Annotated in this window: 70 protein-coding genes, 3 tRNA genes and 5 pseudogenes (2 of these 78 only partly in view); 11 read left to right on the forward strand and 67 right to left on the reverse strand. The window is 34.9% G+C overall.

All coding sequences use genetic code 11. From position 1 onward, the window contains the following. From OEI98_RS13080 to OEI98_RS13270, 38 genes and pseudogenes are all read right to left on the reverse strand, one after another. Positions 1–518 carry the 5' portion of a stalk domain-containing protein gene (locus tag OEI98_RS13080; protein WP_266038326.1) on the reverse strand. The gene continues 508 nt to the left of window position 1, outside the view, so 518 of the gene's 1,026 nt are visible here — the first part of the coding sequence; it begins with the start codon at positions 516–518; its stop codon lies beyond the left edge, outside the window. A gap of 27 nt (positions 519–545) precedes the next feature. Then, on the reverse strand, positions 546–1,127 hold the full coding sequence (locus tag OEI98_RS13085; RefSeq protein ID WP_266038328.1) for a type II toxin-antitoxin system MqsA family antitoxin: 582 nt from the start codon (positions 1,125–1,127) through the stop codon (positions 546–548). 13 nt (positions 1,128–1,140) lie between these two features. Then, on the reverse strand, positions 1,141–1,494 hold the full coding sequence (locus tag OEI98_RS13090; RefSeq protein ID WP_266038330.1) for a type II toxin-antitoxin system MqsR family toxin: 354 nt from the start codon (positions 1,492–1,494) through the stop codon (positions 1,141–1,143). Between the two features lie 453 nt (positions 1,495–1,947). After that, positions 1,948–2,229: a hypothetical protein gene (locus OEI98_RS13095; protein ID WP_266038332.1), complete on the reverse strand. Its 282-nt coding sequence runs from the start codon at positions 2,227–2,229 to the stop codon at positions 1,948–1,950. Then, entirely contained in the window at positions 2,211–3,044 is an 834-nt protein-coding gene (locus tag OEI98_RS13100) for a hypothetical protein (RefSeq protein ID WP_266038333.1), read from the reverse strand. Before OEI98_RS13100 ends, OEI98_RS13095 begins: the two co-directional genes overlap by 19 nt. Positions 3,045–3,060: 16 nt before the next feature. After that, positions 3,061–3,978 (reverse strand): M23 family metallopeptidase, encoded by a 918-nt coding sequence (locus OEI98_RS13105; RefSeq protein ID WP_266040712.1) that lies wholly within the window; start codon positions 3,976–3,978, stop codon positions 3,061–3,063. After that, entirely contained in the window at positions 3,978–5,759 is a 1,782-nt protein-coding gene (locus OEI98_RS13110; protein WP_266038334.1) for a VirB4 family type IV secretion system protein, read from the reverse strand. The genes OEI98_RS13105 and OEI98_RS13110 overlap by 1 nt, the downstream gene beginning before the upstream one ends. A gap of 15 nt (positions 5,760–5,774) precedes the next feature. Further along, positions 5,775–6,401: a hypothetical protein gene (locus OEI98_RS13115; protein ID WP_266038335.1), complete on the reverse strand. Its 627-nt coding sequence runs from the start codon at positions 6,399–6,401 to the stop codon at positions 5,775–5,777. Next, the gene (locus OEI98_RS13120; RefSeq protein WP_266038336.1) at positions 6,398–6,697 is read right to left on the reverse strand and encodes a PrgI family mobile element protein; all 300 of its coding nucleotides are present in this window, start codon (positions 6,695–6,697) and stop codon (positions 6,398–6,400) included. Before OEI98_RS13120 ends, OEI98_RS13115 begins: the two co-directional genes overlap by 4 nt. 6 nt (positions 6,698–6,703) lie before the next feature. Next, positions 6,704–7,570 carry a conjugal transfer protein TrbL family protein gene (locus OEI98_RS13125; protein WP_266038338.1) on the reverse strand — a complete coding sequence of 289 codons (867 nt, stop codon included), beginning with the start codon at positions 7,568–7,570 and terminating at the stop codon, positions 6,704–6,706. 45 nt (positions 7,571–7,615) lie between these two features. Beyond that, positions 7,616–7,858, reverse strand: coding sequence for a hypothetical protein (locus tag OEI98_RS13130; RefSeq protein ID WP_019907144.1), 243 nt, complete (start codon positions 7,856–7,858; stop codon positions 7,616–7,618). A 12-nt stretch (positions 7,859–7,870) separates the two neighbouring features. Continuing rightward, entirely contained in the window at positions 7,871–9,700 is a 1,830-nt protein-coding gene (locus OEI98_RS13135) for a VirD4-like conjugal transfer protein, CD1115 family (protein WP_266038342.1), read from the reverse strand. Beyond that, complete coding sequence (gene mobP3 / locus OEI98_RS13140) at positions 9,690–10,883, reverse strand: MobP3 family relaxase (RefSeq protein ID WP_266038344.1); 1,194 nt, start codon at positions 10,881–10,883, stop codon at positions 9,690–9,692. Before mobP3 ends, OEI98_RS13135 begins: the two co-directional genes overlap by 11 nt. Continuing rightward, positions 10,880–11,248: a hypothetical protein gene (locus OEI98_RS13145; RefSeq protein ID WP_416237352.1), complete on the reverse strand. Its 369-nt coding sequence runs from the start codon at positions 11,246–11,248 to the stop codon at positions 10,880–10,882. The genes mobP3 and OEI98_RS13145 overlap by 4 nt, the downstream gene beginning before the upstream one ends. Before the next feature lie 79 nt (positions 11,249–11,327). Then, a complete protein-coding gene (locus OEI98_RS13150; RefSeq protein WP_266038348.1) occupies positions 11,328–12,176 on the reverse strand; it encodes a radical SAM protein in 849 nt (282 codons plus the stop codon). A gap of 7 nt (positions 12,177–12,183) precedes the next feature. Continuing rightward, entirely contained in the window at positions 12,184–13,290 is a 1,107-nt protein-coding gene (gene tcmP, locus OEI98_RS13155; RefSeq protein ID WP_266038351.1) for a three-Cys-motif partner protein TcmP, read from the reverse strand. A 363-nt stretch (positions 13,291–13,653) separates the two neighbouring features. Further along, complete coding sequence (locus tag OEI98_RS13160) at positions 13,654–14,190, reverse strand: hypothetical protein (protein WP_266038353.1); 537 nt, start codon at positions 14,188–14,190, stop codon at positions 13,654–13,656. Positions 14,191–14,213: 23 nt separating this feature from the next. Then, positions 14,214–14,501, reverse strand: a complete 288-nt coding sequence (locus OEI98_RS13165) for a hypothetical protein (protein ID WP_266038355.1) — start codon at positions 14,499–14,501, stop codon at positions 14,214–14,216. 384 nt (positions 14,502–14,885) lie between these two features. Then, on the reverse strand, positions 14,886–15,038 hold the full coding sequence (locus OEI98_RS13170) for a hypothetical protein (protein ID WP_243700718.1): 153 nt from the start codon (positions 15,036–15,038) through the stop codon (positions 14,886–14,888). A 27-nt stretch (positions 15,039–15,065) separates the two neighbouring features. After that, positions 15,066–15,254, reverse strand: a complete 189-nt coding sequence (locus tag OEI98_RS13175; RefSeq protein ID WP_266038360.1) for a hypothetical protein — start codon at positions 15,252–15,254, stop codon at positions 15,066–15,068. Beyond that, positions 15,251–16,288 (reverse strand): ParM/StbA family protein, encoded by a 1,038-nt coding sequence (locus OEI98_RS13180; protein WP_266038363.1) that lies wholly within the window; start codon positions 16,286–16,288, stop codon positions 15,251–15,253. Before OEI98_RS13180 ends, OEI98_RS13175 begins: the two co-directional genes overlap by 4 nt. 60 nt (positions 16,289–16,348) lie before the next feature. Next, the gene (locus tag OEI98_RS13185; RefSeq protein ID WP_266040714.1) at positions 16,349–16,420 is read right to left on the reverse strand and encodes a hypothetical protein; all 72 of its coding nucleotides are present in this window, start codon (positions 16,418–16,420) and stop codon (positions 16,349–16,351) included. Between the two features lie 26 nt (positions 16,421–16,446). Then, positions 16,447–16,815, reverse strand: coding sequence for a DUF3368 domain-containing protein (locus OEI98_RS13190; protein WP_266038365.1), 369 nt, complete (start codon positions 16,813–16,815; stop codon positions 16,447–16,449). After that, positions 16,808–17,064: pseudogene (locus OEI98_RS15400) on the reverse strand (UPF0175 family protein). Before OEI98_RS15400 ends, OEI98_RS13190 begins: the two are co-directional and overlap by 8 nt. Next, positions 17,061–17,744 carry an HD-GYP domain-containing protein gene (locus OEI98_RS13205; RefSeq protein WP_266038372.1) on the reverse strand — a complete coding sequence of 228 codons (684 nt, stop codon included), beginning with the start codon at positions 17,742–17,744 and terminating at the stop codon, positions 17,061–17,063. The pseudogene OEI98_RS15400 and the gene OEI98_RS13205 overlap by 4 nt, the downstream one beginning before the upstream one ends. A gap of 136 nt (positions 17,745–17,880) precedes the next feature. Further along, on the reverse strand, positions 17,881–18,051 hold the full coding sequence (locus OEI98_RS13210) for a prepilin peptidase (RefSeq protein WP_266040716.1): 171 nt from the start codon (positions 18,049–18,051) through the stop codon (positions 17,881–17,883). A gap of 152 nt (positions 18,052–18,203) precedes the next feature. Continuing rightward, complete coding sequence (locus OEI98_RS13215) at positions 18,204–19,616, reverse strand: phosphodiester glycosidase family protein (RefSeq protein ID WP_266038374.1); 1,413 nt, start codon at positions 19,614–19,616, stop codon at positions 18,204–18,206. 68 nt (positions 19,617–19,684) lie between these two features. Then, entirely contained in the window at positions 19,685–20,323 is a 639-nt protein-coding gene (gene cpaB / locus OEI98_RS13220; RefSeq protein WP_266038376.1) for a Flp pilus assembly protein CpaB, read from the reverse strand. Positions 20,324–20,326: 3 nt separating this feature from the next. After that, on the reverse strand, positions 20,327–20,884 hold the full coding sequence (locus OEI98_RS13225; protein WP_416237353.1) for a hypothetical protein: 558 nt from the start codon (positions 20,882–20,884) through the stop codon (positions 20,327–20,329). Continuing rightward, positions 20,823–21,296, reverse strand: a complete 474-nt coding sequence (locus tag OEI98_RS13230) for a hypothetical protein (RefSeq protein ID WP_132040848.1) — start codon at positions 21,294–21,296, stop codon at positions 20,823–20,825. Before OEI98_RS13230 ends, OEI98_RS13225 begins: the two co-directional genes overlap by 62 nt. Next, positions 21,286–21,483 carry a flagellin gene (locus tag OEI98_RS13235; RefSeq protein ID WP_132040849.1) on the reverse strand — a complete coding sequence of 66 codons (198 nt, stop codon included), beginning with the start codon at positions 21,481–21,483 and terminating at the stop codon, positions 21,286–21,288. The genes OEI98_RS13230 and OEI98_RS13235 overlap by 11 nt, the downstream gene beginning before the upstream one ends. Positions 21,484–21,496: 13 nt before the next feature. Further along, positions 21,497–22,036 (reverse strand): type II secretion system F family protein, encoded by a 540-nt coding sequence (locus OEI98_RS13240; protein ID WP_266038384.1) that lies wholly within the window; start codon positions 22,034–22,036, stop codon positions 21,497–21,499. Positions 22,037–22,328: 292 nt separating this feature from the next. After that, entirely contained in the window at positions 22,329–23,222 is an 894-nt protein-coding gene (locus OEI98_RS13245; protein ID WP_266038387.1) for a type II secretion system F family protein, read from the reverse strand. Then, positions 23,219–24,364, reverse strand: a complete 1,146-nt coding sequence (locus OEI98_RS13250; RefSeq protein WP_266038390.1) for a CpaF family protein — start codon at positions 24,362–24,364, stop codon at positions 23,219–23,221. The genes OEI98_RS13245 and OEI98_RS13250 overlap by 4 nt, the downstream gene beginning before the upstream one ends. Then, positions 24,351–25,079 carry an AAA family ATPase gene (locus OEI98_RS13255; protein WP_266038392.1) on the reverse strand — a complete coding sequence of 243 codons (729 nt, stop codon included), beginning with the start codon at positions 25,077–25,079 and terminating at the stop codon, positions 24,351–24,353. The genes OEI98_RS13250 and OEI98_RS13255 overlap by 14 nt, the downstream gene beginning before the upstream one ends. A gap of 42 nt (positions 25,080–25,121) precedes the next feature. Next, positions 25,122–26,132, reverse strand: coding sequence for a hypothetical protein (locus OEI98_RS13260; RefSeq protein WP_266038394.1), 1,011 nt, complete (start codon positions 26,130–26,132; stop codon positions 25,122–25,124). 113 nt (positions 26,133–26,245) lie between these two features. Then, positions 26,246–26,371, reverse strand: a complete 126-nt coding sequence (locus tag OEI98_RS13265; RefSeq protein ID WP_266038396.1) for a hypothetical protein — start codon at positions 26,369–26,371, stop codon at positions 26,246–26,248. A 35-nt stretch (positions 26,372–26,406) separates the two neighbouring features. Then, positions 26,407–26,754 (reverse strand): hypothetical protein, encoded by a 348-nt coding sequence (locus tag OEI98_RS13270; RefSeq protein WP_266038398.1) that lies wholly within the window; start codon positions 26,752–26,754, stop codon positions 26,407–26,409. A 627-nt stretch (positions 26,755–27,381) separates the two neighbouring features. Between OEI98_RS13270 and OEI98_RS13275 the strand changes: the two genes are divergently transcribed. After that, on the forward strand, positions 27,382–27,687 hold the full coding sequence (locus OEI98_RS13275; protein ID WP_266038399.1) for a hypothetical protein: 306 nt from the start codon (positions 27,382–27,384) through the stop codon (positions 27,685–27,687). Here OEI98_RS13275 and OEI98_RS13280 read toward each other — a convergent pair. From OEI98_RS13280 to OEI98_RS13300, 5 genes are all read right to left on the reverse strand, one after another. Then, a complete protein-coding gene (locus tag OEI98_RS13280; RefSeq protein WP_266038401.1) occupies positions 27,671–28,012 on the reverse strand; it encodes a hypothetical protein in 342 nt (113 codons plus the stop codon). The two genes, OEI98_RS13275 and OEI98_RS13280, sit on opposite strands and share 17 nt — an antisense overlap. A gap of 44 nt (positions 28,013–28,056) precedes the next feature. Then, positions 28,057–28,497, reverse strand: a complete 441-nt coding sequence (locus tag OEI98_RS13285) for a helix-turn-helix domain-containing protein (protein WP_266038403.1) — start codon at positions 28,495–28,497, stop codon at positions 28,057–28,059. Between the two features lie 66 nt (positions 28,498–28,563). Continuing rightward, the gene (locus OEI98_RS13290; RefSeq protein ID WP_266038405.1) at positions 28,564–28,692 is read right to left on the reverse strand and encodes a hypothetical protein; all 129 of its coding nucleotides are present in this window, start codon (positions 28,690–28,692) and stop codon (positions 28,564–28,566) included. Next, positions 28,661–28,870, reverse strand: coding sequence for a hypothetical protein (locus OEI98_RS13295; RefSeq protein ID WP_132040895.1), 210 nt, complete (start codon positions 28,868–28,870; stop codon positions 28,661–28,663). The genes OEI98_RS13290 and OEI98_RS13295 overlap by 32 nt, the downstream gene beginning before the upstream one ends. A gap of 34 nt (positions 28,871–28,904) precedes the next feature. Then, positions 28,905–29,120, reverse strand: coding sequence for a helix-turn-helix transcriptional regulator (locus tag OEI98_RS13300; protein WP_132040894.1), 216 nt, complete (start codon positions 29,118–29,120; stop codon positions 28,905–28,907). A 166-nt stretch (positions 29,121–29,286) separates the two neighbouring features. Between OEI98_RS13300 and OEI98_RS13305 the strand changes: the two genes are divergently transcribed. From OEI98_RS13305 to OEI98_RS13320, 4 genes are read left to right on the forward strand one after another with little or no spacing between them, the layout of a single operon-like run. Continuing rightward, positions 29,287–29,679 carry a helix-turn-helix domain-containing protein gene (locus OEI98_RS13305; protein ID WP_132040893.1) on the forward strand — a complete coding sequence of 131 codons (393 nt, stop codon included), beginning with the start codon at positions 29,287–29,289 and terminating at the stop codon, positions 29,677–29,679. A 13-nt stretch (positions 29,680–29,692) separates the two neighbouring features. Continuing rightward, on the forward strand, positions 29,693–30,241 hold the full coding sequence (locus OEI98_RS13310; protein ID WP_165911627.1) for a topoisomerase DNA-binding C4 zinc finger domain-containing protein: 549 nt from the start codon (positions 29,693–29,695) through the stop codon (positions 30,239–30,241). Between the two features lie 50 nt (positions 30,242–30,291). Further along, a complete protein-coding gene (locus OEI98_RS13315; protein WP_132040896.1) occupies positions 30,292–30,648 on the forward strand; it encodes a hypothetical protein in 357 nt (118 codons plus the stop codon). Between the two features lie 19 nt (positions 30,649–30,667). After that, positions 30,668–32,188, forward strand: a complete 1,521-nt coding sequence (locus OEI98_RS13320) for a recombinase family protein (protein WP_266040719.1) — start codon at positions 30,668–30,670, stop codon at positions 32,186–32,188. Here OEI98_RS13320 and OEI98_RS13325 read toward each other — a convergent pair. The 7 genes from OEI98_RS13325 to yabQ all read right to left on the reverse strand — a co-directional run bounded on the left by OEI98_RS13325 (position 32,145) and on the right by yabQ (position 34,814). Beyond that, positions 32,145–32,221 (reverse strand) — tRNA-Met (locus OEI98_RS13325). The two genes, OEI98_RS13320 and OEI98_RS13325, sit on opposite strands and share 44 nt — an antisense overlap. Before the next feature lie 7 nt (positions 32,222–32,228). Next, positions 32,229–32,304: transfer RNA gene (locus tag OEI98_RS13330), tRNA-Met, on the reverse strand. A 4-nt stretch (positions 32,305–32,308) separates the two neighbouring features. Continuing rightward, positions 32,309–32,398 (reverse strand) — tRNA-Leu (locus OEI98_RS13335). 96 nt (positions 32,399–32,494) lie between these two features. Then, positions 32,495–33,400 carry a Ppx/GppA phosphatase family protein gene (locus OEI98_RS13340; protein WP_003871161.1) on the reverse strand — a complete coding sequence of 302 codons (906 nt, stop codon included), beginning with the start codon at positions 33,398–33,400 and terminating at the stop codon, positions 32,495–32,497. A 62-nt stretch (positions 33,401–33,462) separates the two neighbouring features. Then, positions 33,463–33,894, reverse strand: coding sequence for a S1 domain-containing RNA-binding protein (locus tag OEI98_RS13345; RefSeq protein ID WP_003871162.1), 432 nt, complete (start codon positions 33,892–33,894; stop codon positions 33,463–33,465). A gap of 87 nt (positions 33,895–33,981) precedes the next feature. Then, positions 33,982–34,269 (reverse strand): FtsB family cell division protein, encoded by a 288-nt coding sequence (locus tag OEI98_RS13350; RefSeq protein ID WP_003871163.1) that lies wholly within the window; start codon positions 34,267–34,269, stop codon positions 33,982–33,984. Positions 34,270–34,337: 68 nt separating this feature from the next. Continuing rightward, positions 34,338–34,814 carry a spore cortex biosynthesis protein YabQ gene (gene yabQ, locus OEI98_RS13355; protein WP_003871164.1) on the reverse strand — a complete coding sequence of 159 codons (477 nt, stop codon included), beginning with the start codon at positions 34,812–34,814 and terminating at the stop codon, positions 34,338–34,340. 77 nt (positions 34,815–34,891) lie between these two features. Between yabQ and OEI98_RS15180 the strand changes: the two are divergent. Continuing rightward, positions 34,892–36,510 (forward strand): annotated as a pseudogene (locus OEI98_RS15180) (putative manganese-dependent inorganic diphosphatase). Between the two features lie 2 nt (positions 36,511–36,512). Here the strand turns inward: OEI98_RS15180 and OEI98_RS13370 are convergent. The 8 genes from OEI98_RS13370 to mazG all read right to left on the reverse strand — a co-directional run bounded on the left by OEI98_RS13370 (position 36,513) and on the right by mazG (position 43,404). Beyond that, complete coding sequence (locus tag OEI98_RS13370) at positions 36,513–37,142, reverse strand: MtnX-like HAD-IB family phosphatase (RefSeq protein WP_004398787.1); 630 nt, start codon at positions 37,140–37,142, stop codon at positions 36,513–36,515. Between the two features lie 16 nt (positions 37,143–37,158). Next, positions 37,159–37,818, reverse strand: coding sequence for an extracellular solute-binding protein (locus OEI98_RS13375; RefSeq protein ID WP_003871167.1), 660 nt, complete (start codon positions 37,816–37,818; stop codon positions 37,159–37,161). Between the two features lie 108 nt (positions 37,819–37,926). Next, complete coding sequence (gene yabP, locus OEI98_RS13380) at positions 37,927–38,223, reverse strand: sporulation protein YabP (RefSeq protein ID WP_003871168.1); 297 nt, start codon at positions 38,221–38,223, stop codon at positions 37,927–37,929. Positions 38,224–38,310: 87 nt separating this feature from the next. Continuing rightward, positions 38,311–39,291, reverse strand: coding sequence for a SpoIID/LytB domain-containing protein (locus OEI98_RS13385; RefSeq protein ID WP_003871169.1), 981 nt, complete (start codon positions 39,289–39,291; stop codon positions 38,311–38,313). Between the two features lie 55 nt (positions 39,292–39,346). Continuing rightward, positions 39,347–39,592: an RNA-binding S4 domain-containing protein gene (locus OEI98_RS13390; RefSeq protein ID WP_003871730.1), complete on the reverse strand. Its 246-nt coding sequence runs from the start codon at positions 39,590–39,592 to the stop codon at positions 39,347–39,349. Positions 39,593–39,696: 104 nt separating this feature from the next. Next, complete coding sequence (gene ltrA, locus OEI98_RS13395) at positions 39,697–41,109, reverse strand: group II intron reverse transcriptase/maturase (RefSeq protein WP_266038427.1); 1,413 nt, start codon at positions 41,107–41,109, stop codon at positions 39,697–39,699. A gap of 453 nt (positions 41,110–41,562) precedes the next feature. Continuing rightward, on the reverse strand, positions 41,563–41,838 hold the full coding sequence (locus OEI98_RS13400; protein WP_003869740.1) for an HU family DNA-binding protein: 276 nt from the start codon (positions 41,836–41,838) through the stop codon (positions 41,563–41,565). Between the two features lie 78 nt (positions 41,839–41,916). After that, positions 41,917–43,404 (reverse strand): nucleoside triphosphate pyrophosphohydrolase, encoded by a 1,488-nt coding sequence (gene mazG, locus OEI98_RS13405; protein ID WP_266038435.1) that lies wholly within the window; start codon positions 43,402–43,404, stop codon positions 41,917–41,919. A 152-nt stretch (positions 43,405–43,556) separates the two neighbouring features. Between mazG and OEI98_RS13410 the strand changes: the two genes are divergently transcribed. Both OEI98_RS13410 and OEI98_RS13415 read left to right on the forward strand, forming a co-directional pair. Further along, positions 43,557–44,867 carry a helix-turn-helix domain-containing protein gene (locus OEI98_RS13410; protein ID WP_004398806.1) on the forward strand — a complete coding sequence of 437 codons (1,311 nt, stop codon included), beginning with the start codon at positions 43,557–43,559 and terminating at the stop codon, positions 44,865–44,867. 18 nt (positions 44,868–44,885) lie between these two features. Beyond that, positions 44,886–46,118, forward strand: a complete 1,233-nt coding sequence (locus OEI98_RS13415) for an MFS transporter (protein ID WP_003869737.1) — start codon at positions 44,886–44,888, stop codon at positions 46,116–46,118. 24 nt (positions 46,119–46,142) lie between these two features. Here the strand turns inward: OEI98_RS13415 and hydF are convergent. The 3 genes and pseudogenes from hydF to OEI98_RS13430 form a co-directional block, all read right to left on the reverse strand. Further along, positions 46,143–47,364: pseudogene (gene hydF / locus OEI98_RS13420) on the reverse strand ([FeFe] hydrogenase H-cluster maturation GTPase HydF). 69 nt (positions 47,365–47,433) lie between these two features. Next, a complete protein-coding gene (locus OEI98_RS13425; protein ID WP_003869735.1) occupies positions 47,434–48,819 on the reverse strand; it encodes a sensor histidine kinase in 1,386 nt (461 codons plus the stop codon). Continuing rightward, positions 48,820–49,509 (reverse strand): response regulator transcription factor, encoded by a 690-nt coding sequence (locus tag OEI98_RS13430; protein WP_003869734.1) that lies wholly within the window; start codon positions 49,507–49,509, stop codon positions 48,820–48,822. Positions 49,510–49,739: 230 nt separating this feature from the next. Between OEI98_RS13430 and OEI98_RS13435 the strand changes: the two genes are divergently transcribed. Then, a complete protein-coding gene (locus tag OEI98_RS13435) occupies positions 49,740–50,117 on the forward strand; it encodes a desulfoferrodoxin (protein WP_003869733.1) in 378 nt (125 codons plus the stop codon). 19 nt (positions 50,118–50,136) lie between these two features. On the opposite strand, the gene OEI98_RS13440 is transcribed toward OEI98_RS13435, so the two are convergent. The 6 genes and pseudogenes from OEI98_RS13440 to OEI98_RS13465 all read right to left on the reverse strand — a co-directional run. Next, on the reverse strand, positions 50,137–51,456 hold the full coding sequence (locus OEI98_RS13440) for an MFS transporter (protein WP_003869732.1): 1,320 nt from the start codon (positions 51,454–51,456) through the stop codon (positions 50,137–50,139). Then, the gene (locus tag OEI98_RS13445; RefSeq protein WP_266040721.1) at positions 51,446–52,525 is read right to left on the reverse strand and encodes a nitrilase-related carbon-nitrogen hydrolase; all 1,080 of its coding nucleotides are present in this window, start codon (positions 52,523–52,525) and stop codon (positions 51,446–51,448) included. The genes OEI98_RS13440 and OEI98_RS13445 overlap by 11 nt, the downstream gene beginning before the upstream one ends. Before the next feature lie 5 nt (positions 52,526–52,530). Next, on the reverse strand, positions 52,531–53,301 hold the full coding sequence (locus OEI98_RS13450) for a carbon-nitrogen hydrolase family protein (RefSeq protein WP_003869730.1): 771 nt from the start codon (positions 53,299–53,301) through the stop codon (positions 52,531–52,533). 5 nt (positions 53,302–53,306) lie between these two features. Continuing rightward, positions 53,307–55,085, reverse strand: a complete 1,779-nt coding sequence (locus OEI98_RS13455; protein ID WP_003869729.1) for a glycoside hydrolase family 125 protein — start codon at positions 55,083–55,085, stop codon at positions 53,307–53,309. 118 nt (positions 55,086–55,203) lie between these two features. Then, positions 55,204–55,416 (reverse strand): annotated as a pseudogene (locus OEI98_RS13460) ((2Fe-2S)-binding protein); the annotation flags it as partial. Continuing rightward, positions 55,401–56,123 (reverse strand): annotated as a pseudogene (locus tag OEI98_RS13465) (heavy metal translocating P-type ATPase); the annotation flags it as partial. The pseudogenes OEI98_RS13465 and OEI98_RS13460, both read right to left, overlap by 16 nt. A 145-nt stretch (positions 56,124–56,268) precedes the next feature. Here OEI98_RS13465 and OEI98_RS13470 point away from each other — a divergent pair. Further along, positions 56,269–56,463, forward strand: coding sequence for a MoaD/ThiS family protein (locus OEI98_RS13470; protein WP_003869726.1), 195 nt, complete (start codon positions 56,269–56,271; stop codon positions 56,461–56,463). A gap of 19 nt (positions 56,464–56,482) precedes the next feature. Further along, positions 56,483–56,625, forward strand: partial view of an ATP-binding protein gene (locus OEI98_RS13475; protein WP_003869725.1) — the beginning only. Its footprint extends 760 nt past the window's final position; only the first 143 of its 903 coding nucleotides appear in the window; its start codon is at positions 56,483–56,485; its stop codon lies beyond the right edge, outside the window.

Here is a 56,625-nt window from a genome sequence, read left to right on the forward strand (position 1 = left end):
TGCAATATTATATCTTTGTAAGGTGTTTTTTGCCAATCTACACCGTTGATTGTAATCGCGCCAACTGTAAACTGTTTCCAAAGCTCTATTTTGAATGTGTCAGGATGGTTATATCTTACGATACCTATATAGTCGTTTGCTAAATATCCTTGACCATATTCCTCAACTTTTGTAGTTAAATCGTATAAGCATACGTTACTTAAACCTTTTTCAATATAGTCTTTCATATACTGTTCAAACGGCATACTGCTGTAATCAAAACTACCACCTATTACAATTAACCTATCTGTATTCTTAAGCTTATCACTGTAAGCTATTTCTTTTTCTTTTCCGGGCATAATGTAGTACCAACCTAATCTATCATGGCCTTTCTCATCAGGTGATACTGCCTTTATCCATCCTTTATCTATCCACTCTTGATAGGGAAGCTGTTCTTCTTGACCTCCAGTTTGCGCAAAAGCAGGAATGGATAAAAAGATTAATATGGCAGCAATTATCATAGAAATTATCTTTTTCATAGCAAAAACTCCTTTCTATTTAAATTTTTAAATAACTTTCCTTAAAATCTCTTCAATAAATTTATCGGTACTTTTTCCCTCTTTTTTAGCTTTATCTTCCAGCAGGTTGTAGAGTTCTTTAGAAATTTTTACAGCATTTTCTTCATCTCCTTTCATTTCTTCTAATCTACGCAGAAGCCTCATCTTTTCCCTAGGGGTTAAAGCTTTTTCATTTTTCTCAAGGAGCTTCTCCATATTTTTAGGATCTTTTAAAAGCATTATCATGTTACTTAAAGACTTTTCAGGCAAAGCTCCAGTTTCATACCTCGCAATAGAAGCCTCACCTATGCCCAAAAGCTTGGCAAAGGCTCTCTGGCTTAACCCATAACTTTCTCTGATGTTTTTTATTTCTTCAGGTGAGAGTATTCCGTGCTTTTTCCGATATATATCATAGACCCTCTGTATATTCTCTTCTTCTAACTCCTCATCAAACAGCTCCTCACCACAAACACTGCACACTCTTATCCTTGCAAAAGCTTTTATTTCGTCTCCTCTAACAGTTGATACTTCTTCTTTTTCAATTACTTCTGTTTCTTGTTCTTTACCACAGACTGGACAGAATTTCTTCACACTCTACACCTCCTCACTTATACGGATAAACTAACGGCTGTTCTGCTTTGTGAAAAGAAAGACATACTAAACACTCTTTTTCCCCTCTTTGTTCAATTTTAAGCTTTATGTAAAAGTCTGTTCCTTCAATATCATACCCAAATTCCCATATAAAACCCTCTCTATTAGCGCCTACATCCACACTAGGACCTCTATAATAATTTTTGTAGGTTAAATCCATAATAATCTCTTTAACATGCTTAATTGTTAGGCCAGCTTCTTTAATTGAATCCATATTTTTCTTTCGAGGAACAAAATCAAAAGCACCTGCTTTCATCAATTCTTTAGCATTATTGAGGAATTTTTTAATTTCCTCAATGTCAGTCATAGCATATACTCCTTTCACTTAGTATTTTATCACATTTTAAACAATTTTACAATCATTTGATAGTATTTTTTATAAAATTCTGTAACAATTAATGAAAACTACCTCATAGGAAGTATTTTTGTATTCAAGAAACTGCGCTCACGCTCACTAACAGCACCTCCTTCACAGACTTTTTCATTTTGATTGTTGTTTGCCCCCGGCAGTTAAAACAAAACGGCCTGCGAGCCGAAGGTCAAGGGGTCGGGGAGGGATACCGGACCGAGCGCAGCGAGGGAGGATATGCTCACCGACCCGACAGGGCTTGCCCCTTGACCGTAAGGCGAGCAGGCGTATAATCTTTTGTGCGGGGGCAAACAAAAAAAGCACGTCTGCTTTAAGAGGTGCTCTCTTAACCGGATTTTTGATTTGAGCAAAGCGAAAATGAAAAATCCGTTCCGATTATTAGGACAGCTCTTAAAACAATGAAATCCCAAAAAGAGATTTCTTTTTCTTTCTGCTTGGCAGTACTGGAGCAAGTAGCTTTAAAAAAATAAAATCATTTTCTCTAGCAAAAGGATTTGGACAGTAAGGCAAAGCTGTCCCTTTAATTCCTGCGTAAAAAGAAACTTCTTCAACATCACTCTGCGAAGCTAAAGGGAAAATAACACTAAATTCAGAATCAATCCTGTCAATAATCTCATGCCACCGCCATTTTGCAGCCGAAGCCACAATAAAAGCTATATCAGCTCTATACATTTCTTTTTTCTTGCTGAATCTAAAACTCCAAGGTCTCTAACAACATATTCATACTGCCCTGCTTTAATTTTTTTAAGAAGCATGTCATAATTCCAATTGCCATTATTTCTGCTTTCATCTACTGGGAAAATATCAATTCCATGAACCGTATAAGAACCCTCTACCTTTCCTTCTTTTGCTTTTAATACACTGCATAAAAAAGAAAAGACAGACCTCTGGCTGTCTTCTATAACTGCTGTAGAATGTCCTAAACGGGCAAGAAATGAAGCTATAGAGAAAGCTGTATGAGTACATCCTATGCCGTGGGCAGTAGCAGATACCGCTACAGCAACAATACCAGCAAGCCTTTCTTCTATAATAACCCTTTCCTTTGCCTGTATAGAAGCATTCAAAAACTGACCTGTATGCCATCTTGCAGCCTGAGCATATGTAGCAGGAGGCGAAAGCAAAATATTTCTAATTATCTCACTCCAATTAGACTCTTTTTCTTCTGCTGCTATGTCGTATATGCCTAAACCAACTATGGAAGATATTATTTCATCACCCGGTTTCCTCTCAGGTGCAATAACAATTATTCTGGTGCCAGGTCTTGCGATTCTAAAACTTTGAAGAGCAGAAATAATCTCCTTCCCTAAAAAAACATCAAGATCTACAATAAGTACCTCTGAAGAAACCCGAGAAGCAGAATAAAATATTTCTTTAACACTCTCAGAATCTAATTTACCAATATGTTCAAAAACTATATCTCCTGCATCAGCTAAAGCTTTTCTTATCTCCTCAGCCATCTGTTTTCCAGCAATAATCGAAACAAGCAAGCCTGAACCTCCTTTCTTACTTAAAAAGGTCAAGTGGATTTACAGCTCTTCCCCCAACTCTTACCTCAAAGTGAAGGTGAGGGCCTGTGCTCTTACCTGTGGAGCCTACATATCCAATTACATCACCAGCTCTTACAACCTGCCTCTGCTTTACTGCTATGGAAGATAAGTGAGCATATCTTGTCTCTAAATTGTTGTTATGCCATATAAAAACAACTAAGCCGTAGCCGTCATTCCATCCCGCATAGACTACTTCTCCATCTAAAGTAGCCACAACCGGTGTTCCTGCTGGTGCTCCTATATCTACACCTGAGTGAAATCTTTCTACTCCGTATACCGGGTCAATTCGAGGCCCAAAAGGAGAAGTAATTTTATACACACCCGGTACCGGCCACTTAAGATTTTTCTCAGCAGGTACCCACCCTTCAGGCACACCTGAAGCAGCATCTAACAAAAAAGAAAGGTCTGCGTTTTTGAGAAACTCAAGGAACTCTTTAACCTTGTCTTTTTCTTCTTCTGTAAAATCAAGCATATTTAAGACCTCATCTAAGCTTAAAAGCTTATATACCGGAAAGTGCAGTCCATTTTCTGTAACAACTTCTCCTATGTTTTGCACAAACATTGAAGCAAGCTTATACGCATCCTCAGGGGTAGCTTTGGAAAAATCCTGCTTGAACCTTACAGCGTCTATTGCAACAAGCTCTCTCCAATCAGGACCCATGTTAAACTCTTTTTTCACCTTTTCTGCTGCATTGATGTAGAATTTGGCCTGCTTTGCAGTAATAAGTGGAACCTTCTCAAAAGCAGTAATGGGGCCTGCAAAAATTACAGCAATCACTAAAACAGGAACAACAACAAAAAGAAGAGCAAACTTAAAAATGCTCTCCAAATCATCCGGCAGAAGAGCCAGAAGCACTTTTCCCAAAACATTCATCAACTTCCGCCTCCAGTTAAATACTGCATTTCATAAGGTGCTGCTTCAATCTTTATGTGAATTCTCTGTGTACCTGCAACAAAAAGGCCTTCTCCTCTTTTTGCATTTGCGAGAAGGTCATGCTCTGCTTCAGAAAGGTTCATAAGGGCCGTTATTGCTTCTAAGTCTTTTTCTCCCTGTGCTAAAAGGAGCTTGTAAGTGGGGTTATCTAAAAGAGCTTGGCCGTATCTCTGAACCTCTGGCGCTAAAAAATCTATAACGTTCTGACTTATAACAATAAGACTTCCATTATATTTTCTTATTCTCTTTGATGTGTCTCTCAAAAATGCAATTGCCTGAGGCGTTTGAGGATCTACAAGCATCCATGCTTCATCCACAACCAAAACAGTTCTCTCTCTTCTATCCCTTTCAAGTATGTTCCATGCAAAAGAGAGCACATTAAAATATTGCGCTCTTTTAACTTGGTCTTCAGCATTCTGCAAATCATGAACATCAAAAACAATAAAATCGGAGTCAGCCTCCACAGCAGTTGGGCCTGCCCATAAATATGAGTCTGCTCCTTCTGCTGCTCTTTTTAAAAGAACTGAAAGCCTTCCATAAGTTTCAGGATTTTCTTCCGCCTTTTTAACGAGGTATTTATACAGCTCCCTTACAGTAGGCCACTTCTCATTAGGAACATCTCTTGGATCTGTATCCCATGTAATTCCTGCTTCTTTATACACTTCTACTAATGCATCCTCCAGAGCTGCCTTTTCTGTGTCTGTTAAGTCTTTAAGATATAAGCTAAAGAAAGTTCTTAAAGTCTGTATGTGTAAAGCTAAAGGGCTTTGTAATCTACTATTTTCTTCCTCTTCTTCCTCAACAGGCCTCAATCTCACCTGCAGTGGATTTATCTTTCCTTCTCCACCCGTGCAGTTAATCCAGACTCCTCCGAGCCTATGACACATATCTTTGTACTCTCGCTCGGGGTCTATAATTATGATTCTGCTTCCCTGCATGTACTCCCTTAAGAGTAGCATTTTAGCAGTAAAACTTTTTCCTGCGCCGGGCTTTGCAAGAATAGTCCAGTTAGAGTTTGTCCTATCGCCTCCTCTTTTCCATATATCAACCAGTACTAATCCACCGTCTCTGTCTTTTCCCAAAACAACACCAGTTCCATCGTTTATGCCTGAAGCAGTGAAGGGGAAGGAGGCAGCAACAGTTTCAGCAGGCATATTCCTTGCTCCTGCTTCTTTAACCTCGTCAGGCAGTGTGCAGAAGGGCGCTACTGCTTTTAATCCTTCTTCTTGGCGGAATATAAGGACTCTTCCTCTCATACCTGAAGCTGCTAGAGCTGCTTCAACCTGTCTTGTTCTTCTGTCAAGCTCCTGCTGAGTAGGGGCAAGGACCATAAGGACAACTGTAACGTAAAACACCTGCTGCTGCTCTTGGTCTATTTTCCTCATAAGCTCTTCTGCATCTTTCAAAGCCTGTTCTGTTCTCTGCATTGTGAGGGCATTGCCTCCCATTTCAAGCCTTCCTGCATATTCACCAATTGCTTTATTCAAGCTCATTATTAAATTTGTAGGGTCAGTTGGCTCAACATGAACTGAACATACAACTCCCGGCATTCCTGCGATTCTTGAAAGCCATGCTGCGTTAACTTTGGGAGGATAGCCTGCAATGACTAGGATTCTTGCAAGCTGGTCATTAAACACAATCTGCCTTGCATTAAATTCAAGGGCTTGAGGCAAAATCATATCTATTAAGCCTGTGAGTACATTTACTTCTTTTTTCTTCAAATTTCTTCACCTCACTTAAGAATACATAGGTGGTAAGTATGGTCCATTAAAAGCTGGTGCTCTTTCAAATGCCGCCTGTGATGGGTGGCTGAAGCTGAAAAGAAGGTCTATTATGTCTTGGTCTGCTGCTAATTCTATCTTTAACCCTGATTTTTCAAGATTATTAGCAAGCTCGTGAGCTTTTGCTTTAAGCTCTTCTTTTTCTTTACCTGAGAACATAATAAAAAAGCGCCTTTCTATTGCCTCACCGCTTGTGACAATAGAAGCGACATATTTTAGATACTCCTGAAGAAGCCTCTTTTTAATTATGCTCGTCTCTTCTTTTGATTTTGTCTGAAGATAGCTGATGTAAGAGTCAAGGTCTACTGGCCTGCCTATAGAAAATATTTGCATGGACTCTTTAAAACCGTTTAAAGCTTCATAAACTGTCTGTATTATTCTCTTCTTTTCATTTTCACTTTTTAAGCTGATATTCAAAGGCATAACCTTTAAAATACATATATATCTTCCGTCTTTGAGTAAAATCATATCTTCTGCAACATCTTTTACAGGAAGCCATTCCTGAACAGCCTTTCTTTTCTGCTCTTCTATTTTTACCTTATCTTTTTTTACAGCTTTTTCTTTTTTAAAAATTCCAATCAATCTCTGCAACCTCCTTGCACATAAAGGTATCTCTTCTGCTTCTTACTCCATTTGAGGTAGTATTTAATTAAACTTGACACACTGTTCCCGTCAGGACCGGGAATAACCAGAAAGTAAGCAAGGCCGGTAAAGATAAACACTGCTAGGTACCTAGCAGGGGAGTGAGTAAAGATAGATAAAATCAAATAAACAATCAAGCCTAACAAAAGGCCTAAGAGCACAAAAAAGAGCTCTTTCCATCCGAAGCCTGGAAAAAATTCAAATCGTGCAGAAATATTTTTAGGAACTTGATACAACCCACATCATCCTCTCAAAATCATTCTCCTCATTATATACATGCTTCCTGCTGTCTGTCCTGCATGGCCTATGGCAGACCCAAGTCCTGAATGATATGCAAACTGTCTTAAAACAGCAGGAGTTTTAAATGCAACCCAGAGCCAGCCTATGAGCATTAAAAGATTTAGTACAGGCTGAGTAAACTGCATGTTAACTCCTGTTGAGAGAAAGCCCCTAATCATGAAAGTCTGCACAGCTTGAGATAAAGACAAAACAATAAGCTCTCTCCACCACACAGACCACACACCTTCATCGGGGCGTGTCAGCCCTACCGCCATGATTGGAGCTGACACTGCAAGAAAAGCAACTTCTACAGCTCTTATACCTGTCTGAATGAGAATTAAAATCCATATGACCACCGCTGTAAGAGCTATGAAAATAACAGCAGAAGAAAAAGAAGAAAGCTGCTGCAGAATTGTAGTAATTCCTGCAGTAGGATTGCCTGTTTGCGTAGAGGGCAAAGACGCTACAGCCTTTGCAAGCTCTGTACCCCATTCATACACCGTCGTCACTGCCCATGGACCTGCCGAAATCATTAAAGCAGCAAAGGCAGTTCTTTTAAGAAGCTCCAGAGGCTGTGCTGATGAATCTCCTGAGCTGTATAGAATGTATGTTTTTAATGCCTCAGCAGCTACCTTTACTCCTAAAAGAGTACCTGCTACTACTTTTGTAAGGTAGATTGCATTAGTTACATAAGGTGTATTTAAAATCTTCAAAGCCAGTGCCATCTCATCTCCTAAAAATGAAACAAAAAGGCTCAGGAGACTATCCAGTATATTCGTGAAAAAATTATTTACAGCATTCATAATCATGTTCTCTATTGCAGTAAACAAGAAAAACACCTCCAGAAAGGGCCGGTATAATCCGACCCTTTAAAATTACTTGAAGTAGGATAAAAATACTTTAACAATTGAAGCTGCGCTCATCCCTATTGCGCCGCCTATTAAGATGTTTCTTATAGACCTGTTGTGCGCTGCAGTAACAGCAGGGTCGCCGTCTCCCATCTGCTTCATCAAAGCATGATACCCTATAGCTGCTCCGGAAGCAGCAGGTATAATGTAAAGAATCCACGTTAAGACATCATTTAAAAGATTAACAGCACCAGAGACAAAAGTTGGCATAAAATCTCCTCCTCATCTTAATTTTGATAATAAATTCTCATTAGTTCTCTCTATACTTTTTTCTTTTACACTTTCACTCTCGATGTCAGGTATCCATACAGGAGCAGGCACCACCTCCCTTACAGCTTCTTCTAAAGCAGCAGGAATTAAATCTTTTGCTGCAGGCCATTTAGAAAGGTCGGGTAGGGGAAGCCATGCAGGATTCTGCCTTGCCTGAAGTATAAGTGCTCTATCCTGCGGCCACCTCAAAACTTCATCAGGAATTAATAAAGGCCTTCCTGTGAGGCCCTCTGATGTGCTGTGACTGTAATCTGTATGTTTAACTTGTGAAGAATAACTTTCAGTCCTTATTGTGTACTGTCCTGTTTTTAAGCTTATTATCTTCGCTGTTTCCGGGTCTGTTGTGAGGATGTATATCCAGACAGCACAGTTTCCTGTGATTGTCTGAGCAAGCTCTTTATACTTTGCTTTAATCTGTGATATATCCTGAACAGCCAGTAAAAACCTCATGTTTCTTCCTGCTGCTACAGTGATTTTTTTATCAAAGTCAGGTATTGGAGGAAGGTTCCCAAACTCGTCTAGAATAAAATTAACTCTTTGAAGAAGTCTTCCTCTGTTTTTATTTGCAAGGTCAACTAAAGCTTGATAGGCTTGCGAAATATAAAGTGTTGCTAATACGTTTCGTGTGCTTCGTTCATCAGGAATGACTATAAATACTGCTGCTTTTTCTTTTCCTACAGCATCTAAATCGTGGTCCTTTTTTGATGTAAGATAAACAACTGCAGGGTCGCTCCAGAGCCTTAACTGTGCTGCAGTGCCTGTGAATATAGAGCTTCTTAATCTATCTTCTGAAAGAGCTGCAACTCCGTAGGCTGAAGCAGCAGGATGTGTATAGGGTAACGACTTAAAATACCTATCTAATAATTCTCCTCCATTTGCGCCTAAGCGGTGGAGCATCTCATAAGCACTGCCTAAATGCCTTGCCTCCTTTGGCGCAGAAGAAGCAACAGCTAAAATTAAAGCAGCTGTTAAGCTTTCCTGTGACTGAGGCCATATGGGGTCTACCCCTATTTGTGGCTGTTGATTTGTTATTATGTTCGCTATGTCCCATGCACTTTGACTTGCACCAGAATAATCACCGGCTTCAAGATAAGATGCCACTTCTAAAACAGGATTCCACTGGTTTCCTCGATATGGATTTCTTAAGTCAATTAGAATAACTTTATATCCAAGCTTTTTTAGGTATTCTGATGTATAGCTGTACAGTTCTCCTTTGGGGTCAGATACAATCATACTTTCTCCTGTTTTTGCAATAGCCCATATCGTTGGTAGTATTATTCTTCTTGATTTGCCGCTTCTTGTTGAGCCTATAACTAAGCAGTGAGTATCTCCTGTGTCAAGCCATGCTTTTGAAGTAGAAGGATTAAACCCTACAACAAAGCCCCCTTTCGGGGGGTTGTTGTTCAAATTCCACACTGTAAAAGTTTTTGATATTTCTTTTTCTGTTCTCCACCTTGCGGTTCCATATTCTCCTCTTCCTGCTGCTTCAGGAAGACCCAGCTCATCAGTTTTTCTTTTTCTCCTTCCATAGATAGGAAAAAGTACAGAAATTAAAGCTGCAAAAACAGCAGGCTGTAACCACAGCCATGAGGTCTTCACATCTTCTTTTTTGAGCAGTAAAGATATTCCCGATAAAGGTTTCTCTTTTATATATGCCTCCCATTTAGGAAGGCCTTCTTTAAAGCCGTAATCTTTAGCGTAAATCGGGAAAAGCAGCAAAAAAGGTGCAAATAAAAAATCAAGCATGAGAATTAGAACTGCTATTATAACTCTAAATCTCACGGCTTTCACCTCTTTCTGCCATTTTTCTTTTTTTCTCCATTTCTCTTTGAGCTGCAATACTTGCCTCTGCTTCTGCTCTTAATCTTTCTCTTTCTAGAGCTCTCCATGCTGAGCGCCATACTGAGTTTGTGAGCCTTGCTGTATCTACCGCTTTTTCTTCCTGCAGCACCGCTGCGCCTTTTAATACAATTTGAGCTACTCTTTTCTGTATGTCTTCATATGCTTTTTCTGCTACTTTTTCTAAAGCTTCAGGATTTGATGTGTAGTGGCTGGCCAGCTCTTTAGCAAGGTCCTTATATCTTTCAACAGATTGAGAGAATCCAGGCTGCTTTAAAAGCCAGTCTGTAATTTCCTTTGCTTTTTCTTTTACTTCTTCAGGCATGTAAGCAAAAGCAATGCGTCCTTTTTGAGGCATAATTTTTGACAGCTCTTTGAGTTTTTCTAAAAGCTCTTCTCTTACATGAGGTTCAAGTGTAGGAGGAAGTCCTGCTTTTCCTCCACTCAATGCTCTTACTTTCACCCTCGCACTTTCAACTTTTCTTAAGACATCTACAACATCACTTCTTGCTGTATCTCTTATTAAGTCCCTTACTGCTGATTTTTCTGCTGTAAGTGCCAGCCTTTCTTTTGCGTATATTTCACGAATAAATATTTTTCTTATGTCTTTTCTTTCGCCATGTGAGAGCACTCCTCTAGTGCGCTTGGGTTCTTTCTCCCATAGTATTACATGCACATGAGGATGACCTTTTGTCTGATGAAAAGCAGCTGCCCATCTTAGGTTTGATTCTGGAATACCCATTTTTGCTGCAGCTTCAGGAAGTGTCGCTCTTAATACTTTTTCCCATGACTCTCTTGTTGTGTAGCCCAATCTTACAGCATCATCTTCTTTCAAAGATAAAACCATTCTCCAGACAATGCCATTGTGGTTTTTAAGCTCCTTTTGAACTTCTCCCAAGTCAGGCATTTCCTCCTCAGCAGTGAAAAGTCCGTGGCTTCCAGGCCTTTCGTGCATGTACTTTGTGTGCCACTCAGGAGTGTCTGGCTCCAATTCATCTTCTATGCTGAGCTCTCCTCTGTCTGCTCCCGGCCTTGTTGCAATGTACTGAACGTGGGCACTGTTCCTTGCTTGGTTTTTAGCTGTTGGAGGATAAAAAGCTATCTTCATTACAAAAGGAGAGCTCATTCATTATCATCTCTTTCTTTGAGATAAGCGGCTGCTTTAACCCTTGCTTCATTGTAAATTTCAACAGCATTGTGTTTGCCTAAATCTGCTATAGTTTGCACATTCATGTACATTGCTGTGGCTGCTGCAACAGCTGCTTTAGCCATGAGCTTGGCCAGCCGGTCCTCTGTCGGTCTTAGTACATCCCGCATGGCTTTGCGAACGGCTTCGGTGACTTTATCAATCCCATCATTTGCAGCTTCATTAGTAATTGATTCTATAAGCATTTTTCTTGCAACAGCCGAGATAGCCTCATCTCTTCTAGAAGCTAAATTAACTAAAGCATTATAAATATCTTCTGGAAGCCAGACGTATATTTTTTTCAGAATTATCCCTCCCTTAAAATTTTGTAAAAAAAGAAACGGGCGGTAATCCCGTTTCATAGAAAACCTTAATAACTGAGTTTTATTTTATAGCTACTTTTTTATTAGTGTAAAATAATTTTTGTGTGTCTTTTTTATAACCTTCAAGTATATAAGGAGCATCTTCTGTAATAGTACCCTCTTTTATATGATACTCTATATTGTGTTGTTCACAGAATTTTATTACTACATCACTGCAGTAATTATAAAACTCTTTATACCACAAATATTCACTAACTTTTTTATTGTAGTTAAGTCTGCCAAACACGATTTTATCAACAAACGATATTTCATTTAAAATATCTCTTAAGTCTTGATTAACAATATTTGGAGTTGGATAAGGCTCAATACTTACCCAAGTTTTAAGTCCTGCATTGTGAAGTTTTTTTAGGCTTTCTATTCTATCTCTATAATTTGAGGAATATGGTTCATAAATCCTTTTAAAATTTTCATCCAACGAAACCAGGGTAATTCCATATTCATTATCAGTATCATAATTTGTTTTGTCTAGTAACTCGTCAGGATATAAACCCTTAGTCAATGTGGTCACCTTTATCCCATTTTTATTTAATTTCTTTATTATCTCTAAAGATAATTTAACAACTTCTGGATACCCCATCATAAACGGATCTGTCATAAAACTTAGGTGTACAAAGTGAATTTTATCTTTTAATTTTGGTATCTCTTTATCCAAAAGTTCTAAGGCATTAGAAACTATCTTAGGTTTAATCCATTCTTCATAAGACTTTACTCTTCCAAATCGTTTGGATAACATAAATGCATAGCAAGGAAAATTACAGCCATGTGAACATCCAACAACATGATTTATTGTATAATCACCATATTCGACCCCAGATTTATAGAGTAAACTTTTCCTAATAACTTTATCCATTTTGTTTTCACTCCTTAAAAACAATAATATCATTCTCTTTAATACCTTTCCTTTCATGACCTTGTGAAGTATATTGTGGTCTACGAATTATTTGAATTTTACCATCCTCTTCTAATTTCGATAATGCTTTTCTTACAAAGGTCTCGGCATATCCATTTTTTATACATTCAATAACTAGGGTTAAAAAACTTACTTCCCTATTTTTATATTTTCTAAATAAAAAACTACTTATTTCATCTATTTTAAATTCTTCCATGTCTAAGAGCGACCGCTGATTTTGCTTAGGCCCTCTATACTCTAAATTTCCATTGTTATACTTTGCAAAAGAAGAACTCATTATTCTAAGTCCTAATTGATGATTAGTTCCATGAATTAAATAGTAATATGTCCTATCTTTATCAGGAAAACTTATTCTATATTCTTTGACATGTGAAAATATTTCTTCTAGTTTTTTAACAAATAAACCCACAGCAGCTTTTTCACGTTCACGCCCTTTTAAATTTTTTATTTTTTCCCACTCATCTGTTCCGTATAGATTATTTATTGTTTGTCTTACTTTTTCTATAGAAATTCCTCTATTCAATGCATTAAACATAAAGTTTACTATTATTTCTGACCTTCTATCATTGCATGTTGCTTTAAAAAACTTATAATCTAAAGAATATCCAAAAGGATCTATTAGGTAAAAAGTGGGAGTACGTGGATAACTCTGTAAAACTTTTTCTGTACCTTCTTTATAGTTATCATTAATTAATTCTATCGGTATTTTTATATCTTTGAATTTGATGAATTCAATTATTTTTTGAAGGTTTTCCAAATTTTCTTTATCTGTATCTATAACAAAAATTCTAATCTTACGATTTAATTTTTCTATATTTTCTTTTGCCATAATCGCTGCTAAAATAGGAGAGCCAAAATAAATATCCTGATTTTCGTCAATATATGCTCCACACCCCCCAAAGCAATCAATATAATTGATATTATGATGTTTTCCAACTATCTTCACATATTTATCAAAATAGTCAGCAAAAACTCTATGTTTAACTTTGGTATGGTCTTTAATTTCCCAAAAATAGAATGGATATCCTTTGATATATACTTTTTTATTTGCCATAAGCCTACTCCTCATCCACTTTTAGTTACATATTTAAATTCGACATTTTCTCTTAATTTCCTCCTTTCTTTTGAAACTTTTAGATGAAAATATTTCTTTGTCTAACATTTGTCTCCTAACAAGTACCTCAAAAAGATATAGAATTTAAAATATTTTGTATATGTTTAAGGTGTTTAATACATCCTCAATTTTTAAAAAGCTCCTTGAAAAGTACCTCTTATAAATTTAGTTCCGTCGGGCACTGCCCGACGTGTGTGCAGCGCAAAGCGCACCTTCTCTTATCCTGCATTATAAAAACAAAGCATAAAAGCTCAGCAGGTTTTGAAAAATAGAAAAGCACCCTTGCATAATGCAAAGGTGGTTTTAAACAGCATCTTTCTCAATATAATGTTTTATTTTTGAGATTTCACGTATAAGTTCTATACGAAAATCTATTAAGCTATCTTCTAATTTTTGGCACTTTAAATCTTCTCTAATTATATCAAGCATAAAGTTTAATATCCGAACTTTATCTTCTTTTTTTGTCTCATCTTTTAAAACTTGATTAGTAAACTCAAGAGCATATTGAAAGTCGTAAGAATTGTGTATAACCTCCTTTTCTAAAAGCTTGAGGACGTTGTAATAAATTCTTCCCTGCAGAAAAGGTTCATAGTGCATTAGTGAAATTATCTCGTTACATGCTCTCATATACCTTTTTTCGTCAAGAGCTTTCTTTATTTTAACAAGGTACGGAACATATGAAAAGTGAACTATATTTTTCTCATACTTTTTAGAAGGCCTTAATTTTTTTAACTCCTTATAAAAATCCTGCAAAGCCTTTCTTGCCTCCAAATTCTTCTCTTCTCCTTCATCATTCCACCAGCTGTCAAAGGGATTCAAAATAGAATAAAGCTTCTCCATTTTTACACCTCCAGTAAGTTTACCTAAAGGGACAAAATATCTTCTAGGCTTTCAAGGAGAACTTTTTCATCATTAGAGGTTTCACTCTCAGCAACCGGTTCAGGTTCTGAGGACTGTAGTGGTTTTTGTACTTGTATCCCTGTCTGTTCCAATTTCTCTAATATGGCTTCAATTTTTTCTATTTTAACTCCAAAGTCTCTGTAAAAGCGCAGGGCATTTTTTATGTATTGACTTTTGTCTCCTTTTAATGATTCAAGAAGATCCTCAATATCCTTATCTTCTTTATTTGTGCGGAAACTGTAGACTTTCAATTTGCTTCACTCCCATTTATGTTTACACCTTCAAAAGCAGTTAGAAGAGTAGGGGAGAGGAGGTAAATTGTGAATTTGTATTACAGCTCTGATTTTCAACTGCTTAAAAATGTAATACAAAATTGAAAATAAGCCTTTGTAAAAGCAGTTGTTTAAAGGATTTGGTGATGTAAACATATGTTTAATCAGAAGTGTAATACAAAGTATAAAAATAAAGCCTTTTAGGTTAGATAGTATAAGGCTTAGAAGGTGTAAACACTATTTTAAAGTAGTTGTAATACAAATTCATAAAAAACAATCTCTAAGCGTCCATTTCTTCTGGGTTTAACTCTGTAAACATGTCTTCATCTGCTTTGCCAGTGTGAGTAGATGTAACTTTTTCAATTATGCTTTCTTTCGGCAGTTTTTTCTAAGAAGCTCTAGAGAAATTTCTTTTTCAGGCTCCAGTGTGACAATATAGTTTTTATCCTTCTGCTCTATGAACATGTGGCCGGTCAGTTTCAATTCATCCCATATTTCATAAACTTTTTCCTTCATGCCTTTTTTTAGGAAGAGTTATTTTAATCATATTTTTGTTCCTCCTTTGTCATCATCTATGATTTTAATAACTTTCTCATCTTTATTTTCGCACACACGTATGATGTACTTTATTTCTCTCCTTGTGAGGTACTTCTTTTCTCCCGTGTAGTAGTCAACCATCTGCTTCATTAATTCCCATGCGCCTTTGTAATCCAGATTCCTCTCTTTTGTCATTCCCTATCCCTCTCTTTTTTCTCCTCCAGTTCTGCTACTTTAAGAAATCCTTTTGCATTGGCAAATTGAGAATTCTTAACCAGTACTGTGTTTTCATACAGGTTCTTTAAGCTGTCAAATAGGCTTACTGCTCCACCTCCCGCTAGGAAAATTGTGTTGAAGAAGTCAAGCTTGCTTCCCCACACAGCCTTTATTCTGTCTTGTATTACACGTGATATCTCAAGCTTTACCTCATTTAACTCTTTTTCAAAGTTTAAAATTTTTCCTCTGTAGAATATGCTTCCTTCATTCACAAGCTGGATGAGCTCGGGTATATCAAGCTTAGATCCGGTCTTTTGAGTAAACAGTTTATCAGCAGCGTTGCTTAGCTGAGACATGCCTATGTCTAAAGTACCCGAAAGGTCTTCCCTCAGTGACAGCTTTCCATCAACAACAAAAACTATATAGTCTGTCGTTCTATAGCCTATGTCAATAAGCCCTATGTAACTTCCCTTTATTAAGTACTTCTGCAGGTCATCCATTATAGCATAGTATACTGCTCCTGCAGCCTGAGGGAAAACTGTCACTCTGTCAAACTTTACTATCTTTAAGATGTTGTATCCTTTAAACTCCACCATTGCTTTAAAATTTTTGAGCATTTCTTTAAGCTCATCTTTTTGATGGATGTACTGCTCTAAAGGAAGGCCTGACACAATGTGTACAGGCTCATCATTTGATGGGAATAAAAGAGCTGAAGCGCTGGCAAGGACAGCTTTTGTGTTGGGATGATTTATTTTATTCTCATCAAAGGCATAGCTTACGTTTCGTCCTTCTCTTCTGGCCAAGTCGCCGATAAAATATTCTTCCTGCTCTTCTTTCCCATTTCTTAAAACCACGTGCATGTTTTCGATGAGGTTATTCAAATTCTGGCCGAACAGCCCTATTAAATTTCTCTGATACGCATTCCCAACAAGGGAAGGGAAAAGGACGGTTTTGCCTGCTTCATTTACCCCTTTCACATACCCATATCCCAAGTCAAGCCCTATTTTAAACACTTGAACTCCTTCCTCCTTTAAATTTTTTTGCAAAAATAAAAAAACGCCTAATCGGCGCATCTATTTTTCTCCGCAAATCTCTAAAACTTCACTGTATAATTTTCTGTCAATATAAAAGTTTTTCTCCAGCATTTTATCCAACAATGGCTTTACTTCTTTTAAAATCTTTTTTCTTTCGCTTTTATCAGAACTCCTAATGTGCCTGTTACAGTTAATCCTAAATTTTTTGCGTGTTTTCTCGCAAGGTAATCATCTATTATGCATAGATTAGCATTAATTTCCTTCGCTAAAATCATTACCTCTATTTCACCCTTGTGAAGACTTACGGGGAAAAATTGTTTAGCTTCTTTGTTTTTAATGTTTGCAACCTTTATGAAGTCATGGCTTTTGAAATTTCCAGTAAAATTCACCTCCTCAAAAACACCAGAAGGAATATATATTGTCCCGTACAGTTTTTTAAGAATCTCAATTTTATCAATATTCGAGAGAATTATTAAAGGTGTCGAATTAGCAACAACTTTATGCATTTTTTATATCCTCCAGAAGCTCTTCCTTGTTATCGAAAGAAAAGATACTTGCATCAAAGTTTGAAAGATATTTTATAAACTCTTCTTCGCTCATTTCAGCAAGGACAGCACATTGTCCTAAAGAAAGTTTTTTTCTTTGTAGTACCTAACTGCTGCTGTTCTTTTTAGTTCGGTTATAAACTCATCTTCGCTTTTCTTGAGGCTTAGAAGTATTTCTTCTGGGATTTCTATTTTCCCTGTTATCTTCATATAACCACCTTCTTTTCTCTTTTTACTTCATTATACCACATCTCAGTAAAAACAATTACTATTTCTCCGTCGAACTGTGTGCCTGCTTCTCTTTTAAGCTCATTTAAAGCTTCACTTATACTCTTAGGTGGTTTATAGTGTCCACCGCTTATCATCACCTCAAAAGCATCACATACAGTTAAAACTCTTGCTAAAAAAGGTATTTCATCACCTTTTAATCCATAAGGATAGCCTGAGCCGTCCACTCTTTCATGATGAGCCTCAATGATAGTTACAATTTCCTCAGGGAAGTCTCTTTCTCTGAGCCACTCAGCACCCCTTAAAGGGTGAAACTCCATTATTCGCCTTTCAAAGGGTGATAAGGGGCCGTTCTTTGAAAGAATGTTGAAAGGTATTAGGAGTTTTCCTATGTCGTGCAGTAGTGCAGATTGAATGAGAATTCTTCTTTCACCTTCATCAAGAGAAAGAGCTTCTGATACTTTTTTACATAACTCAGCAGTTCTTGTTTGGTGATCTAAAACATACTTCTGATAAAACTCTGCATTTTCTTCTCTAATGAGCGTAATAATGTTTCTGTTGTTTATACATTTTCTGCACACACCGCATTTCCCGTCACAGTAGCCGCCTGCAAGCTCTACTTTGTGATATTCATCATTTAATACCAGAAGTGCAAATTCCACAAAAACACCTCCAGAGAAAAATAGAATAGGTATGACACAAACACATATGGTACAAGAGGCACAGAATACTTTACCCCTTTTCCTTTAATTAGCCCGTAAATTAAAGTACCTGCAAGAAGCACAAACATAGGGAGTGCTAATACAGAGAAATCTTTTCCCATAAAAAAGCTAAAGCAGTTAAAAGCTTAATATCTCCTCCTCCAATACTTCCTTCAAATATAATTGATGGAATAAGAAGAAGTAAAAAAACTGTTACTGCCGTTAAAAAACTTTCTTTAAAATTGCTGCAGGTAAATAAGGAATAAATAAAAAGGGCAAGTACCGCAAAATCTGGTACCTCCCTTTTTTAAGGTCTAGATAGCTTAAATAAAAAAGAAGCATTATAACTGGGATATACTTTATTTCCTCCACCTCCTCAATAAAATAAAGGCCTCGCACATTTTGTGCAGGGCCCAAATCTTATTTGTAAAATACCAAAGCATTACTCAAGTTTCTACCGGGTGTTGTAAGATACTTTCCTTTAAAGTACAATCCAGAAGAAGCTCCGCCGTCAAGATTCATAGCGTTGTAAGTGCCCAATTGCTTCATAATCTGCGCCAACTGATACACAGTAGCATTCGGTACAGTCACAAGAAGAATATCTCCTTGAGGAGTAACTCCTATTGCACTTCTAGCAAAAGATAAGCTCAAAATCTTGGCTTCAGTAAAACCTTCACTAACAGGATCAACATTTATCTCACCATTTCTAACGAGAGTGGGACCTGCTCCCACTGCCTCAACCACATCAGACCAGTCTACTTTGTTTCCGTCTGCATCTGTATAAACAATTCTATATTCTACTGTTTTTCCAACCTCAAAAACTCTTGCTAGGTACTCTTCACTGCCGGTGAGGTTTATTGCATATCCATTAGCAGGAATATTAACATCTTGGTTTTCCTTAATGTATTTGACAACACCATTTTCCACTACAACATTTATTCCATAGCCAAATCCTAAACTTGTCCCCCATTCAGGTGTAAATATGTACACACCATTTCCATTAGGTGTATGATTAAATCCATAAGCGTACCAGTTATTTGGCCATGAATAAGACCCGTTCGTACCACCTTCTATTTTTATCCTCAATTTTTCCATCTTAACTCTTCCATCAGCAGTAAAACCAAAAACGGTTCCTATATTACCTATATGAACCACTTTCCCTGACTTAATAATTGTATTCCACGGATCAGGATGGCCGTTATAGGCGCTAAAAAATGTTCCATTAATTGCTGCAGAAGCATTATAAGATTTAGCCATATCATATAAGCTCTGAGTAGTCCCTATTTGATTATTAGCCAGAACAACTGCAGGTTTATAAGGTGAATTGTAAGGTATCTTTACACCTGTTACTGAAATTCCATTAATTTTTGTGCTGAAGCTCTGTATTTCGGCATCATAATCCACTGCCTTCACATATATAGCCGAGCCATTGAAAGGAATTACAGCTGTTTGAGTAGCATCTTCCCATTTTACTTTATTTCCACCTATCAGCTCAGCTAAAAACCGAAGGGGTAAAAAAGTAGAGTCATTTTTAATTATTGCCGGTACAGGCATTTCTCTGCTTTCTCCGTTTACAACTGCTTTTGTGCTGTTAATTTGAAGCACAATTTTTAGGTCATCCTTTGTAATTTCAACAGTTTGAGTATCACCAAACCATTTAACTTCAGCTCCCATGCTCTGAAATACGCCTCTTGCAGGCACCATCATATAGGTGTTGTTCTGATAAGTGTACAAGAACCCCTTGTAATACGAATCAGCATAGGAAGGGGAGGAAAAAACAAAATAAAATAGTAAAAAATTTAGTAAAACTGCTAATGCCGCTCTTTTCGTCATTTTATTGCCTCGCTTTCTTTGGTTTTTCTAATTATATTTTCGGTTAACTTCTTCTTTTTGTAAAGTCCTTAATATCCTAGTAAAAACAAACTTCCTTTAGCTTCACACTCTTTTATAGCAACTGCCTGCTCAGGCGTAACAATTAAAGTCACTGCTGCAGGAATTAAAGACTCTTTATCATACTGATTGTTCTTATCAGCTTTTCTAACATCTTCTCCTGATTTATTTACAACATCATATATTTGAACCTTCTCAGCTATTACTTTAGGAGCACCATCCTTAGCTTCATCCTTGGGTACCCATCCAATATCGACCATATCACCCGGCTTGATTTTCCCTGCCAGAGATGATGTCAAATTTACACCTATTGTTACCCTTCTCATACCCTCCTTCAAGACAGGTACTTCCTCATGTGAAACCATACTTTTTAGCACATATAACCCCGCAGCAATATCTACTTTTGCATAACCAGTCACTTTCTCATTTGCCAAATACATTTCTTTTACATAAGCTGATTGAGGTATAACTTTTATCCCTAACTTTGTATCTACTTTTTCTCCTGCTTTAATATCAGAAGCTGCAACAATTACTTGAATTTTTTTATCACTTTCTGCCATGCTTTTGAAATATTGATACTGAAAAAATGATAAGCCTCCTGCAAGAATTAAACTTAACGCTATAAGTATCGCTTTTTTCTTTACAAACATCTATCATTCCTCCTGTAAATTATAGAAATTATCAACATCACGGTGTATAACAATCTCAACATATTTTCCAAACAAACCTGTCAAAGCCGGCCTTTTAGCCTTAAAACTTATAACAACATGAATAGATGTGTTTTTTATAAACGTTCCTCTAGGACAAAATGTTGGGTAGCTGCCGGGGTTGTAAACTATAAACTCGTCAACATGCACCGGCCCTGCTGCAACACTTCCCGGCAGGGGGTTCATATTCTCATCAAGCTTCATGTTTTTCCTGAGGTATTTATAAAAAGTATCTCTTGCAGTATTAGGGTCAAGGACATATTCCCCATAGGCTATATCTACTGGATTTGTGCTTTTTAGTGCTGCTAGGGCTGCTGCAACAACAGCATCATCAGCACTGTTTTTAATGGTATACAAGAACCTACTTTCTATCAGGAACATGCTGAATATCATAAAAGGAATAAGAAAAAGCAGTGCAAGAAATATAGAGCTTATGCCTTTTCTATCTCTCATACTTTTTACTGACAGATGAAATAGGCCCATAAACCATCTGAGTATTTTCATCAACTCTTTTTATACCTCCAAGCGTAATAGTGTACCTCCTCATAACAGTATCCATCGCTATCCTTATTTTCACTTCTTCCCCGTAAGGAACAGGGTAAGGGGTGTAATCAATATGCACCTTATTAAGGTCTATCCCTTTTGACTGAAGAAAAGCCTCAAGACTGTAAAGCCCATCAGAAGTTAAGCCTCCCTCAATCTCCATCCTTAAAACTGCCTGTCTCGCTGCCTGACGCAGCGTATCGTATCTCACCAAATCTGTAAGCATATTAACTGTGTTGGCAATTGGGAGTATAAGAAAAGGAAGCACAAGCACAAAAGCTATTACTTCTGCAGTCCCCTTTTTCCAGAAATTTTTCATAAGTGCGGCAGGAAGACCAAACAGTCCTCCTGCCTTCACCTCCTTACTGCCCATTTAATACCTGCTCCATCTGTGTATTAAGGTTTGAGATTCCTCTGCTTGTAGTCTGCCCGGTATTTTTGATAGGATTTGCAACAACAAGAATTACGAATAGGATTATCAAAGCTACAGCAACAATTTCACTGAATCCTTTAGAATTCCCTAAAGCTTTTTTGATTGACTCTTTAATCTTTTTGAACATCAAATCTACCTCCTTAAAAAATTAATCTTAATCCGCCTTGAATGTTTGTAAAATAGGAGTAAATATAAAGCGTCACAATAGAAGCCATTAAAAAGAAAACAGCTGCAAGGACTTTATACTCCATAGATTTATCCTGACGTGCTATTTTGGATGCTGCAGTGTTGAAAAGTGAAGTAGAAAGAGTAGATAAAATCTCTAAAGTTCTTCCTGTCCTTTCTCCCTGCAGTAATGCCATTGCTAACACATTAGCTTCAGGCAAATTCACTTCATTTACAAACCTTTTTAAAGCCACCTCCTTTTCTCTGGTCATGATATATTCTGCAGCAAGCTTCGTTAATGCATTTCTCACCTCCTTTGATTGGGCTGACTGAGCAGTAATTAAGAATATATCCTCAAGCGGCACATCGGCCGCTGCTCCTAGCTCAAATAAGTCCACTATTTCAGGCATTTCTCTTCTAAACTTCTCCTGCCTGTCTTTTTTTACAGAAGAAATGTATATGTCAAGGCCAAAAAATCCAAGAATAATTAGTAAAGCAGCCTGTATCCCGCTCATTTCTGTCAAATAAGCGTAAACAATTGAAAATAAAAAAGCCCTGCACGAGCAAGGATGTACGTCTCAGCAGTAAGCCCGAGGGGATTTCCTGCTGCTTTGAGTTTATCGTTTATCTTTTGCAGTACATCTTTTTTTACTGCTTTACCTACAATTTTTGAAATCTCATCAACAGGTCTTATGCGGTAAATTCTTTTTTAAGCGAGTAAATCTCATATTCCTTTATCACACTGTATATCAAAAAAGCTAGTATTGGTATGAGAAAAACGCTGTAAATAATCTTAATCCCTCCTTTTTACGCAGAAGAGTTAATATTTTTAATCATGTAAAGCCCAAATACGATTGACACCGCATTTGAAATGGCTATAGCCTGGCCTGTTATGGTGTTTTTCACAATGTACACAATGTCCGGATCAGCAGAAATGTTCATCATCAGAAGAAGATTTATCACTATCATCACAAGTATAATCATGCTTCCTACAGATGCATTTGCTGATTTAATAGACTCAAGTGAAAAAAGTTTTTCACCCTGTTCTCTTAGCTTCATAAGCGCCTTATTAAAATTTCCCCCGTATTTTGCATTCATCTTAGCAAAATTTATAAACTTCCTGAACTCTTTGTTTCCTGCTTCAGCAGCCATATTTTCAAGGCATTCATCAACACTCATTTGAGTCTTTTCATACAAAAACACGTTTCTCTTAATGATTGACCTCAAAGGTTCAGAAATATAAGGTGCTGTTGATTTTAAGGCATTGATAATATTACCTTCAATATTGTAAAAGCCCATAAATGTCGTCAAAAAAGACAAATACGCTTCTTTGATTTTTTTAGCATTTACAGTTGACATAAACATCATAGCAGCATAAGGTACATACACAACTGAAGAAGCATAAAACAAAGCTGCAAAACCTAGCCTCCGAAAAGGATAAATGACTGCTACAAAAAGCAGTACGCTGACAATCATCATGTTTTTTGCGTCAAGAAAAGGTAATTTACTTTTAACACCTGACCTTGCTAAAAGCACGTCTATACTTCTTAAAAGTCTAGACCCTTTTTCTGATAAAACCCCTGTCTTTTTAAACTGCCATTTGGATAAGCGCTTTTTAAACTTTAGGCGCTCAACGCCTAATGCTGCAGTATATATAACTAAAGCCAGAAGAGCAGACTCTATAAAAGCCAAATAAATCAACTAACACCTCCTCCCCTCAAATCCAGTATCTCTTTTACTTTGTAGTCTTCCATAAAAACAATCAAATCCAATGAGGCAAAGAGCATTTCCCTTAAATCATCCACCGGCACATCAGTACCTGAGCGCTTCATGAGAAGAATTAGTCTGTTTACAACTTCTCCTGCAGAATTTGCATGGACTGTTGCCATGCTCCCACGGTGGCCCGTATACACGGCATTGAAAAAGTCCATCGCCTCTCTATCTTTTATCTCACCTATGAAAATGCGGTCCAAGCTCATAAGGAGTCCTATCTTTGTAAGTTCAAACAGAGTATAGTCTTTTACTTCAGGATTATCAGAAATTCTTACAAGCTTGCAGATAATATCAGGGTGCTTCGGCTTAATTTCAAACGTCTCCTGAATCAAAAGTCCTCTTTCTTCATGAGGAACTACATCAATTAAAGCACCTAAAAGAGTAGTCTTCCCACTTCCACCCTTACCTGCTATGACAATGGTTTTTCTGTCTAACACTGCCTTTTTAAAAAATTCTTTCTGCTCATCAGAAAGCATTCCTTTTGCAACAAGCTCATCCAGCGTAAAGCTTGTGGTAGGCTTTCTGATTGAAATAGAAGGGGAGAGCACATTAATTGGCTTAAGCGATATGACAATTCTTAGATTCCTTTTTTTATCAGTGAGCACAGCTTCAGCATTGGAGTTTTCATCCAGTTTTCCTCCGCACATCGCAGCTATTCTGTAGCAGTATCTTGTCAGCTTTTCTTCACTGCCAAAGTCCACAGGGACACGAAATTTTCTCCCGAACTTTTTGATATAGACAGTATCGGGAGAATTGACGAGTATATCTGACACTTCCGGATCTTCAATGTATGGTTGCAATGGCCCATACCCAAAAAGCACATCAAATACCTTTTGTATAAATTCCTCAACACTGCCTTTGTACAGCTTTTTATCAATCACCAGCTCTCTTATTTTGTTCTCTAATAGTATCCGTGACTGTGTCCCACTTTCCACTCCTGCAACAAGGTCTGGATGCTCCTCAACGATTTTAGTAACAATCTCATCAACAGCCGTATTTACAGTAGAGTCTATCTCTTTTCTACTCTGATAATTAACTTCCTCTGGCACAAAAGGATTAATTAACGCCAAAGCTTTTCGCCTCCTCAGCTCTTTTAATGCCAATTACTTTCTCTATGTCTTTTTTAAGCAAAAACTCTGCTATCTTGGTTACATCTTTGAGTATATTCTTCTGGCCATACCTCACACTGAAGGTTTCAATTTCAAGGATTTTTTCAGCAGTAGAAGTGTCTACTTCTTCTTTGCTGACAGCGTTTAATATTGCCTTAAATTTTTCTTTTTCAACACCCCATCTATTTGAGACAAAATTAATCATTTGTGCTGTATCCTCAATGCTCCAGATAGTAGGTGCTGCAACAGCAAAAATCACATCGCTGTTTTTCAGTGCAGTGTAGGTAGAAGAGAAGAATACCCCTGCGCTTGTATCAACAACAACATGCTCAAATTCATTTTTCACCACTTCAAGCACGGCAGAGAAGTGCTTTTCTTCAAACTTTGCAAAGTCGTTCATCCCAAAACCTGATAAAATCCATATACCCTGTTTTTTTTGTAAATGCTCCTTAACTGCTTCTGTTGCATTATGTCCATTCTCTATTGCCTCATATATATTTGATTTATCGCTAAGTTCAATCCCAAAATATTTGTGAACATGTGGTGTAACTTCCTTAAAATCAGCTAAAACTATATCTTTTTTGTACTTTTTTAAAGCCAAAGTAAATGCAGCAGCTAATGTTGTTTTTCCGGTACTTCCTCCTGCACTCCAGAAAGATATTATCCTGTTGTTCAATACTATCACCTCCAACTTTGTACTATATTGCGCCTCTCCTTCTCATGAAGAGTCGTCAAATAAAGTCTCTTCATCCATTTCCAAAAGCTCTTTATTTGAGAAAAACTCCTTTCTGCTGTGCTCAAGAAGCCTTTTCTCAAGTTCTTCTACGTCGTAAGTCCTTTGTGTGTAGCTGTTGAAGTAGTTTCTAGGCGGTATAAACTCTTTCTTTTTCTGCTCCTGTTCAAAGGGCTGTGTGTCCCAATTTCCCCTGAGAGCAGAAATAACAAAACCTTCAGGGTTATCAATTTTGCCTCTTGACATTGCTTTTTCTAAATAAGCTACAGCGTTCATTACTTTTTCAGCAGAATACTCTTCTAAAAGGGCAGCAAAAAAGGAGAGTTTATCTCTCCCTGTGATTTTTTTGTATTGTTCATTTATTTCAACAACAACCCCAGCCGAAGGCTGGGAATTTGTTCCGCCGTTAGGCGGGTTGTTGTATATATATTTTTCTGTTTTATATTTTTCTGTTTTATTATTATTCTGTTTCGTCTGAAATTTTTTCAGTGGGGGCTCTGTTATTTTTTCAGAGGGGCACTGAAAATTTTTCAGTGGGGCACTGAAATTTTTGCAGAGGGGGTCTGAAATTTTTTCAGTTGCCTCCTCCTGAACCTCTTCTTCAACAGTATCCTCAAATGGGTTTGTCTCTTGCTCTTTTCCTTCAAGAAGTGATATAATTTTTTCGAAAAGGCCTGTGAAGTCATAATAGTTTGCTATTTGTCCGCCGCGTTCATTAGTACGACTGATGACACGAAGATAGCCTTTTCCTATGAGAGAGTTTTTGTAATTATGCAGAGTACGCTCGGAAACTCCGGTGTACTCTGCCATTTTTCTTAGTGAAGGCCTTGGCAGTTCTGTTGTCCACTTAAAGCGCAGTATCTGAGCTACAAACCAGCATTCCCCAACAGACAGCCCTAATTCTTTCTGAAAAGAAAAAACAGCATCCGGGATGCTGGCAATTCCGCTTCTGACAATAACCTCACCAAATCTGGCAGTAAAATTTGACCAAAACATGATACCAACCCCTTTATGCCTGAAAAAATCCTGATAGGTTCCCGAAGGGGTTCTATCAGGATTTTTTCAGGGTAGTGTTTTAAAGTTAAAAAACATGAAGGAATATATTTTGTTCATTTTCTAACCTCTTTTAGAATTATTAAGGTGAGACTGATTGTAATTCCTAAAACTATGCCAAAGAAAATACCGGCTGCTAGGCCGGCAGTGTAAAGCATATTCAAGTTTTCATCTCCTTCCATAAAAATACTCAATAAAATAGAAAAAACCGGGCTTATTAAACGCCCAGTTTTTTGCTCAGCTCTTTTATGCGGTTGTCATGATATAATGTTTTAACTGTTAAGTTATTTACACCCAGCTGAAGCATGTCGATTTTCTTGTCTATCTCATCAATCTTTTCGTGCAGAAGCTGTCTATCATCGAATAAAGCTCTTATTTTGTCGGTAATTTCAGTATCTATCTTTATTCCTAATTTTTTTACTTCTTCCTCTACCACTTTTATCTTTTCTTCTACTCCTGCTATTCTTTCTTCTACGGTATCAAATCTTTTGGCAAATTCATCAAATTTATTACTAAATTCAGTATAAACTTTTTCTAATAAATAAAGGATTTTCTCTTCATTCATAAGAAAGCCTCCGTCCATTTTGCTTTCACTACGCTTTTGCTTTTATTCTATGATATTTTTAAGGACAATTCAAGTCCTAATTTGGTAATTCTGACATGGTAGATTTCCATTATTTTTAATTTTTTAGAATATATGTCGATGTATATATACGTATAAAATAAAATTAAATGGAAAGGAGACCTAAACGACATGAAAGAAAAAAGTTCTAAAATTTTTTGGTCCTTATTAATGTTTCTTGTTATTTTACTCTATGCAGTATTAAATATGATGGTTGATTGGAGTAACTACTTGGTCGTCAACTTAATTTTATTTTTCATTTTTAAAAGCTATTTTCAATACAACCTTTATACTACAATTGTATTGCTCATTTTCATTCAGGGCATTTATTTAATAGTATTTTTTATAACTTCCATCTTTTATTTTAACAGAATACATCTTTCAACAACCTTTATAATGAAAAGAAGCATATTCCGAAAAGATTCATATAAAATTAATGCCTCAATCCATCCAATAACCTTTTTGTGTATCAAAAAACATGAAAAACAATTTAGGAGTAAAATATCCAAATACAATAAACTAAGAAACAAAACGCTTTTCTTAAATAAAAATCAATTTTTCTCCCAAATTATGGCCAAAGATTTTAATTTAGCAATACAAAATATTATGAAAATAACTCAGAAAAACAAGAATGTAAAGACAGTGACTTTTAAAACCCATGAAGTATATATAGATAAAATCCAAAATTTAATTGAAAAACTCACCTATGCTAATCAATACAATGTTTCTATAAAACAAAGAAAATGGGATCGCCTGTATATAGAACCTTTTGCTTATCTATCATTATGGCAATCAATTGTATATATTCTAAAACATCCGGAATCCTTATGGAGACGTCGACCTGTTTATGAGGTAAAGATTAAAAAAATCTCATAATAAGGAAAATAACAAAAGGTACTATAAAATACAAACCGGAAAATACTAAAAAATCTGTAATATTAACTGTTTCAATCTCTTTTAAAGTAATTTTATGCACCAAACAAGAAAATGCTTCCGATACAGGTTCAATTGTAAAAATTCCAATAAGGGAAATAGTTATATATGCAATGAATAAGAATCCTGTACCTTTTATAAAAGATAAATTTGAAATTATCACCTTGTAATCGACAAGAATAAATATTATATGAGATAAAATAAAAAGTCCAACTGAAACTAAAGCTATCATAAAGTCCCATATAGAATTACTAATTCTATTTAACATTTTATTGTCCTCCTAAATCTGCAAATTTTTAATATTATAGTGCACTATACTCTAAACTGTTTCAAAACATTCCTATGTACATAAACCGACCTAGGAAGATCCGCAGGCCTTTTTCCGGCACTTTCATTAAAAATAAGTCTTTCTTTTTCTTTGTTATAATCGTAGTGAAGAATGCATAATTTTACAAGAACTTCATCGCTAAGTTTTCCTTTTCTTGAAAGCCGCTGTACAGCTTCTCTATGGTCCTTTATCACTAGCTCATAATCTTCATCATACTGTTCCCTTTTCTGCTTCTTATATTCATTTCTCCATTGTCTGGCTTTTTCTTGATTTTCCTTTTTGCGGCGTTCTTTTTCTTGATGATATTCCGGAAACTGCTTTAAAACTCTTGAAACTGTAGATTTATTAACTCCTAATATTTTTGCTATTTCTACAATCTTTAATTTATCTTCAAAATAATATTTTCTTACTAATTCTACATCCACAAAATACACCTCCAATAACTTATGCAACTTTTTTGTTCCGCATTTTGGGCATACTACGGCTATATACTATGTTTTTATCATCAATTTCCAGCCTTCATCGGCTTTTTCTATTCTGATTGGAACTATTTTCATAAGTGCTTCGGCTATTCTAATAAGCAGGTCTTTATTCTTCATTGGTTTGAATTCCAACCACATTTCCTTTTTCCTCCTCGATGAACCTTTTTATTTTTGGATAAAGATATTGTACCAAAGGTTTAAAATACTCTTCTTCGTCTACTTCTTCATACTTAATTATTTCTTCGGTGTCTGGTGTGAACTCTCCTGCCATGAGCTTTTCTCTAGATATGGTGGTTTTTATTATTCCTACCTTCATGAGATCACTTCCTTTATATCATTTTTATAGTTATTTACTTTACGTTGCTTTTAGGAACATCAATATTTAAAAAAATATTGTCGTCATTTACATTAAGAACTTTTTTAATTTTAGTAGCTACATCAAAAGATGGATTTTTAATACCTAACTCAATATTAGTGTAACTGGTTCTTGCTATTCCAACCTTTTTGGCTATTTCTGCCTGTGTGAGACCAGCTTGTTTTCTCGCTTTTTTTAGATAGTATCTCATTTTTCTCCTCCTACTTTATGTCCCGTTTAGCAACTTTACCTAATCTTATTATAGTTCCGTTTAGAAACATTGTCAAGAGTTTTTTAAAAAAATTTTTCTTTTTGGGACATATTGTTTATTTTAGGGACATTTTTAGCTACAATAACATAAAAGGAGGTTTCGAAAAATGACATTTTCAGATAGATTGAGAGAACTACGTAAAGAAAAAAACTTAACCCAAGAGGACCTTGCAAAGATACTAGGAATAAGTCGTTCTACTATAGCGGGATATGAGACAGAAAGGAAGGAACCAGACTATGAAACCCTAAAAAAAATAGCTGATTTTTTTAACGTTTCCATTGATTATCTTCTTGGTAGAACAGATATTCGCTCTCCAGTTGACGAGATTACTGAGGCTGTTTCTGATGATCCAGAGCTGTTTGAGTTTTGGAATACATTAAAGGAAAGGGAGGATTTAAAGCTTTTATTTAAGCAGACCAAGAAGCTTTCTCCTAAGGATATAAAACAGATAATTCGAATAATAAAGGCTATAGAAGATGAAGAAGATAAAGAGGAATAAAGGTGGAAAGAACATGAAAAAAGTTAAGTGTAAGCAATGTGATGGATATTATGTTTTAAAGTCAGGGAAATTTGGTAAATTTGTGGGTTGTTCGAATTTCCCTGATTGCAAATCAACATTAAAGATTTATGAATGGGCATTTGAATATATAAAAGAATTTGGTATTAATCTTTATAGTTGGGATAGAATTTGTTGGAAGTGTGGAAAAACTACAAAAGTTTACTCCTATTTTTTAAATTACGATTTAGAAGAATTAGATGAATACTTTTCATGGTTAGATCCTATTGGATTAGGTGATATAGAAATTCTCGATAAATTTCTATCTACTAAATACCGCACTATACGGAAAATATTTAGTAAAACAGTAAGTATGAGTTATTTTGCAAATACATGCGAACATTGTGGAGCTTTACAAGGTAGGTTTTTTATTGTTGAAGATCCTCATGAAATTATGTCAGATTTATTTAATCATAATATGGATAGATATTTTATTGAGAATATACCATACGGAAAAGTAAAAATCCCATTAGAAGAAATAAAAAAATTTTTTACACATTGGTAAACTGCTACAAAACATTCTTGTTGTAAAGAAGATAAGGGGGAATGATTCAATTGAGCAGTATCAATTTACTTAACACTTCTCTCATGAAAGCTTTAATGGATGAAACAATCCCATTTCATGATGTTATGAATGCATTTGGTATACGAACTCATATAGTGTTTAATTTACCCTCAACAGTGCTGGGGTTTACATATATAAGTAGGAGAGGAAACTATCATTTATTACTAAACGGAAATGTAAATTACAGGACACAAGTTAAGACATTTATTCATGAAATACAGCATATATTGAACGATATGCCACAACATAGCTATATTATAGGACTTAACATGGAATATTTAGAGTTGGAAGATAAAGCAGATGAAATATCGGAAAAGATATTAGAATATATTACAAAAGCTGAATAAGATTGGGAGGGGATTTCTCATGGCTGAAACAGAGTTAAGAGCTGCTGCATACGCAAGATACTCCAGCGATAATCAGCGAGAAGAGAGCATTGAGGCCCAATTAAGGGCTATAAAAGAGTACTGCGAAAAGAATAGTATACAGCTAGTAAAAATATACACTGATGAAGCAAAGAGCGCTACAACTGATGATAGACCGGCATTTCTGCAGATGATAAAAGACAGCTCATTAGGTCTTTTCAATGCTGTTATTGTACATAAATTGGACAGGTTTGCACGCAACAGATATGACAGTGCCTTTTACAGAAGACAGTTGAAAAAGAATGGTGTAAGATTAATATCGGTATTAGAACAGCTTGACGATAGTCCCGAGTCTATAATTCTTGAGTCGGTACTTGAAGGAATGGCTGAGTACTACTCCAAAAACCTTGCGAGGGAGGTTATGAAGGGATTGAAAGAAAATGCTTTTCAGGCCAAATTTAATGGAGGTATACCACCTTTAGGATATGATATTGTAAATGGAGAATATGTAATAAATGAGAAAGAGGCTGAGGCAGTAAGATTAATTTTTGAGTTGTATGCCCAAGGGTATGGATATAGGCAGATAATTGATGAATTAAACTTAAGAGGTTACAGAACTAAGAAGGGGAATCCGTTCAGCAAAAACAGCATTCATGAAATTTTAAAAAATGAAAAATATACTGGCAAATATATATTCAACAAAGGCACAAAGAAAAATCATAGAATAGTAAAAGAAGACGTAATCGTTATAGAGAATGCTATACCTGCAATCATTGATGAAGACTTATTTAAAAAAGTGCAGGAGAAAATGGAAGAAAGAAAAATAACAAGAGGGGCTAATTCTGCAAAAAGGGTTTATCTTTTGTCAGGTCTTGTTTACTGTGGTTTATGCGGCTCTAAAATGGTAGGGTGCTTAAGCAGGGGCAAGTATGTGACTTACAGGTGTAGCAGAAAAGATAGAACTAAGCAGTGCACAAATAGAGATATAAATAAAGAAAAAGTAGAAGCTTTTGTCATAGAAGAGCTGAATAAAAGAATACTCGACCCGAAAGTAGCACCAATACTAGCTAGGCTTTTAAATGAAGAAAATCAAAAGTTAAATAGAGAGAAAGCAGAAGAAATTACTTTTTTAAAAAAGCGTTATAAGGAGGTTGAAGAGCAGATGAAAAACATAGTAGAAGCCATTGCTCAGGGCATGTTCCAGCCGATTATGAAGGAAAAAATGAATGAATTAGAAGCAATGAGAAATGAACTCGCTTACAGAATTAAAGAGCTGGAAAATAAAAAAGAAACAAGCTTTATTACACCAGAAATGATTTTGAAAATCTTTGAAAAGGATAGGGAAATAATTAATTCATCGAAGGATCCTCATGAAATTAAAGAAGTGCTTAAAAACTACATAAAAAAAATAATCGTCACCCCAGATGAAATAAAGTGTGAATTTTACTTCTGGATAGGTGACGATTTCCGTTCTTTGCTGGTAGCGGCGAGTGGATTTGAACCACCGACACTGCGGGTATGAACCGCATGCTCTGGCCAACTGAGCTACGCCGCCATATTTTTGGTTGCGGGGGTAGGATTTGAACCTACGACCTCCGGGTTATGAGCCCGACGAGCTACCGGACTGCTCCACCCGCGCCATTGGTGCCGGAGACCGGACTCGAACCGGTACGGGCTTTTAGGGCCCGCAGGATTTTAAGTCCTGTGCGTCTGCCAGTTCCGCCACTCCGGCTTCATCTCCTTGAGACAGTATTTATTATATTATATCTATATCTTTAAGTCAATAGTTTTTTATCCACTTTTGCAACTTCAAATGAAAATTCCATTTCTATAGCTTAAATTCCCCAAATTTATAGAGGACTGCTCCTTCTAAATTATCCCACTCACTAACCGTTATTTCTTTGAAACTCAGCATTTCTAATATAGTCAGTAATATAGCAGTTCCCGCAATTATTATATCAGCCCTTTGGGGCTGCAATCCAAAAATTTTTTTTCGTTCTTCCAATGTAACAGACATAAATTTATCTAAAATCCTTTTAATTTCTTCCTTTTTTAACTGATAGCCATGGACTTTTTCTTGAGAATAAATTTCTAATTGCTGAGAAACTGCGGCAAGAGTTGTTATCGTTCCTCCTATGCCGATAACATTTTCAACCTCTTTGTACTTATCAATGGAATTTACCACTGCATCTATTATGTGTAACCTAATTTCATCATATTCCTCAGTTGTAGGAGGATCATTTTTAATAAATTTTTCAGTAAGCCTCACAGCCCCTATATCAAAACTTTTTTTTACAAATTCTCTACCTTTGTACGCTAATTCAGTACTTCCTCCTCCTATATCTAACACCAGAGCATCTTCCTTATTAACTCCCATCACCGCTCCGATGTATCCAAACAAGCTCTCTGTTTCTCCATCTATAATTTCTACCTCTAGCCCAAGTTTTCCAATTTGCTCAAAAAAAGCATCTTTATTTTTAGCATCCCTCATCGCAGATGTTGCAAAAGCATATATAACTTCTGCGCCTTTTTCTTGGGCCAATTTCACAAAGCGTTCAATCACTTCAATGCTTCTCTGTATCGCATTATTATTTAACTTCCCCGTTTTAGAAATTCCTTCCCCTAATCGAGTTATTTCAACGTCTTTTTGTATCTTGTTTATATTTTCATTATCTATGTCACATATAAGTTGGCGTATTGAATTTGTCCCTATATCAATCGCACAAATTCTCATAATAACCCCCAACTATCACAGGTAAAAACCCTTTATGAAAAATCTTCGGGCATAACCCGAAGTTAATATCCATTGCTTCTTCTGTAGCCTGTGTTTCTTCTCTTGGAATCAAAATTCTTTCGCAGCTGTTGCTGTCTTTCGTCTGAATCCTTTAAAAACTTAAGCAATCTCTCTTCAAAAGAACTATTAGTATTATAATTCCTATTGCTCTGCCATACAAAATCCTTTGGATCTCTTTCTTTATTATTATTATTTTTTTTAGGCAAAGCCTTTTTGATTGACAAACTTATTCTTCCATTAGCATCCATGGACAATATTTTTACTTTTACTTTATCATGCTCCTTCAAATGCTCCCTAATGTCTTTTACATAGGTATTAGCAACTTCCGAAATATGCACCAACCCAGTTTTTCCCTCTGGTAGCTGAATAAATGCTCCAAAGTCTGTGATGTTTAACACAGTGCCCTCAACAACATCTCCAACCTCAAATGGCATATAAATAAAGATCCTCCCTCTAAAAATTTTATTAATGAGTTCATTATATATTAAAATACAAAATATTTCAAGATAAATTTTTCGAAATCACTTTTTTGTCTCTTGTGTCTTAGTTTTTGAAATATCTACATAAATTATTTCTCCTTTTTTAACCAACCCCAATTTTTGCCTTGCCTCATTTTCAATAAAACTTTCACTATTTATCTGGTGAAGTAATTCATTTAAATACTTATTTTCTTTCATTACTGCAGCTTCTTTATTTTTCAAATCCCTATACCTATTATTAAGTTTCTCTAATGCAACTTGCTGCTGAAAAAAAGTAAATCCAATATATGCAATAAAGGCAAAAAACAATATCTTCTTTAGTTTTTTCACTCAAAACACCTACTTTCACAATGCGGATTAATCTATTATTTTTATTCGACATCTCTTTAAAAAATCCTCTATTTTTTCCTCTTAAAAATCTTAAAATAGGTTAAATTATTTTTTAGAAAAGCACCAGGCAAAGTTAAAATTTTTCTTGTAAACCTATAAGGAACAATAAAAAAATTGACTACTATTTTAACAGGGTATATAATAATTTCTGCCATCTTTTTTAAAAACTTTATTGTAAATTCATAAATTCCAATTAAAGCTTGGGTGATGAAATAACTTAGTAACACATAATAAAGAATAACTCCAATTGCAAATCCTAAAAAACTATAAAGCCTGATTTCAACGTAATTGCTTATATACATAAAATAAAGCATAGTAATTGTCCCAAAAAGCCAAAATATAATATCGGCAATATTAGAAAAAGTTTTTTTAAGCCTAAAAACTTGCCTTGTCACTTTAAAAATATCGTATATAAATCCCAGCACAAAACCGCCATACACTGTAACTAAAAATGCATAAATTTGACTTTGTATGGTTATTACCATTTACATACCCTCCTTTTCTTGTTATATTATATTTATCCACTGCAACAAGAATGAAACTAAAATAGGGGCGATGCATCATGACAACAGTATATGTTTCCGGACATAAAAATCCAGATACCGATTCTATTTGCTCAGCTATTGCTTATGCCTATCTAAAGCGCATATCTGAAGGTATAAATGCTATACCTGTTAGATTAGGTCCTATAAACCGAGAGACAAAATTTGTATTAGACTATTTTGGAGTAGAAAAGCCTACTTTTATTGAAAATGTATATACCCAAGTACAAGACATTAAATTTGATAAATCTCTTGTTTTTAAAGAAAACACCTCCATGTTTGAAGCATGGAACGCTATGATGGAAAAAAACATTAGAACAATAGCAGTAGTAGATGAGGAGAACAAATTAATAGGAATTGCAACAGTAGGAGATTTGGCAAAGGCATATCTTTCCTCTTCTCATGAATTATCTAAATATAAAATTCCTATTGACAATATATTAGCTACTTTGAAAGGAGAAGAAATTTTAAGATATGTAGATTATCTTGAAGGCGACATTTTAGTAGCTGCAATGTCCAAAGAAAATGTGTTAAAAAGAATAAAAAAAGGAGATATCTTAATCGTTGGAGACAGAGATGATATACAGCAAGCTGCAATTCAACAAGGAATAAAAGCTCTCATAATTACTGGCAATAACGGAATTTCAGAAAAAATTTTTGAACTAGCTAAACAATACAAAGTAACAATTATAAAAGTTGTACCAGATACTTTTGACACTGTTAAATTATTAAACCAAAGTATACCATTATCATATGTAATAAAAAAGAAGACCTAGTAACATTTAGAGTCAGCGATTATATTGATGATGTAAAAGAAGTAATGTTAAAATATAGATACCGCAACTTTCCAGTTGTCGATGAAGAAGGAAAAGTTGTAGGACTACTTGCAAGGCGACATATTTTAGACTATGAAAGAAAAAATGTAATAATGGTAGACCACAATGAATTCTCTCAAGCAGTAGAAGGAATAGAACAAGCAAGAATATTAGAAATAATTGACCATCACAGGATTGGGACGATAGAAACAGAGCAGCCAATACTATTTAGAAACCATCCAGTAGGCTCTACTGCTACAATTATAAATCGACTTTTTGAAGAAAAAGGGCTAATTCCAGAACCAAAAATAGCGGGAATAATGTGCGCTGCTATTTTATCAGATACTCTTGTATTTAAATCTCCTACTTGCACACCAGAAGACGTAAGAGCAGCTAAGAAACTTGCAGAAATTGCCAACATAGACATAAATGAGTTTGGAACTGAAATGTTCAAAGCAGGTACCTCTTTAGAAGGGAAAACTGTTGAAGAAATATTTTATACAGATTTTAAAGAATTTACAATAAATAATTATAAAATTGGCATAGGTCAGGTGAATACTCTCACAGATGCAGGAAAATTAAAACAAGACCTAATAAATTTTATGGAAAAAGTAAAAAAAGATAAAGGTTATGATATTTTACTACTTATGCTTACAGACATAATAAACGAAGGATCTGAAATACTTTTTGTAGGAAATAATAAAGAATTGTTGGAAAGAGCCTTCAACGTACAAATAAAAAATAACAGTTTTTACCTTCCATATGTCATATCAAGAAAAAAACAAGTATTGCCACCTATTATTAAAGCGATAAACTCCCAATAAGTTTATCGCTTTAACTTTTCTATTATATCGCCAAAATTTTTAAAAGAAATATATGGAATATCATTTTCTTTGCAATATTTTTCTAAAACACCCTTTGCAAAAACCTCATCAGCATATTTCACAACACAAATATCTGAATATCCATCTCCTATATATACTACATAATACCCCTCATTTTTGTATCTATTCAATACTTCCAGCTTACACATACCACATTTGTTGCAATCCTTGCTCTTATATGGAAAATCCACTTTTATTTCTCCCTTATCAAACCAAAGCTTATTGCTATAAAACTCTACATTAAACCCATACTTGTCCATAATGGCCTTTATATTAAAGTCATATCCATCACTCACTATTACAACTTCATAATTCTTTACTTTGCAAAAATTTAAAAACTCCAAGAAATAATCATCTATCTCAATAGTGTAAAGCAAATCCAAAAGTTTTTTCTCGTTCATTTCCATAAGCTTTAATGTCTCAATTGCGCATTCTTCAGTAGACATTTCCCCCTTTTCCCATAATTCCTCATAATACTGCCAACCATCCTTTGCAAACTTATTCACCATCAAATCAACAGTATCTACTTTAGTAACAGTACCGTCAAAATCTACTAAAAAGACTTTCTTCAATTAAATTTCTCCCCCTTTATTTTATATTCAAAAGCCATTTTACAAATTTTATAGCCAAATCTTTGTGCTGTCCATTCGCAATAATTGTAACAATTTTATCATTATAGTCATATCCCAAATTTTTTAAATATTTATTATTCCATCCAACGTATATTCCGTAAGCACCTGGTTTTACCTCATTAGAGGGTTCCTCTACTTTTGCCACATTTAACCCTGATAAATTTAACTCCTTTATCTCATCCAATCGCAAAAAAGCACCTTGACTTGCCAATATATCAAAATTATTTTTATCTAAAATAATGACATCTATATCTTGCGCTCCCATTCTGGCCATTAATTTTTGAGTTGAGGCAGGGTCAAGAGTAAAATTGCCATTTGGATTTTTTACAAGCCCATAAAAATCAATAGAAGCTTGTTTTTTGCCTGAAGGATCGCCAATCAATTCTTTAGTAACCTCTTTGCTAAATTCATTTAACCTATCAAAGTCCATAAATTTCCCCACGAAGGCAATATTCAATACATATTCTTTTCTATTTAAGACACTGCTTGTAAAAGCGCCTAATAGATAAATCACCAATATGCCTGTGATAATATGAACTTTATAATAGTCCCATATATATTCCACTTTTTCTTTTGTAGTCATGTTTCTAAACCAATTTTTTCTCTCCTCACTCATTTGTTTCACACCTCTCTACTTCCTTTGCGCAAAAATATCCAAATTTATTATAGCAATTAAACTTTTTAAAATCGAGTATATAAAACAAAATAAGCCGCAACATGCGACTTATCTAAACATTCTACTTATGAATCCCCCTGATTTTCCTATAAGGCCACTTTTGTCACTGTAATTTAAATTTACTATTTCTCCATCAATTGACACTTGTCCGTCATCAAGGTTCAATTTATTAATGTGAAGCCCTTGACCTCTTATTGTCAAAATTCCCAAATCCGTCTCCAATATTACGGTTTCTTCGTCAAAGCTTACAACATTTGTTACCCCAGAAATACTGATTTTTTCTCTATTTTCAATTGTAATATTATGAGGTTTCCCCGCTCTTAAAAAGTTCCTTTTATCTTCCATTTTAAACCTCCCCTCTTTTTAATTGACTATTATTATCTATGAATCTTGTACTTTTTTAGAACAAAAAAATCCTCCAATAGGAGGACTTCAATCCCAAATCTTGACTATATTTATGCTTTTAAAGTAATAGTTTAGTATGTCTTTCGCCTTTTTCCCCTCTTTAGCCATTTGATAAGCTCCCCATTGAGACATTCCTACACCATGCCCAAACCCTCTTCCTTTTATCACTAATTTACTTCCATCATAGGAAACCTCATCTATCATGGTAGATTTTAGTTTTTCACTTCCAATTGCCATTCTAAAATCGGGAGCATTTACAGGAATCTTATCGAAAAGAAGGTTTATCGTCCTGCCTGAAGCTCCTTTTGTTCCTATTTTGACAGTTTTAAAGTCATTTATTCCAAGCCCCATTTTCTTTAACGCATTAATCACTTCACTTTTTGTAAAAGTAGCTGTCCAATGCTTTACATTAGCCGGTGCATCAGGACTATCATTTGACTTTACACTTACAATGTAAGGAGGTTCCGCCTTTTTATAATTAAGGCCTTCTTTAGCTAAAGCAGTTTGTCCTGCTGCATGAGAGTGAAACCATGCATTTATAAATTTTCCGTCATAGACAGCAACTACACCTCTTGTATCTTTTACTGCTTCTTTTATTTTAGAATTTATATTTGAAGGGTTCCAAGCTTGAGCCTCTTCAAAATCTGTTGATATATCAGCTCCTGGATATTTAGACTTTTTAGTGCTTACAAAATTTAAAACATATGTCCTTGCTAAAATCGCTTGTGCTTTTAAAGCCTCAATTGGCCAGTCATTCTTTATTTCTCCTGCCACCGTTCCTTCAACATACTTTTCTAGAGGCATTTTTTCTATTTTGCCCGTTTGCACAACATAAACTTTAAGAATAGGCTCTTTCTTCTCTCCTGCATTTATTTTGGCAGGTATTTTAGGTAGTTCCATTCGTGGCTTTTTTATTGGTTCAGGTTTTTTGGCGGGCGGCTTGCAGGAAGTCATGGCAAATAACAAAGCTACTAACACCGCAATTAATTTCAGTATGTTCCTATACAATTAAAATCCCTCCTATACTTTTATTTATAGTATTTGAGGGATTTTCACAAATCATTCATTCTTCTATCAATTTATACATTTTGTAAGCCTCGTCTTTTAAAGCATGTTCCTTTACACCTATAACCTCTATTTTGACAATTTTATTTCCAAAGCTTATCTCTATTATATCATGTTCTTTTACTTCGTCACTAGCTTTTGCCTGCTTGCCATTTATAAAAACTAATCCTTTGTCACAGGCCTCTTTTGCAATCGTACGCCTTTTGATAAGCCTTGAAACTTTCAAAAACTTATCAACTCTCATGTGCTTTTTACACCCCCATGCAAAAATCGAGTAGGAGCTGAATAATTATTTTATTCAGCGTCCTCTCACACCACCGTACGTACCGTTCGGTATACGGCGGTTCATTAGGAATTGTGTACAATTAGATATCTTTGGGATAAACTCTTATAACCTATGCTTTCAAAGTATTTATTTGTAAGAGTCTTATTTAGGATTGGGCTATTGGATATTCTCCAGTAGCCTTTCCTTGTATTGGCGTATTCCCAGGCTTTTTGTTCTTCTACTCCTAGTTTTACTAAGTTATCATGCTTCGTTTTTATCTTCTTCCATTGTTTCCATATACATGCCCTTAGTCTTCGCCTTATCCATTCGTCAAGGGTTTTCATTATGCTTTTCGCGTCTGCTAATCCAAAATAGTTGACCCATCCTGTTGTTATTTGATTTAGTCTTTTTATTCTGTTTTCCATGCTTATTCCCTTGTTCCGATTGGTTATTTCTCTTACTTTTCCCTTAAACCTTTTGATGGATTTTTCATGGATTCTTATTCTTACTTCGTTTTCTTTTGTGTAGAATGAAAATCCAAGAAATTTTCTTCTCCATGGTCTATCTACAGCACTTTTTGCTTCATTGACTTTTAGTTTTAATTTGCTTTCTATGAATTTCTTTATGCTCTTCATTACTCTGTTTCCTGCAGACCTGCTTTTTACATATATGTTGCAGTCATCTGCATATCGGCAGAATTTATGCCCTCGTTTCTCAAGTTCTTTGTCTAGTTCGTCCAACATTATGTTTGCTAATAGGGGACTTAATGGCCCTCCTTGGGGTGTCCCTTCTTCTGTTGATACTTTGATTCCGTTTATCATTACTCCTGATTCTAGGTATCTTCGTATTAACTTTAGTACTCTTTTGTCCCCTATCCGCTTTTCTAGTTTGGACATTATTATGTCGTGGTTTACTCTGTCAAAGAACTTTTCTAAGTCCATATCTACAACCCATGTGTATCCTTCATTTATGTATGCTTCTGCGGCTTTTATTGCGTCTTTTGCACTGCGTCCTGGTCTGAATCCATAACTGCTATCAGAAAATGTATGGTTGTAGACTCTATTTAGTATTTGGGCTATTGCTTGTTGTATTAGTCTGTCTAGTACTGTAGGTATTCCTAGTAGTCTTTTCCCTCCATCAGGTTTTGGTATTTCTACTCTTCGCACTGGTTGTGGTTTGTATTTCCCCTCCAGCAGTTGTTGTTTTATGGTTGCCCAGTTTTCTTTGAGATACGGTAGAAGTTCATCTACTTCCATCCCATCGACTCCATGGCTTCCTTTATTTGCAACAACGCGCTTGTATGCTGCTTCCATGTTCCCTCGTTCTACTATCATTTCAAGCATCTTGCCGGTATATCTTTGTACCTCGTTTCTTCCATCTTCCGACGCCGATGATATACTATGCACTTCCGTTGTCTTTTGAAATTCCATTTCTCTATTCAACGGATAGCCTCTTTGTTGAGTTGTCTGCAGTCTCTGCATATCTTTCGAGTCCATAAGATTTCCAAAACCTCCTAACGTTCGGTCCTTCCTTATCTATTCATGTCTAGATAAGTACTATGACCTCTGCTGACTTCTCAAGGTTCAGCCATACATCACTGCATGGGTTGTCACTTCAGATTTTACTCCCATGACTTATCCTTGAGACCTCCCCGGGTAAGAACGATAACTTTCATCTCATATATCTGCCAGATTTACTGTATGGGATTCGGGTAGTGTTGGACTTCGTTTTGTTACGCAAACTCATCCATCCCAATTCAGCCTCTTATCTGGTTCTTGTTCATCAGACCGAGATTTTGCCTTAAGCTTCCTTCAGATTCCACCTCACGATGGACACCCTTGCTCTTGGCTAGTGGTTCCCACTACCAAGCCCACAGCGGACTTTCACCGCCTAGTTATCGCCCATGCCGGGCGCACGTAAGAAAATCAGGTCATAAAGACCTGATTTTCTTAAGAATTTACTAAATCCTTCAACGCTTTTCCTGCTTTGAAGATAGGAGCTTTTGAAGCAGGAATTGTTATTTCTTCTCTTGTCTGAGGATTTCTTCCTTTTCTTTCTGCTCTTTCTCTTACTTCAAATGTACCAAATCCTACTAATTGAACTTTGTCACCGTTTTTCAATGCTTCTTCTACTGCCTCGATGAAAGCATTCAATGCCTTTTCAGCATCCTTTTTTGTTAACTCACTTTTTTCTGCAATTTTCGCAACAAGATCTGCCTTATTCACAACAATACCTCCTTAGTTTTAAATATGTTTTACTCTTATTTATTCTTCACAAAATCGAAAAATCCTGCTAATATACGCTTATTTTTCATTTTTTTTATCAAATTTATTCATCTTTGCTTCATTCCATAGCTTATCCATGTCATCTAATGTCATTTCATCCAATTTTTGTCCATTTTTTGCTGCAGTTTTTTCTATGTATTCAAATCGCTTTATAAATTTTTCCACTGTGTTGTGAGTTGCGCTTTCTGGTTCTACATCTAAAAATCTAGCTACATTTACCACTGCAAAAATTAAATCTCCAACTTCCTCAATAATCTTTTCTTTATCTTTCCCTTTATACACCTCCTTTAATTCTTCTAACTCCTCATAAACTTTAGAAATTGCATCCTCAACCCTCTCCCAATCAAAACCCACCTTTGCTGCTTTTTCCTGGACCTTATAACTTCTGATAAGAGCAGGCATATGCTTTGGCACATCTTTTAAAACTTCCGTATAAGAATTTAAATTCTTCTCCTCTTTTTTCAACTCATCCCATTTTTCTAATACGGCTTTAGAAGTTTTTAATTCTTCTGTCCCAAAAACGTGAGGATGCCTCCAAATCATCTTTTTGCATATGCCATCTACTACATCGCAAAAATTGAATGTTCCCCTCTCCTTTGCAATTTGTGAATGGAATACAACTTGTAAAAGCACATCTCCTAACTCTTCTGCCATCTTATCCTCAGATTCTTTCTCAATCGCATCAATTAACTCATAACTCTCTTCCACCAAATATTTTTCAAGGCTTTGATGAGTCTGCTCTTTATCCCATGGACATCCCTTTTCACTTCTTAAAATTCTCATTATCTCTAAAAGGTCATATATGTCATACTTTTCTTGAAAAATTTTTTGAACAGGAGGAATATATAGCGAAGTAAGATAATCGATCCAATCAATTCTATCAATCATATAAAGTGGCATCGTTTCTATCACTTGTCTACCATTAATTCCTGCATTTTTTATTAAAGTTACAAGATAATTATCGCCATATATTTCTGACAGCTTTAATTTCGCTTCTGAGGCGACAAATTTATCATATATTTGCACTACTATATTATGGCATCTTTTATCCGGCTTTTGAGTATCTAAAGATAAAGCGTCGATTATTTTCAACCCATAAATAGGGTCAATTTTTAAATCGCTTATAATTGCATCAATAAAAGAAACAGCTGGTATAACTTCTACTGATATATCGGCACAGTCTTTGCAAAAGTTTAATATGTACTCTACTGATTTTTCTGCAACATGGGGATGTCCCGGCACAGCATATACCACATTTCGATATTTTCTTGCTATATCTATTATTTCCCGAGCAATATCTTCATAAACTTCCTCAAAAGTCATACTTTTTTCGTATATTTTATCAAAAGTTTCAAAAATAATTTCTTGCTCTTTAAGATATGAAACAATAGGATGTTTTTCGGTCCTCAAAAAGACTTTATCAGCTCTTTTCATCTTTTCCAATACTCCTACTGTAATAGTATCTGGTGAGCCCGGTCCCAATCCTACAATAAATAGTTTATTCACAAAAACCACCTCTAACATTAAAATGTACAAATAATATTATATCACTTATCATAATTTTTATATAATTAAATTTACTCTGTACAAATCTGTTGAAAAAGTTGCCAAATTAAATTATAATATATTTTAGCATCTGCATTAAGGAGTGGTATTACATGGATATGGTAGAATTAGGCAAAAGAATCAGGGAAGAAAGAAAAAGGCAATTCTTAAAACAAGGAGATTTATCAGGGGATGAATTTTCAAAGGGCTATATAAGTCTTATAGAAAAAGGTAAGATAAGCCCTTCCTTGAAAGCTTTAAATTTCATAGCTCAAAAGTTAAATAAGCCAGTTGTGTATTTTTTAGATGAGGATTATGTCGAAAAAGAAGAATTAAAAAAAGAACTTGCAAAATACAAAAATATTTTAGAAAAGTTCTTAACTGCTCAAAAAGCTTTTGATAACAAAAATTATGAGGAAGCTATTAAATTATACATCGATATTTTAGACAATGCAATAGATGAGTATTCAACAAATTTGATAAATTTTTACCTAGCCAAATCTTATTTTGCTATCAAAGACTATACAAAAGTTCTTGAAATTTTAGATAAAATATCTCCATATTTTGAAAAAAGCTCATTGACTGAAATTATAGTAGAAATGCATTACATGAAAGGATTGTGTTTGGGCAATCTGCAAAAATTTCAATCATCATTGGAAAATTATTTAAAAGCTTTAGATGGTTTTGAAAAATACTCTTTAAAGCACACACAGTTGAAATCCCGCATACTTTATAGTATAGCAAATTTATACAGTAAAATGGGAGAATTTATTAAAGCAAGAGATTATTATATGAAATGCCTTGAATATTCTACTCAAATTAAAGCAGTAGATTTTATTGCTTTGTCAAATAATGGACTAGGACTTGTAAATCACGAGCTTAAACAATATAAGGATGCTTTAAAATATATAAGGCGTGCTATTCTGATAAGTAAAACCCTAAACTTAAAAGAAGATATTGCTAATGAATACAATTATTTAGGTTTTGTATATACAGATTTAAAAAAGTATGATATTGCAGAAAAATATTTTGTAAAGAGCTATTCGATGTATAAAGATTTAGGAAATGAAAGAGGAATGGCATACAATCTCACAGAAATCGGAAGAATTTACTATTTAAAAGAAGATTATCCCAAAGCATTAGAATATTTAAATCAATCTTTAGAAATCGTAACAAAACTAGGAGAAGAAGAAGAAATGGGTAGAATTTATACAATATTAGGAAATTTACATTTAAAACAAGGCCAGTTCGAATTAAGTGAAAAAGAACTTTTAAAATCTGTAGAAATACTCAAAACCCTTGGCCTTAAAAAGGACTTGTCCGAAGCCTATAAAGGATTGGGAAATCTGTATATTGCCCTAAATAATCCAGAAGAAGCTAAAAAATATTTTAATCAATCAATAGAGCTGTTATATGAAAATTAATAGCAAGGAGAAAAATAAATGAATACAGTGGAAAAATTAGAATATTCTTTTCCTGCTCTTAAACACAGAAATTTTAGGCTCTTCTGGTTTGGACAAATGATTTCCCTTATAGGCACATGGATGCAAAATATAGGCCAAGGTTGGCTAGTTCTTAAACTGACAAATTCGTCTTTTTTATTGGGGCTAGTAAGTGCTGTTCAGTTTTTACCTGTGATGCTTTTTTCTCTATTCGCAGGCGTTGTAATAGATAGATTCCCAAAGAGAAAACTAATTTTATTTACACAGTCAAGTTTTGCAATTTCTGCCTTTATCTTGGCCACTTTGACTGCTTTAAAGATAATAAATTATTGGGAAATCTTGGCTTTGGCTTTGTTTAATGGCTTTTTGAATACAATAGATATGCCAGCAAGGCAATCTTTCATCATTGACTTAGTGGGCAAAAAAGATTTAATGAATGCCATTGCTTTAAACTCTGCAGTGTTTAACGCAGCAAGAATAGTAGGACCAGCAATTGCAGGAATATTAATTGGCAAATTAGGATATGCTGTATGTTTTTATTTAAATTCTGCAAGCTTTATTGCTGTAATAATAGGACTCATATTAATTACCGTAGAAGGAAAAACGCCAAAAACTAATGATGTCAAAGCAAAGATTTTTGATGACTTAAAGGACGGGTTAATATACATCAAAAATACTCCAATTATACTCACCACGATACTCATGATTGCAATTTTAAGCACTTTCTCAATGAATTTCAATGTATTAGTTCCCGTTTTTACTAAAGATGTACTTCACAGAGAAGCTACTGGTTATGGTATGCTTATGTCAGCAATGGGAACAGGAGCACTAATTGGAGCATTGGTACTGGCTTCAATAAGCAGAAGAGGAGTAAAACCCGTTTATTTGTTTGGCGGTGGCATAGGTCTTGGAATTTTTCAAATCCTCATAGGAATACAGAGTAATTATCTATTAACAGCTTTACTTTTAGCTTTAGCAGGGTGGTCTATGATAACTTTTAGTTCCTCCGCAAACACTACTATACAAATTAACTCTGCAGATGAATTCAGAGGAAGAGTAATGAGTGTTTATTCTTTGGTTTTTGGTGGAGTAACTCCTATAGGCTCATTGTATGCTGGTACATTATCTCAAAAGTTTGGCTCCCACATAACTTTTATAGTAAGTGGAATAATCGCCCTTTCGTATACACTTTATGTCTTAGTGTTTCAATATAAAAAAGTGTATAAAGTATAATGTTTTTCCCATTCTAATTTTTTTCTACTCTTCCTCATATATCCTTTTTGCCTCTTTAAATATTTCAATAGCCCTTGGAAGAAGCCCATTGACATAAGCAATTAAAATTCCATAATTTACGATAGGTATTTTTTTCTCTTTAGCGTAAGAAATCCTATAAAGCATCTCTCTTCTATTTAGCATACAAGCTCCACAATGAACAATTAAACTGTAAGATTCCAAATCCGCAGGAAATGTCATACCACTAGACCAGCTAAATTGCAAATTCTTTCCTGTTTTTTGTCTTAGCCAACGAGGTATTTTAACTGTTCCTATATCATCTTCTTGTCTGTGGTGGGTACACCCTTCTGCAATTAAAACTTTATCGCCCTCCTTTAATTTTTCGATAACTCTTACCCCTTTTACAAGCTCCTCTAAATCTCCTTTATATCGGGCAAAAAGTATTGAAAATGAAGTGAGAGGTATGTCAGGAGGAACAATAGCACCAACCTTATTAAAAACTTGTGAATCTGTAATAACTAAAGAAGGCTTATTATTTATGCTTTTTAATGCTTTGTCCAATTCTGTATCTTTTACTACTAGTGCTATACCGCCAGTGTCAAGAATGTCCCTTATAGTTTGTTGCTGGGGAAGTATAAGCCTCCCCTTTGGAGCTGCTTTATCAATAGGCACAACTAAAATCACTAAATCACCAGTTTTTATCAAATCCCCTACCAATTTTATACTATCATCGCTTGGTGCTTTTTTTATTATCATCATTTTGAGTTCTTCTATTCCTTCTTTGTTTCTAGCAGAAACTTCTATCAGTTTTAGATTTAATCTTTTTTCCCATTCTTTTTTGTAATTGTGAATAATTTGACAAATCTTTTTTATTAATAACCCCTACAACTGGGATGTTTTTCTCCGTTATTATCTGTAAAATCTTTTCCTCAAATTCTGTAACTCCTTCTGTACCATCAATCACAAGAATAGCGAGGTCTGTTTTATTTAGAACTTCATAGGTCTTTTTTACTCTCAGCTCTCCAAGAGGCCCTACATCATCTAATCCTGCAGTATCAATAATTACCACTGGTCCGATTGGAAGTATCTCCATAGCTTTTGAGACAGGGTCAGTAGTAGTGCCTGCAATATCAGACACAAGAGCCACTTCTTGATTTGTTAAAGCATTAATGAGACTTGATTTTCCCGCATTTCTTCTACCGAAAAGCGCAATATGAAGTCTAGATGAGGTAGGCGTAGTATTCATATTTAAATCTCCCTTCATAAAAAATAACCTATATAATGAATAATACAAATCAGGGAGTTTGTCAATAATTTATCTATCTTTTAAAGGCAACTCAATAGTGAAAACACTACCTTTTCCTACCTCGCTTTCTACAGTAATAGTCCCTTTGTGTTCTTCAATTATCTTTTTAGAAATAGCAAGTCCCAATCCTGTGCCACTGTATTTATTATTTTTACCTCTATAAAATTTATCAAATATATATTTTATTTCCTCTTGCGGAATTCCTTGTCCCTGGTCTTCAATCCTTATTACAGCTTTTTTGTCCTTTATGTCAAGAAACACCTTAACATATTTTCCTCTACTACAAGCTTTTATTCCATTGTCAATTATATTCACTAATACTTGTTTTAATCGATTTACATCCCCATTTATGACAACCCTATCAATCTTTTTTTTGCAAATTAAATTTACTCCATAATTGCTAGCATGAGGTCTTAAAATTGCGACTGTATCCTCTATCAATTTATCTAACTCTACTTCTTCAAAACTTAGTTTAATCTTATTTAATTCTATCTTAGAAAAATCCAAAAGTTCATCCACTAAACGAGAAAGCCTATCTGTTTCTTCATCAATAATGTTCAAATACTCATATAGTTCACTATTTTTTTCTACCAAATCCATCGCAGTTATCGCGAATCCTTTTATGGAAGTAAGAGGTGTTTTTAATTCGTGAGAAATATTGCTTATAAATTCATTTTTCATCTCTTCTAACTGTCCCAATTCTTCGGCCATTTTGTTAAAAGAATCCGCAAGTATTCCTATTTCGTCATTTGAAGTTTTCTCCGCTCTCACTTTAAAATTGCCCTTTGCCATTTCCTGAGTTGCCTTTTTTACCATTTCAAGAGGTTTTGTTAATTCATTTGCTATAAAAAATCCTATTATCAACGCAACTAAAGAAGACACTGTCAAAACAAGCGCTAAAAATAAAACCAGTCTTTTTATTATGTTGGAAACTTCCTCCAAAGAAGAAGAAAGCCTCAAAATTGCCACATAATTTAATTTGTTTTTTACAGGAACCGAAACGTGTAAAACTCTTTCATTATTGATTTTTTCTGTATAAACTCCACTTTCTCCAGAAATAGCTTGTATGACATCCGGGGTGAGTATTTTGACAGGGACAGGAGTAGATGAAAGTGTGGAATCTCCTAAAAGCATACCTTCCATATTTAAAACCTGAACTTGAGCATTAGTATCTGTAGCAAGCTTTTTAACTACATCTTGGCTTATTGTATATATATCTGCATCAATGTAGCTGTCAAACACACGAGAAAAAGAAGTGCCCTGAGAAGTTAATATCTCAATTATATTGTCAATATAATATTTTTCAAGAGTTAAAGTAGATATGACTCCGAAAAAAATTATTATCATTGTAATCAATAAAATATATGAAATGGTAAGTTTAATCTTTATACTCATTTAGTTTCCCCCAAAATAGTACCCAACTCCCCATTGGGTATGTATATATTTCGGCTGGTCAGGATTTACTTCAATTTTCTCCCTCAATCTTCGTATATGTACGTCCAAAGTTTTCGTATCCTCGATAAAAGAATCGCCCCATATAGAAGCAATAAGTTCCTCTCTCTTTACAACTTTTTTCCTATTTGTCATCAACATCTTTAAAATCTGAAATTCTCTCGGAGTAAGAAAAACCTCCTTTCCTCTTACAAAAGCCTTATTCTGGATCAAGTCCAATTTTATTTCATCATATTCCAACAAATTGATACTTTTACTTGAAGCATTAAATTCATAAACCCTTCTTATAACCGCTCTTACTCTGGCGACAAGTTCTCTCGGGTTAAAAGGTTTTGTTATATAGTCATCTGCTCCTAGCTCTAAGCCCAAGATTTTATCCACATCCTGGCTTTTGGCTGTCAAGATAATTACTGGAGTATTCACTTTCATGGCTCTTATCTTTTTCAAAAGTTCAAAACCACTTATGTCCGGAAGCATTATATCCAACACTATAACAGAAAACCTTTCCCTTTCTAATAAATAAAGTGTCTTCTCACCCTCATGCACTATTTCAGTCTCGTAGTATTTATCCAAATTTATTTTTACAAATTTAGCTATATTAACATCGTCTTCAATTACCAATATTTTGTGCATTTTACCACCTCCTCACCATTATATTATCATACTTTTATAAAAATTAACAATTGCATTTTTCAATTGTCCGATATTTGTAACTCAATTTATAAAAAATTTTTCCTTCCCTCTTGAAACTTAAAAAATTTTAATGTATTATAAATATAGAAGATAATATATTTCCGTTAAAATATATTATCTTCTGAAACTTAATTTTAATTTCACACTTTTACATAGAAGGAGGAATAAAAATGGCTGATTTATATGGAGTTTACAAATGTGAAAAATGTGGAAATATAGTAGAAGTACTTCACGAAGGGGTTGGCACTTTAGTCTGCTGTGGTGAACCAATGGTAAAAATGCAAGAAAAAACAGGAGATACAGGCACAGAAAAGCACACACCTGTTATTGAAAGAAATGGAAATATTGTAACAGTAAAAGTAGGAAGTATACCTCACCCAATGGAAGAAAAACATTGGATTGAATGGATTTCTCTCTTAGCTGATGGGGTATACATGAGAAAAGTATTAAAACCAGGTGAAAAGCCTGAAGCAGTTTTTGTAACAGATGCAAAAGATTTAAAAGCGTGGTCCTACTGCAATTTGCACGGTCTATGGAAATCTGAATGAAAATAAGGGCAAAAAGCCCTTATTTTTTACTCTCTAACTTATACCTCTCCAATTCTTTTTCTGTCAAAGAATATTTATTAAACACAATTAAGCTTAGTATAATTATAGCACCTGCTAAAGGCCCACAAAGCTGTAAACCAAGCGGATTTTCTGCATTATACCCAAAAATCTTAAATAAAAGTGGAGTTACAAGAGAAGAAATCCCTATTACTATTTTTATTATAAATCCCTGAGCTCCAAAAAACATTCCCTCTCTTCTTTGCCCTGTCTTAATCCCATCCAATTCCGCTATATCAGCAATCATTGCATTAGGTACTACAAAGAATACAGAAAGCGGTATACCAGCTAATAAAATGATAATTATAGAAACTGTTTTATTAAAAACAGTCCCAAAAAGTCCAGTAAGAGTTAAAATGAAAGCAAATATTATAGAAAACACCATAAGAAGTTTTTTCTTTCCGTATAATAGTGTAAGCTTCGGCACAAAGAAGCTAAACAAAACTGCCACAACAAATGCACCTGCAATCATAAAGCCAGAATCTTCAGCAGGAGTCTTTAAAAGCACTTCTGTTATATAAGGCATTGCTATAGTCAAGGTATTTATGCCAAACCACAAAGCTGTTGCTGCAGTAAGGTAATACATAAAATCTGCATTTGCCAAAGTCATCTTAATAGAAGTAAACATCCCCACTGTAGGTATATTTTCTTCCTCTATTTTTTCTTCTTTTACAAAAATAGGCGTAAGCATTAAAGTAATAAAAGCAAAGATTCCCAATATAATTCCCATAATTTTAAAATTAAAAATCCCAATCAGAATTCCCGACCCTGCTTCTGCTACCATAACACCTATAATCTGCGTTATCCCTTGCATCATAGTAAGTGTAATTCTTTCTTTTGCATCTTTAGTTATTTCAGGTATGAGAGCAAGATACGGCGCCACAACTGCAGTAAAAGACACAAAAAATAAACTTAATACAAAAGTGAGATAAACAAAATTTACTATTGACACCTCAGAAACAGGAGGAAACCATATCATTATAAAAGAAATCATCAAAACAGGTGAGCCAAATAGCACAAAAGGTATTCTCCTGCCCATTTTGGTATTTAATTTGTCAGAATAATAAGCAACTATTGGGTCAGATATGCCGTCAAATATTCTCGCAACTATCATAGAAAAACCTATAAGGCTTATTGGTACAAGCATTTTAAGCCCCTGTGTATTAAATGCTGGAGGAGTGTAATAGTATTGATACCATTTTACCGCAGTCTGTGTAAATATGGAAATTCCTAAATACCCCAAAGAATACATAAAAAGCACAAAAAATCTATTATTTTTCATCTTTTACCCTCCTAAAATTCTCATACACCTTTTCATAATAATCCTTCTCAAATTCCTCATTCACATCTTTAAAGTATTCCGCTTTTTCCCTTACTTCATATAGCCTTTCAATGTCTAAATCAGAAGTTACGACATAATCACCTTCATAATGAGGCGCAATTGCAATTATTCCATCTTCATTTTCAGTCATATCAATGGGAGCAAAAATAGCTGCTTTCCCTGTAAAGTGAATTCCTCCTATCCATCCGTTTAAAGAAGCTTTTGCACCATAAACGTACGACTCCTGTACCCTTGGCCATATTCCCCTTAAAGCTCTCCAGAAATTGTACTCCTCCATATTGGCAATAGGCAGTATTACAATTTCCGCCCCCTTTTCAAAAGCCATTCTAAAGGTCTCAAAATATGTGGCATCCATACAAACAGGGCATGCAATCTTACCTATATCAAGAGAAAATACTTTAAGTTCCTCATCCCTCTTTATACCAATCTTCTCTTCAAAATCTGTCAAATGAATTTTCTTCTGCCTTCCTAAAATCTCACCTTCTCTTGATATTAACGTGCCACCATTGTACAAATTGCCATTTTCAGTGATAATATAACTTCCTGTGTAAATATAAATTCCATACCTTTTAGCAAAATCCCTCATTATCTTCTCATAAGCCTCTTGATAAGCTTTTGATATAGATTTAAATATAACTTTGAGTAATCCTTCTCCTCCACCACCTTCGCTATTTGAAACCTCTTCACTTTTTGCCTTTTTATTTAGAAAATTATTTAGCTTGCCAAATCCGGGAATAAGCCCTAACAAATCAAAAAAATTGTATTCAGGAAAGGCTACTATATCACTTCCTTTTAATGCTGCCTCTTCTACAAATTTTCTCATCCTTTCGGCATATTCTTCAAAAGAATTTGTAACTTTTATTTCCCTCTCCACACATGCGACCCTTATTTTCCCTTTTTTCTTTAAAATAAAATTTCCTCTTGAAAACCCATGTAATCTTCTTAAATAGTTATTAACTTTTTTCTCAGACATTTTGCTTTCAAAAACAATCTCTAAAATGTTTTTCATATCAATCACCTAAAAATCCCTTTATAGGAGTTTATATTAAGTTGTTTTATCACATCAAATTTAGAAATAGCTTTTTGTCTCTCTACCTCATTAAGTTCCGCAATTATTATATTAGAATCTACTTCCTTGGCAAGAAAACCATCATCGTCTTTTGTCATCTCTAAAGGAGCATGTATAGCTGCCTCTGAATAAAAGTTATTTCCTTTATACTCTCCTTTAAATCCACTTTCAATTGCAAAAAACAAGTTTTGCTGCACATTTTGCCATACCCCTGCTATCTGCCTTGCAAAATTTCTCTGTCCTTTTATTGCAACAGGTGAAAGCACCAGATTGACACCTTTTAAAGCCGCATATCTTGAAACCTGAGGATAAAACACATCAGTAGAAAGAATTATGCTAATTTTATATCCCTTTATATCTACAATTTTAAGAGCCGTATCTCTTGATAATCCTAATTCTCTCTCCCACCTTGCAAGGTATAACTGCCTTTGAAATAGTTTAATCTCTCCATTTAACATTACAAAAGAAGAATGATAAACTTTTCCGTCGTGGTTTTCAAAATAACTTCCCGGATTTATAGCTATGTCTTTATACCTCAATGAAAAATCCCTAATTTTTTCTATAAAATCCTCTTCAAAATCACATACCTCTCCAGTAAGAGCGGGAAAAACCACAAGGTCAACTGCCTTTTCCTCGCATTCTCTTAAAACCTCCTCATATTTTCTTATACAGCTTCCGCTATCACCCCTTTTAAAAACTGCTGCAGCTACTCTCATAAAACTCACTCCTCAAAAAGTATTCTATAAAGAGCCATTGCAAGATATCCTGAACCAGTTGCAAAACCAACTCCTGTCTTTGCTTCCCCTGTATCTTTGTCAAAACTCTCTGCTAAAAGCCCATAATCCATATTTGCCATCTTAAGCCACTTCAAAGCTTCCTCCCTCATTAAGGGATTTAATAGGCTACCACAAAGCCCTAAACCTGAGGGTGTATTGGGATGATGGTCACAGGCAAGCTCTTTTATTTTTGCATCTTCAAAATAATATTTGTATTTTCGAGAGTAATAGTAATCAATTGTATTTTTAAATACTTCATTTTGATAGTCTACAAAGTCATAATAATACATAAGCCCTAAATTGCCGGGTGGGTCATTGTAGAGTTTATAATTCCCTTCTCCATCAGTAGACCAAGCAAAAATCCTCTTACCTTCTACCTCTGTCACAAGGTATTTGTATATTCCATTGTAAATGCCGTCTATCTTTTTCTGAAGCATATCCGCCTTTTTATACCAGTTAAGCTTTAAGTAAAGATTCTTTAAGTTTATAAACCCTCTCCAGAGTATTACATTGTCTATCGTAACAAAGGGGTACTCTGAAGGGTCGTCAGAGGGAAGCAAGAAAGTTTTATAAAGTCCTATCCTACTGTCATATTCTTCCTCAATTCGGCTGTATACAACTTCTAATGCCTTTACAAGCTCTATATCATCTAAATCCACATCCATATTCTCAAGTAGTATAAAATAGCTGGCAGCCTCATCCAACTCAAATCCGGGATATAAAACCGTTCCATCTATATAATGGGCATGTGCCCCTGCATTTTTACTGTGTCTTAAAATCATCTCCCTTGCAATGTAATCGTGAAAGCTTTTATCAATAATTTTTACAGCAGGAAAAGACCATAAAAAACTATCCCTTTCCCAAAAGGCTCCTGAGACATAATATCTTGGACTTCTTGATGTTAATGCAATATAATTGTCGGATTCCATGTCTTTTCCTATAGAGAAAAAGTAGTTAAAAAATAGGTTTTTGTTCAATAAACTTTCTAAATCCTTATCTTGAGAATATTTTATATACTTATTTTTAAGCCAGTTGTAAAACTCTTTATATATATTTTTAAATCCTTTTCTTTTTAAATGAATTAAAGTAGTTGAAGCCCCATCCATATCGGAGTTTACACTTATATAAAAACAGTTTGTCCCATTGGTTTTCGATTTAAGTATTATTTTTTCATTCTTTTCCTCATAATCAAAATCTTTTTCTCCACCAAAAGCAAGTGAAAAAGCTATATTATAAGAATAAATGTTTAAAGCAGGGTTTTTAAGCCATTTGTCAATTTTAAATTCTTTTTTAAATTCTATTTCATGAGAGTTAAATCTTAAAAAGAACAGTTTATCAAGATTTACTTCTAAATAAACTTCTATTTCTTCAGAGCTTTCAAATTCATATATAAAACCTTTTTCCTTGATATCTGCATAGATTTTTATTATTACAAAATCCCCGTTTGAAAAATACAGTTTAATATTAGGTATGTAATAAAGCTCTTCTGATACTTCACTTTTTACAATTTCAAGTTTTTCACCTTTTTTATAAAATACAGGTTTAAACAAAGCTTCTTCTCCAGAAAGCTCCACAAGTCCTTTATTTGAAAGAGAAACAATATTTAAATTTTTTATTGAAGCCTTCTCTACATCTATCTCAGGTAAACTTATATAGTGATTTCCCGCATACAGCACTCTAACATTTTTATCAATCTCATGAGGCCTTGTTATGATTTTATTCACCCTAACCCCTCCTGCTAATTTTCTATTCTCTTAGAAAAAATTGTTTTCACCTTAATTGTACTATTTTTTCTAAAATAGGTAAATAAGAATATAAAAATAGGCGAATACTCTTCGCCCTTTATACCAAGCCACTGCGAATATTCAAGCCCTTATCAATAGCTTCCTGCACTATTTTATGGCAGCACTTGCCCAACGGATTTTTTCTTTGACAATCGGAATTGCTCATTGCACCCGTAAGTTTTAAAACTTCTTTCATAGTATTAGCGCCATATTCTACTACCGCCTTTATAATTTCTTCTTCTGTCACACTGCTGCAATAACACGCATATTTAATACTGCAATAATCAATGCCAAAAAAACAACAATAGAAGTGTAATATTTCGCAAACTTTGTCATAAATTTTTCTGTAGGAGCTTTCTTACTGCTAGCCTCTTCAATAAATTCTAGTATTTTTGAAACAGTGGTATTTTTTCACCAGGCTTTACTATGATGACGTCTCCCGGTCTTACTCCTTGTGGTGAAACCCTCTTTATTTCATATCCAATTTTTAAGTTAGCATAATCGGGACGAATATTCATTAACTCTATAATAGACCTTTTCGAATGATCAACAGCAATATCCTGCAGAAGTTCCCCAATTTGGTAAAAAAGCATTACGGCTACACTTTCAGGATACTCTCCAATAGCAAAAGCACCAATTGTCGCTATGCTCATGAGAAAATACTCATCAAAAATCTGCCCTTTCAAAATATTTTTGGCAGCTTTTAAGACGACATCTCCTCCTGCGATTAATAACTTATAAAAAATAAGGTAAATTTGATATAAACCAATAAATTAAATAGCAATGCTATCGCAAACAAGATAGCAGAAATCCCATATTGAATGATTCTCCTGTATACTTTATTAGAGTCATCATTCTCAAAAAAAGCTTACAACTATCAGAATCACAATTTGCGTTCAGTGGACTTCCTTTTGCATCTAGGGCACAACTTCCACAACCAAACCTCTCTAAAACAAAGGCCCTTTTATTATTTTGCATAGTATTACCTCTCCTGATTCATTCATTAATATGTATTTGTTGAACATTCTACTTCCTTTTAAAATTCTTGACCGAATAGTTCAAATGTGTTATAAATAATTTTACCGCACAATTTTCGAGATTTGGTTCTACGGGGGTATCAAGAATGACAGTAATATTTGTAGGAAAAGACAATCAAATTACAATAAAAGCTCCAAAAAATGTTGAAAAACTCGCGAAAGAGTTGGAGATAAATTTAGAATCACATGTCTTTATAAAAAATGGAGAAATAGTTACTCCAGATGAAATTCTTCAAGATGATGATGTAGTAGAGATAATATCGGTAGTTTCTGGAGGTTAGTAGAAGGAGGCTTTACCAATTGAAGTGCATAAGATGTAAGAAAAAAGCAGTTATCACTCTAAAAAGGCATAATGCAGCCTTCTGTGCTGAGTGTTTTTTACATTATTATAGAAACCAAGTCTTAAAAAACATTCAAAAAAATAAAATGTTTAAAAAAGACGA

The sequence above is a fragment of the Thermoanaerobacter sp. RKWS2 genome, assembly GCF_026240795.1.
Classification (GTDB): domain Bacteria; phylum Bacillota; class Thermoanaerobacteria; order Thermoanaerobacterales; family Thermoanaerobacteraceae; genus Thermoanaerobacter; species Thermoanaerobacter ethanolicus.

Coding starts and splice junctions, on each gene's coding strand:
- OEI98_RS13225 (WP_416237353.1), bottom strand. CDS start 20,884: ATGAAAATACTCAGATGGTTTATGGGCCTATTTCATCTGTCAGTAAAA.
- OEI98_RS13160 (WP_266038353.1), bottom strand. CDS start 14,190: ATGGAGAAGCTTTATTCTATTTTGAATCCCTTTGACAGCTGGTGGAAT.
- tcmP (WP_266038351.1), bottom strand. CDS start 13,290: ATGGCAAATAAAAAAGTATATATCAAAGGATATCCATTCTATTTTTGG.
- OEI98_RS13105 (WP_266040712.1), bottom strand. CDS start 3,978: ATGAATGTTTTGGGAAAAGTGCTTCTGGCTCTTCTGCCGGATGATTTG.
- OEI98_RS13275 (WP_266038399.1), top strand. CDS start 27,382: ATGGCCAAAGATTTTAATTTAGCAATACAAAATATTATGAAAATAACT.
- OEI98_RS13340 (WP_003871161.1), bottom strand. CDS start 33,400: ATGAGAATTTGTGCGATTGATATAGGGACAAATTCAATACGCCAACTT.
- OEI98_RS13445 (WP_266040721.1), bottom strand. CDS start 52,525: ATGAAAAACATTTTAGAGATTGTTTTTGAAAGCAAAATGTCTGAGAAA.
- OEI98_RS13375 (WP_003871167.1), bottom strand. CDS start 37,818: ATGAGTGAGGAGAGAAAAAATTGGTTTAGAAACATGACTACAAAAGAA.
- OEI98_RS13450 (WP_003869730.1), bottom strand. CDS start 53,301: ATGAGAGTAGCTGCAGCAGTTTTTAAAAGGGGTGATAGCGGAAGCTGT.
- OEI98_RS13130 (WP_019907144.1), bottom strand. CDS start 7,858: ATGCCAACTTTTGTCTCTGGTGCTGTTAATCTTTTAAATGATGTCTTA.
- OEI98_RS13430 (WP_003869734.1), bottom strand. CDS start 49,509: ATGCACAAAATATTGGTAATTGAAGACGATGTTAATATAGCTAAATTT.
- OEI98_RS13310 (WP_165911627.1), top strand. CDS start 29,693: ATGAAAAAAGTTAAGTGTAAGCAATGTGATGGATATTATGTTTTAAAG.
- OEI98_RS13390 (WP_003871730.1), bottom strand. CDS start 39,592: ATGAGAGTTGATAAGTTTTTGAAAGTTTCAAGGCTTATCAAAAGGCGT.
- mobP3 (WP_266038344.1), bottom strand. CDS start 10,883: ATGAGCTCTCCTTTTGTAATGAAGATAGCTTTTTATCCTCCAACAGCT.
- OEI98_RS13215 (WP_266038374.1), bottom strand. CDS start 19,616: ATGACGAAAAGAGCGGCATTAGCAGTTTTACTAAATTTTTTACTATTT.
- OEI98_RS13090 (WP_266038330.1), bottom strand. CDS start 1,494: ATGACTGACATTGAGGAAATTAAAAAATTCCTCAATAATGCTAAAGAA.
- OEI98_RS13270 (WP_266038398.1), bottom strand. CDS start 26,754: ATGAATGAAGAGAAAATCCTTTATTTATTAGAAAAAGTTTATACTGAA.
- cpaB (WP_266038376.1), bottom strand. CDS start 20,323: ATGTTTGTAAAGAAAAAAGCGATACTTATAGCGTTAAGTTTAATTCTT.
- OEI98_RS13415 (WP_003869737.1), top strand. CDS start 44,886: ATGAATACAGTGGAAAAATTAGAATATTCTTTTCCTGCTCTTAAACAC.
- OEI98_RS13345 (WP_003871162.1), bottom strand. CDS start 33,894: ATGCCATTTGAGGTTGGAGATGTTGTTGAGGGCACTGTGTTAAACATC.
- ltrA (WP_266038427.1), bottom strand. CDS start 41,109: ATGGACTCGAAAGATATGCAGAGACTGCAGACAACTCAACAAAGAGGC.
- OEI98_RS13320 (WP_266040719.1), top strand. CDS start 30,668: ATGGCTGAAACAGAGTTAAGAGCTGCTGCATACGCAAGATACTCCAGC.
- OEI98_RS13435 (WP_003869733.1), top strand. CDS start 49,740: ATGGCTGATTTATATGGAGTTTACAAATGTGAAAAATGTGGAAATATA.
- OEI98_RS13290 (WP_266038405.1), bottom strand. CDS start 28,692: ATGTGGTTGGAATTCAAACCAATGAAGAATAAAGACCTGCTTATTAGA.
- OEI98_RS13305 (WP_132040893.1), top strand. CDS start 29,287: ATGACATTTTCAGATAGATTGAGAGAACTACGTAAAGAAAAAAACTTA.
- OEI98_RS13095 (WP_266038332.1), bottom strand. CDS start 2,229: ATGTATAGAGCTGATATAGCTTTTATTGTGGCTTCGGCTGCAAAATGG.
- OEI98_RS13410 (WP_004398806.1), top strand. CDS start 43,557: ATGGATATGGTAGAATTAGGCAAAAGAATCAGGGAAGAAAGAAAAAGG.
- OEI98_RS13440 (WP_003869732.1), bottom strand. CDS start 51,456: ATGAAAAATAATAGATTTTTTGTGCTTTTTATGTATTCTTTGGGGTAT.
- OEI98_RS13295 (WP_132040895.1), bottom strand. CDS start 28,870: ATGAAGGTAGGAATAATAAAAACCACCATATCTAGAGAAAAGCTCATG.
- OEI98_RS13265 (WP_266038396.1), bottom strand. CDS start 26,371: ATGGAAGGAGATGAAAACTTGAATATGCTTTACACTGCCGGCCTAGCA.
- OEI98_RS13190 (WP_266038365.1), bottom strand. CDS start 16,815: ATGCATAAAGTTGTTGCTAATTCGACACCTTTAATAATTCTCTCGAAT.
- OEI98_RS13425 (WP_003869735.1), bottom strand. CDS start 48,819: ATGAGTATAAAGATTAAACTTACCATTTCATATATTTTATTGATTACA.
- OEI98_RS13300 (WP_132040894.1), bottom strand. CDS start 29,120: ATGAGATACTATCTAAAAAAAGCGAGAAAACAAGCTGGTCTCACACAG.
- yabQ (WP_003871164.1), bottom strand. CDS start 34,814: ATGGTAATAACCATACAAAGTCAAATTTATGCATTTTTAGTTACAGTG.
- yabP (WP_003871168.1), bottom strand. CDS start 38,223: ATGGAAGATAAAAGGAACTTTTTAAGAGCGGGGAAACCTCATAATATT.
- OEI98_RS13175 (WP_266038360.1), bottom strand. CDS start 15,254: ATGACAAAAGAGAGGAATCTGGATTACAAAGGCGCATGGGAATTAATG.
- OEI98_RS13150 (WP_266038348.1), bottom strand. CDS start 12,176: ATGGATAAAGTTATTAGGAAAAGTTTACTCTATAAATCTGGGGTCGAA.
- OEI98_RS13260 (WP_266038394.1), bottom strand. CDS start 26,132: ATGTTTTGGTCAAATTTTACTGCCAGATTTGGTGAGGTTATTGTCAGA.
- OEI98_RS13470 (WP_003869726.1), top strand. CDS start 56,269: ATGACAGTAATATTTGTAGGAAAAGACAATCAAATTACAATAAAAGCT.
- OEI98_RS13235 (WP_132040849.1), bottom strand. CDS start 21,483: ATGTTCAAAAAGATTAAAGAGTCAATCAAAAAAGCTTTAGGGAATTCT.
- OEI98_RS13170 (WP_243700718.1), bottom strand. CDS start 15,038: ATGAAGGAAAAAGTTTATGAAATATGGGATGAATTGAAACTGACCGGC.
- OEI98_RS13240 (WP_266038384.1), bottom strand. CDS start 22,036: ATGAGCGGGATACAGGCTGCTTTACTAATTATTCTTGGATTTTTTGGC.
- OEI98_RS13230 (WP_132040848.1), bottom strand. CDS start 21,296: ATGGGCAGTAAGGAGGTGAAGGCAGGAGGACTGTTTGGTCTTCCTGCC.
- OEI98_RS13280 (WP_266038401.1), bottom strand. CDS start 28,012: ATGTTAAATAGAATTAGTAATTCTATATGGGACTTTATGATAGCTTTA.